Raw genomic sequence first — 56,849 nt, 5'->3', positions numbered from 1 at the left:
GAACAGGCGAAACCGTCGAAGGTTGAACGCTCCGTGCTCTCGATCGGAAAGCGGTTTTTTCTGAATGTCGCTACTTTTAGCTTTTGCTTTAGCATCCTCTATCGGATCCGAGCCGCCAGGCCGCGCACCGGAAAAGGACGTTGTTGTCCAATGCGCCATGGGTCGCAGCTTTCGCTTCACGCAGACCAGGGACGCGGCATTGATTGACTATGAGGGCCGCCGAATAATTCTGGCTCGCCGGGAATTGCCGGTCGGGACTTATTTTCGCAGCAAGGATGGTGCGCTCATTATCGACGGCAAATTTGTCGCTTTTGTGCCGCGAGGCGACGAGACATGGCGTGATTGCCGCTTGATGCCCTGATCGGTCGTCCCCTCGCCGCTTCCGACCAAGCTATGAGAGCCATGCAACAAGCCTCCTACGCCAGTTAATTTCGGATCTGAGTGCAGGAGGCTCGCTCATTCAATCATAACAGGATCATAACGTATGTGCCTGTTGATTAAGCAGTAGGTTGGCAATCGGTCGTGTTGACGGCAGACAACTCCCGATATGGTGATGTCTTGCACCGCCTTCTGCACCTCTTTCATATGGTCGCGCCTTCCTGTCACATCGACGAAGTGCCGGGCGGCAGTTTGACGTCAATGTCGCGATCCGTATCCCCCTCATCGTCTGGCGGCGAACCTGCTCCTTGAGAATGCGGCTTGAAATGTGGACCGCCCCCGCCACCCCCGCTTTCCTCATCAAAATCTTCGTGGCCCACCGCCGTACCTCCGGCTCCAGAACCGCTGCCGGAAACTGCGCCTGAAAACGCTTGAGCTCGTTGACCCCGATCAATTTCGGGCTCTTCATTGAATGGTGAAGGGCTGGGCTTTGTATCGCTCGCATTCCCCTTTTCCTCATGTGCCAGCGGAAAAGTCAACTCGCTGTTGTCTTTGGTCATGGCTATTATCCCAGTCGTCCATTATCGCACAAATCCACCGAACTCATCTGCACAGGTGGGGGCTTTCAGGAACGGTCGTTCTTGCGAGTTATGTTAGTTCGCAAACGGGGTTCGAGCACGAGCGGCGTTATGCCCGCCGTTCCTGTAGAGGACATTACGAATGATATCACCACTTATGCCGGCATCTGTCACCGTCACTAGCACTCGACCGTCTTTAAGCCCATCATTATAATAGGCTACATCCTCTTTCTCTACGCCGTGCTTGGTGAGAACTTCGTTCAGACTTCCGCCGATCGCGCCCAGCATAGCCCCGATCCCGACGGCTTCGGGTACCGCCGATGCAGCAATGGCGCCGGCAGCCGCAAGAGGGCCGACGCCAGGGATTGCTAGTGCAGCGACACCCAGGCCAGCACCCAGTGCACCGCCGCCCAAGATACCACGAACCAGATTGCGATGATGCTCATCTGTAATCTCGCCATCACCAGAACGGGTCGTGGTAGTGCCGCCGTGGTGGGCGATCACCGAAAGGTCGGTATCTACCACCCCCAGAGCGCGCAAATCGGCGACCGCTCGTTCAGCCTCCGAATAAGTGTCAAATAGCGCGGAAGCTTGAACCATTTCATCGATCCTCCTTTTATGTGGCCGTGTCGATTCGTAGCCAATGGTGTCAGCGCTGTAGTGTTCCGCTGAGAGTTTGGGTTGCCTCCCATATCATGCGTCATATAGTAGCCACCGGCTCCTTGCCGGCGGCAGCAGTGCGAGCTAATCGTGAACGGATATATGCCCTGGATCCGAATCTTGGTGCAGTCTTGCATTTCGCGCACTTCCATCATGATCCCACGAAGCGCTTTTGGAAGTGTGTAGGGCAAACATTCGCACCGCCCGCACGGCGGTCCATGACACCGCCAGTTCAGCGGGCCTTCCCCTTTTGCTCTCCCTTCATTCCTGGGGTCACAAACAGTCTGATCGCACCCAAAGGCTCACGGATCCAGCGTGGGAAGCAACCTCCACATTACCCTCTTCGTCAGCAAAAACCTCACCTTCGATATGCCCCAGAAAGTCGCGGAAGGCCGCTCCTGCATGCTCCCTCCCCAGGCTCACCCTTTTTTCAAAAGTGATACCGTTTGAAAGAACAAGGATCACGCCAGGATGATCATTGGTTCCGTGACGCACTACCGCAATACAATGAGGATCGTCGAACAAATCGGTCTGGCTACCGTGAGCGAAACGGCGACGCGCTTCGATCAATCTAGGCAGGCAGGCTACCGGCGCTATCTCGATATGATGTTCATTGCCATCACCGCCATTATCCACGTAGGAGGCACCATAAAGGTCCGGATGGAATATGCACGGAATGCCCTGCTCCCGGATGAGGATAAGGGCATAGGCCAGCGGCTTGAACCAATCTGCCACAGGGGCCTCAAGCGCCTGTAAAGGCTGGGTGTCGTGATTGCCGACCAAGGTCACCGCGTGACCAGGGGAATGAGCGACCAGGGTCTCGTCAAATAACGTGCGTAGGTCGAAACCATCCCCGGCGAGAGAAGCGTCATGGAAGCGATGGCACAGGGCGACGTCAAAAAGCATGAGCTGCTTGTCGACCTGGTCTAGATAGCGTTGCAGACTTGCCTTGTCAGGATGCCAATATTCAGCGACAACAAACAGATCCTGTTTGATTGTTTCACGCATATGGCCGACCCAATCACGGAAGAACCAAGCGGGTATATGCTTGGCAGCATCCAGGCGAAATCCGTCGCAAGCGACCTGATCTGCAAGCCATCGCCCCCAAAATTTTAATTCCTCGTACACTGCGTGATTTCGAAACTCGACATCGGCACCCATGAGATAGTCGTAGTTGCCAAGTTCATCATCGACCTCATCGTGCCATTCACCCTCCCCATATTCATTGACTATGCGGAACACGCCATCTTCTTCCGGTTCCTCAATATGATCGATTCCGGTGAAGCAGCGGGCATCCCAAACGAAACGCGAATATTGGCCGCCCCGTCCGGGGAATGAGAATCTTGTCCACGCCTTAGCGTTGATGATCTGGTCATCTAATTGCGTGCGATCGTCCGGATTGGCGCGGCGCACGGATACAGGCTCGGTCTCGTCAGCTCCGATCTTATGATTGAAGACAACATCATGGATGACGCGCAACCCTACATCGCGTAAAGCCGTGGTAGCGCGCTCCAGCGCGGCTCGATCTCCATATTTGGTTGCGATACTACCCTTCTGATCGAACTCGCCCAGATCAAAGAGGTCATAACTGTCATAGCCTACCGACAGACCGCCAGATGCCCCTTTACATGCAGGAGGCAACCAGACGTCAGAGATCCCCAGATCCGCCAAGCGCTGGGCTTCTTGGGCTACATCATTCCATAATCCCCCTCCGGTTGGATAATACCAGTGGAAGAATTGAAGCAGCGTTCGTTGCGCCATGTCGGTTCCTCAAGAGGGTCAAGCTGCAGTTAAACAACCAGAGCGGCACACAGTTGCGGCAATTGCAAAACCTTCTCCCCTCTGGCTGCCCCGGCCTGGTGCCATCATGTTGCCTGTCAGAACAGTCCGCGGCTTGATCATCGGATCACAGGAGCCGCGCGCTCCTCTCGATCTGCCGTGAAAGGTCATACTGAGCGAAGTTAGTCTGGCGCTGCTTTACTGGAACAATGGTGACCTTAACGCGTCTCCCTGACGCAGCTTGCGCCAAGCTGGCTGGGTTTTTGGAGAGTGGGATGTCAGACTGCCGCATACTAGAATGGCTATCGTCGAACACCGAGAATTTCTGGCTTTGGCATAATGCACATCGGGAAAGCGCCATCAGCGTCGAGCGCTATCTGCTGCATCGAGAACATATCCATGAGCCGATCGCCTTTATCGACGCGGATATGCGCTTGGGCGCCGTGCAGTCGAACAGCTTATGGGAAATGAGCATCCGACATTTTGACGGTTCCCAGTCCCATATCGGCGCCCCGACATTCGAGCTTTGCCTCAAGGCTGCGCGTGAGATGCTTCTGCCAGCCTTTCCGGATACCGTTGCCGCCTGAACGTGATCGGCAATCCGCTCCGCCCCGCGACTTGTTCGAACCCAACCAACGAGATATAGATAAAGCAGATTTGTTCAGGGCGCGCGTCTTGCACTCGGTTCACGCCGCGCGACTTACCACCTGATAGTTTCGCCCGCGACGGCGCGTGACTGCCTGCAAGTGCATTCTATCGCAGGGCGCTAGGCAGATGCAAAGTGCGCTTGCCTGACCTTCAACATTGTTTGTTGGCCTGCGTTACGCCTCGTAAGGCATGCCTGAATATAAGGGTGCATCCAATCCGGCTGACCGCGAGTAGTCTTCCTGAATGGCGAGGAACAATTCGATATTGGACCCAGCAATTTCGGGTTGATCATGCCCAAATGAGAGAAGCTGTAGATGTCGTGGGTTCTGATCTTGCATCCGTCGCGGCGCGTCTTAATAAATAAATGCCTTTCAAAAAGATGTAGACGTTACGAATGACAAGCAAATATGGGCCGAAGCTCTCGTGATATAAAATCAGTGGGGCAGTTACGCCAATGACCATATCGCGGAGCGCGTGACAGCACTAGCGTTGCTAGGCGACATGCAAGGGGTGGACGGATATATTTCTATTGGCAACCTGTTGGACCAATTGGCATTTTCGTCAGGTTCTACCATACATTGAGGCGCCTATAAAGAACCCGCCTTTTGACCATTCGGGGAGGGCGGGTGAAGTGAGGGCGCGAAATCGTAACGATGCGAGGCACCCTCGAGCCGACGACTGTCCTTCGAACGCTGTCGGGTCCTTCACATTGGCCGCGTCGCCCGCAATGTTTGCAAACTCGCTCATTTAACCGGCCATATCCGCGCGGGCGACCGAGACGAGTACGAACCCGGGTGGCCTGGCCCATTCGATCTGTCTGTCGTCACCTCTTTCCTGCAAAGCCACCGCATCAAAAGCACTGCTGCGACCTAGACCCAACCAACAGTCTAAGCCCGGGCACTAGGCAGTTCTCAAAGCGCGGCATCAAGGATTGATTGCGGCAACTGGCGACTACCTTCCGCCATCAAGCGGCTATGGCATGAACGTCCGCTTGTTCGCGAGCTGCCATTCCTCGCTTGTAAAGTGCCCCGCCCGTGAAGGCTTCCGGCAAGGGCGAAGCGGTTAAAAAAACGCGTCGCGGACATCTTCTATCCTCTTATCGCCAGCGCCCGGAGTTCACAGGCCTGCATAACTGGTGGCCTGGTTCTTGAGAAACGGAAGGCTTCGGGTCGGGTTTCCGGTCAGAGCCAACACCGCGTTGGCGACCGCCGGCGCAATCGGTGCAACGCCGGGCCCGCCCATGCCGGTCGGTTTGTTTGTAGACGGCATGATATGCTTCTCGACGTGCGGCATCTCGTTCATTCCCACGACCGGATAGCTGTCGAAATTGCGTTCCTGGACAATCCCGTCTTTGAGTGTGACCGCGCCGAACAACGCGGCAAAAGGGTCAAAGCCGATCCCGCCTTCCATCTGCGCCGCGATCCGATCGGGCGCGACGGCGAGCCCGCAGTCGACCACGGCGGCGACGCGGTGCACCAAGGGGCGTTCACCCTCCAGACCGCCCCCGCAACCTGACCGACAAGGGTTCCGAACGCTTCATGAATGGCCATGCCGCGGGCCCAACGCGGCTCGATTGGGGCGCCCCAGCCGGCCTGGTCGAGCACCGCCAGCCGGCGTTTATCTCCGGCCCTGCGATACAGAGCGCGGCGATAGTCGGCCGGATCGCGTCCGGCCCGGCGCGCGAGCTGGTCGATGCCATGCTCCATCACCATCGCCGTGTGCGACTGACCGACCGATCACCAGAAGGTGACCGGCACTGGGAAGGACGGCGTGTGGATCTTGCCGTCGACGGTGGTGGCGGTCGAGAAATAGGGCGAACTGGTGATACCTTCCGTGACCGTGAAATTGGGCCAGGCCGGCATAAGCCCCTGACACACGCTGTGAAACCGCCAGCGCGCGGGAAAGCCGTCGGACCCCAGCAGAACTGAGACGCAGTGATGCGCCATCGGCTGGTAGCCACCTCGGCCATCGGCAGAACGCTTTCGGACAAGGATGCGCCGGACGGACTTTCGCGCCCTTGCCGACCAAGCCGAGTGTTCCGATCTGGATTAAACTTGTCAGCTTTCGCAGGAACCGGCCGATCATACTGGTTGTAAAAGATGGTCGGCCACGGGCAGCTGCGGTGATTAGGATACGCTAGTTTGCTCTTAGAGTTACACTTGGTGGAAGGGTTTCAGATGGTTGCGATCAGATTGAAGGAGACATATCGCGTCCACTTACCCGCTGTGGCATTAGGAGCATCCTCAAGGAAGCGTTCCTTTGCGAGGACCAAGCCGTCGAACTCAAACTGCAGTCGTTTGGGCACGAGCCAGTACCGCACGCGCCCCTCCAGTTGGTGGCCGGCGAAATGGCCTGACCGCCCGGAAGCGTCACGGACGCCGGTAGACGAAAAGCTGTCCTGGCGGGCAGCAAGCCACATGGGCCGGTAGGCGGCGAACCAGTCGAGACGCTTGCTAGGCTTTGCCTCGAGGCGGATGCCAACCGTTTCAATGTTGGTACGCGCAAGGGCGTTGTACAGGCCTGCTGGTGCGAGATCTGCGCGACGCATACCGAAGAGGGTATCAAAGCGGCCAAACTTCCCGCCAGGCTTGTCCCCGCTCGCTCGGTCATATTCGACAGACAAACGTGGCGTCCAGGCGCCGGGGAAAGTGTAGCCCACGTCGGCATGGATAAAGCTGGCAGCCACGCTCTGGCGCTGGGCGGACGCAGCTGTTGACGTGCTCACCGACCCGGTCTGATAAAATGCTTCGATTTCATAGTCGAATTGCGAAGACTTAGGCTCTAGGATCACGCGGCCGCCGAAGGTATCGAGCGAACGGTCACGGGTCGGCCGGCCTGGGGCATCGCGCTCTCCCAGATGAAAATAGGTAAGTTCGAGGGTCGCGGGGCCAACGGTCTTCGCACGGCTAAGTTGACCGCCCCAAAGCACGAGGTCGAAGCTTTCCCGATCGAGCTTCACTTTGGCCGAACGAATTTCGTCTAACCTGTCTGGCAGCCGAACCTGCGGCAACGTGTAGATGAAGGTGCCCTTCCACCCACCAGGCGCGGCGAAATCGGCCTTCACGCCAGTATAGCCGTTAGTCGTATTGCGGTAATCGTCGGCGGCAACCAGCCGCCGCGACCCAAGGTTAAGCATCATTCGTCCGGCGGTGACGGTGATTTTCGAACCAATGCCTAGTGGATCCTGGAAGGTTCCCGCGACATAGGCCTGAACCGGCTCGAATGCGTTCACCTTGTTCGTCGATACAGGCGTACCAACCCGGTCACCCCAGACCCGGCTGTCATAAAGTTCGACAGCGACCTCGATGTCGGCCTTACGATATCGAGCCAGCACATTGGTACGCAAGTTCAACAAATCATCCTGTCTGTTGAAGCCCACCCGCGGCTGCCCGTCGATAGCTTCATAGCGCAGACGCATCGCCCCGGAAATCGACAGTCCTTCTTGAACCTCCTGCCCTCGGGCCGGTGCCGCAGTTGCTGAACAGGCAGCCGCCATGCCCATCACGTACCCCGAGAGCCATCCCACCGTCCCACGTCTCATTAGATATACCTATTCCATCACCTGGACCATTGAGATATGCTTCTATCATGATTCGAGCAACACCTCATTCCGAGTGGATCGCGCTGCTTCACCAGCTGCCCACGAAGCCGCCATATCTGCGGGTGAAAATCTGGCGCCGACTTCAGGGGATCGGCGCCGTGGCGATCAAGAATGCCGTTCATGTTCTGCCCAAGACGCCGGAACATGAATCGACCTTTCTGGAACTGCTGAACGAGATCGTCACAAATGGGGGTGAGGCAATCCTGATCGACCTTCGTCTTCTGGCCGGTATGACGGATGGGGACGTACAAGCCTTGTTCGATGGCGCCCGGGACACTGATTACGACGAGATCACGCAGAGCGCCCGCCGCCTGCTGGAGACGGGGCCTGCAAGCGGTAGCGAGATCGCGCGCCTTCAGAACCGGATGGGCGAGGTCACAGCGCTTGACTACTTCGGAGCACCGGGCCGCCGCGATGCTGAAACGGCTCTCGAACAACTCGATCGTCAGCGCTACGAGCACCCTGACGTCAGCCGCTCCCAACCGCTGGCCGAGCAACCTCTCGACCTCACATCCAAAGTCTGGGTGACGCGCAGCGGCGTCCATGTCGACCGAATAGCCTGCGCCTGGCTCATTCGCCGGTTCGTGGATCCCGAGGCGACCTTCAAGTTCGTGGACGCTCGCAGCTATCTGCCGGGCCCCGGCGAGCTTCGCTTCGACATGGCCGAGGCGGAGTTCACTCACGAGGAGGACCGCTGCAGCTTCGAGACGATCGTGCTGCGCGCCGGTCTCACAGGTGACCCCGCTCTGGTCGCCATCGGCGAGATCATTCACGATCTCGACATCGCCGATGGCAAGTTCAACCGCCCGGAGACGCCTGGCCTGGGCGCTATACTTTCCGGTGTGTGCGCGTCGTCAGATGACGATCTTCAGCGCATCGCTCAAGCCAGCGAGGCCCTCAATCAGTTCCATACATTCTTCAGCGCGAGGAATCCTGCACAATGAATAGCGCCGTCAGCACACCCGCTGAGTTACCGTCGCAACGCACCGGCGATCATGGCATCCCGTTTGCCGAGGCGGTGAGAGTTTGGGCGCGCATCGCCGCCCTGAGCTTCGGCGGACCCGCTGGTCAGATCGCCGTGATGCACCGTATCCTGGTGGAAGAGAAGAAGTGGATCGGAGAAGAGCGTTTCCTCCATCCCCTCAACTACTGCATGCTCCTTCCAGGACCCGAGGCACAGCAGCTTGCCGCCTACATAGGTTGGCTGCTCCATAAGACCAAGGGCGGTCTGGTGGCTGGAGCCCTTTTCGTCCTGCCCGGCTTCCTTGCGATCCTGAGCCTCAGCTACGTATACGTGCTCCTGGGGCAGACACCGCTCATCGAGGGGTTGTTCTTCGGCTTGAAGGCGGCTGTTCTCGCCGTGGTCCTTCAAGCTGTGGTGCGCGTTGGATCGCGAGCACTCAAGAACAACGTTCTGCGAGGCACCGCCGCCGCTGCTTTCGTTGCCATCTTCTTCCTGGATGCGCCATTCCCGCTGATTGTCTTACTGGCCGGAATCGGCGGTTACCTGGGGGGACGCGCGGGTCTACCCGCCTTCAAGGGTGGCGGCGGCCACGGATCGGTAGGCGGCAACATCGTCCACGATGCGGATACCGCGCTTGGCGAGGGCCTGCCCGCGCATGCCCGGCCCGACCTGGCCTGGTCGCTGAAGATCTCAGGAGCTCTTCTCGTCCTGTGGCTCGCACCCGTTTTAGCGCTCCTCTTATTTGCCGGGCCGGATAATGTGTTCACGCAGATCGCCACCTTCTTCAGCCAGATGGCTGTTGTGACCTTCGGGGGCGCTTACGCCGTTCTCGCCTATGTCGCGCAGGAGGCTGTAGGGACCTACGGATGGCTGCAACCTGGCGAGATGCTGAATGGCCTCGGCCTTGCCGAGACAACGCCGGGGCCGCTGATCATGGTTACCCAGTTCGTCGGCTTCCTCGCCGCCTTTCGCGAGGCGACAGGATTATCTCCGATCTTCGCGGCAACACTCGGAGCGATCCTCACCACCTGGGTGACCTTTGTGCCTTGTTTCCTGTGGATCTTCGCTGGGGCGCCATTCGTCGAACGACTGCGCGGCAATCGCGCACTGTCCTCGGCGTTGACGGCCATCACGGCAGCGGTCGTGGGCGTCATTTTGAATCTCGCTGTCTGGTTTGCGATACACACGCTTTTCACACGCACCCGCACGGTCGATTTTATCGGCGGGGGGTTCGACGTTCCGGTGGTCACCTCGCTAAATGTTGCATCGCTTGTGCTCGCCTTGGGAGCAGCGATCACCGTCTTCAGGTTTAAGATCGGCATGATCTCCGTTCTCCTAGCCTGCGCTCTCCTGGGCGCAGCCTATGTCCTGATCGTGTGAGACGTGCATCATGACTAAACTTTCGAAGCGCGGCACATTACGAGCCCGGGAACAGGAGGAGTTGCCCTGGCCATTACCAACCCGACGCAGGCGCAGTAGACTAGCACAGCGCCGGCAGCCGCCTTCTTTGCAGATCATCAGCCCAAACCGCTGAAGAACCGGAAGCTCCCTCACGCTGTTCTGCGGGGTAGCGAACTGGCTTGACCTGAGCAGCAGATGCAACGATATGGACAACACAAAATAGCGGGACCAAACCCGCCAGGCATACGAGCGCCTTTGGTGCCACGGGGCCGTAGAATGGGAAGGATATCCTATGTCTGCGTGCTACCCACTTTCATCCTGTATCGAATGGCAATTTACCGAAGCGGGGGAACTTGACGCGCGACTGCGCGCAGCCAAAGCGGTAGGTTTTGAACGGGCTGAATTTCATCTCTGGCGCGACAAGCCCGTGGAGATGCTGGCGACCGCTCTTGCCGAGACGGGTATGCGACTGACTGGCGTATGCGTCGATCCGCGTCGTTCGATTGTTGATCCGGCCGAACGCGACCAGATGATAGCGGCAGTGCGCGAGACAATCGCTGCCACGGAGCAACTGGGCAAGCCCGACCTTATTGTTGCTTCCGGTTTCCGGATCGAAGGGCTAAGCGAGGAGGAGCATTTCGCTAATGCCGTTACCGCGCTGCGTGCCGCGGCAGATGTGGCCGAGGCGGCAGGGGTCACGCTCCTTCTCGAGCCGCTGAATACCCGATTGTTCGCGGCGATGTATCTGGTCAGCACAAAGCTTGGTCTTGATCTGGTCGAGGCCGTGAACAGCCCTAATTTGCGCCTACTTTATGATGTCTGGCACAGTGCTGTCATGGGTGAGACGATGGCCGAGGTTCTGGTGGGCCGCATCCATCTGGTGGCCCATGTGCAGGTCGCGGACATGGACGACAGGCACGAACCGGGCAGCGGCAGTCTGGACTGGGCCAACATCATGCAAACCTTGCAGGATCTGGGCTATTCGGGTGCCATCGGCCTGGAATATTTCCCCACCCTCCCCATGGACCAATCGCTGGCGTTGACGCGACAAAAGCTGGGCTGCTGACGGAAAAACGCCGTCAGGAAAGAGGGCGCGACGGCGACAATCGCTCGCGCGAGATAATTGGATATCCCACATGTATATCGAAAATATCGCGATCAGTCTCGACATGATCAATCGCCACTATCAGGAGCCTAACCGGAACCGGTACGAAAGCCGATATTTCTGGGAAGAACTTTATACGCTGATCGCCGCATCCGGCTTCTCCACCATCGAGATTCCCTATGAGCCGGTCTGGCAGTTCGGCGGGCGCAGCGGCGTGCCGTTCAACCGCTACTGCGTAAACACCAAATATGGCGACGCAATCCAATATCGCAGCTTGCTGGAAGCAAGCGGGATCAGCCAAGTCAGCGGTGTGACTTTCGATCCCAATCTGTTCATGCGCAACGCCAATCTGGATTTCTATTTTGGCGCCACCGGCCACTTCGCGAAGGAAGCCATCGGCCACGCAGCAGATCTTGGCGCACGCTATATTGCCATCAGTCCGTCGCCCTTCCACGGGCGCGTCGCGCAATATCATCCCGACATCGACAAGGATCTGGAGAGTTTCACGACGCGAACCGCCAGGCTGCTGACCGATCTTGCGACCGCCGCGGCGGAGCGGGGCGTCAACCTCGTGCTTCGCAACGAATACTGGAGTCTGTTTCGGGGTGAACGGATTTTGGCACTCGCCGATATGCTTCCCGAAACGGTCAAGTTGGACATTGATACTGCGAACCTTTTTATCGCCGGTGTTCCGGCCGAAGCCTTTATCGAAGCGCAGATCGGCAGGATCGGTTGCGTGCATCTGACCGATACCGATTTTGTCGACACGCAAGCGGTGTGGAAATCTCCCAATCCCGAATTTCCCAGCGAGCGTGCCACGCAGGTTTTCCGTGACCCCGGCACGGGATCGGTTGACCTGACCGGGATCACGGCGCTGCTCGACAAGCTGGGCTATCGCGGCGCCATCACGTGTAGCGCCCGGCAGACGAGGGATCCGTTCCGGGCGTTGCTGCGGACCCGCATCCTGCTCAATCAGCTACAAAAATAAATTGAACGGAGCCTCCGTCATGCAGAACATCCGCTACGCAAATATGTGCCACTGGAAAGCAATCCCGTACCGCAAGATCGATAATTTCCGCGAGTTCTACTATGAGGACAAGACCAACAGCGCATATTATTCGGACTGGGACAACATACTGAAATATCAGTCCGCATTGGGCTTTGAAGGAATTGAAATCGCGCCCTGGGATCTGGCCGATATCGTGCCGCTGTTCGGATCGCCCAGGAACTTCGCCGAATTTGCGAAGGATCGTGGTGTGCAGGTAATAGGCATGTTCCATGGCGCACACGCCTCTCATGCTGCAAACCATTTCGACGAAGCCGTGCGCGCCGGGCGAGAAGCGGTCGACACGATCGTACAGTTTGGCGGCACCTACATGAACACCTGCCCTACCCAGAATTATTACGGAACGGGTCCGTTAAACCGCGAAGAAGTGCAGCAATGTGCGAAGGTGATGAACGAGATCGGTCTCTACGCTACGGATCATGGGGTGAAAATCGGCCTGCACAATGAATTTTTTTGCGCAATCAACCTCCCCAATCATCGTGAGCTGATCGAATCGACCGACCCCAAGCTCGTTCACTATTGCATCGACACTGCTCAGATAGCGATCCTGGGTGAAGATTTGCTCAAATTTTACGATGATTATCATGATCGCATTAGTACGTTTCACCTCAAAGACACGGCGTCTGCCAGTCAACCCGATAGCGTGCGCTATGCACAGGATCCCGAAATCACCGACGATGGCACGCGATGGTTTTGGGAACCAGGCCAAGGTGAACTTGATCTGCACGGCCTCTATCGCCTGTTAAAGCAGCATGCCTTCCAAGGGTGGATTTCGATCGAATATGATGGTTCTCCCGACTTGTTGGCTTCGATGGCCCTGACCCGCTACTTCCTGGATAATGAATTGCGGCCGATCTACGACTGACTTTTGCAGCTCAACGACGCATTGACACCTGGTGCAGAGATTTAGAGTCGGCATTCTAAATTCCACTCGGTGTTCGACGCTATCCAGTTTTGCGACCGATATGAACGATCAATCGGCAAGGCCCGGACAGGAGAGAAACCGGCGCAGCTTCCTGTCCATCGTCACGCCTAATCACTCCACCGGCCTGCCGCCATCGCCACGTTGAACTCAGGCTTGCCGGTGGTGAGCGACGAGCGCGCTGCCGCCACGCTGGACGAAGCACCATGATGAAGACTGCGCGCCTGTGTCGAGTTGAGATGGTCCTCGAGCAGATCGAGTATCTCGCTATCTTCGTTACTGTCGAATTTGCGCGCAAACAGATCTTTGCTGAGCGTCAGCCGCATCTGGTCATGGATCGTGAAAGTGCGCAGGCGTAGCTTGATGTCGCCGTCGGGTATCCAATCAATCGTTCTAAGATCATCGTTAGCGACGGGGGCATCAGGAAACTCGTTCTTCATGGCAGTCTGGAAAAACGCTGCGTCCGGGATAAAAGTCCCGCGATAGAAGCGCTTGTACCGGATGGCGCGACGGTCATGGCAGACGAAATGACAGAAATCGCGAGTCACCGCTTTCCATTGGGTGCCAATGAAGGGCGTCACGCCCGACAGATATGTGCGAGGCAGGCCGGTACGGTAGATGCGGCTGAAGGCTTCCAGAAAATAATGGCTGATACGGTTCATCGTGTCAGGGCGAGTAAGTTGCTGGTCCAGCGCCCGAATGAACTGCATGCCGTCATCCCTGGCGAGATAATCCGCGATGTAAGTTTGGGATTTGAGCGGAAAATCCTTACCGCTCAAATTAATGAAATATCGCCAGGTCGCACCCATTTGAAGCAATTGGGCCATGCCCCTCAATTCGGCATCAACCAGGCTGTAACCGCCCCAAACCGCCTTACGCGATTTCAGGATGGCGCTGCCCCTATAGGGCGCGATGAAGTCGGCGATGTCAGCTGCCATTTTCCGCCCTGAATTGGCGTCGACATGGATCAGATAATGATTGCCTGGAGCATAGATTGCGCGGAACATGCGTTTGAATTGCTCGGGAAAGCGATGCACGAGGATGAGACAAGCGATCATGGGTCGAACTCCATCGGGCTCGCGAGGGGCCAGTCCAACGCGACGCAGGTGTTTCCAGCCTCTGGAAATTTGGTCGAAACTTTCGACCGGCGTTCGATTTTTTGGAGAAGCGGCACCGGACATGCTCGATACCGCTGATCACCAGTCAATATAGGGAACGCGGCGGCACGTTATAAGACACAACGTCGGAGGCGCATCAAAATGGCGCCCATAATCGTTCGGCGTCATCGACCGCTTCAAACATGTCGCTTTCAGCCTGCATCTTATTGAGGTGAAGACGCACGGCGTCCGGGTCGCCATGCCGCGGAAATCCCCGATCCGCCTTGGCCGCCCTTGCCAGATCGCCGATCCAGCCGTCTCGGCCGTGCTGGCCGATCAGCCAGGTGCCAAAGGCAATGCCCTCAAATGGGTCCTGTTCGATCGCTTCGCTATCCGTCATGGCCTGACCCCTCCAGCCAGTTGCCAGCCCCGTTTCGAAGGTTTGACTATGGGGCGACCACACAGCAGACATGCCGACATAAGCAAGCCATTTTCCACATGCTCCTCGACCGGATCGGGCCGATGCCGGCGCAGTAGATTGTGAAGGATCATCGAGGCGCTCCTGTCCCGCAATGAAGCGGACTTTGTCCTATTGAGGTTGCCTCCGCCACGCCCTGCGACACGACATGATGGGCTGGTTCTGCAGGCTCGGCCGCATCTTCGATCAGGAATTCTAGCGCGATCGCTGCATCCTCTGCGCTGAGCACATGGCGTACGCCGGCTTCGATGTCGGCCGCCTCTACCGCCTGACGGGCCCAGGCCTCAGCCGCCCGCAGGGCGACAGCGCGAACATGGGCGAGCGGCGTCTCGGCCGCCCTCTGGCGGTGCAGGGCTTCTTGCTGCCTGCACATGCAAGCACTATTGAGTGCGATGGTCATGGTCGCCCCCCCGACCGTGCGTTTCGAACCCACAAAGGCACCCAGCGCCACGAGTTCATCGAAGAGGGGGGCAAAAGGAGGCGGGAACCGTCCGCTGGCATTCCTCCGATCCGGGCCTCGACTTCAGTCCGTTCGTCCCGCTTTTGCGCTTGCTCTAAGTCCTCCCGCTCGATCCGATGGCTTTCGAATCCGTTAGCTGTTGGAATGTGGAGCGTCGTCGCAGTCCAGGCATAAACCGTTCCTGCACTGCTTTTAAAAGCCTCTTCGTCGGTTTCAATCGCATAGGTACCTGCAGGCAGGAGCCCAATTCCTGGCAACTGGAAAGGGGCCCTGAACGTTACGGACGTGCTGCTCGTACATTTGGTCATGGACGTAGCCAGCAGGGTTTGCCCTTAGGCGTGAATGGATATTCCACAGTCATCACTCTCTCCCGAAAGCAGGCGGGAGCACGATGGTCTCTCTGTCACGAAATGCCTGCGGCACTATATAGGTGATCCACCATCCTAGCACATCTCGCGACAGGCCTTGCATCAATTCGAATGTCTGAAGGATCATCTATGTCGCCGATACGGCCGATGCCCTCGAACAGAATAAATGAAGTGCAACAGGCCAGGGACACCCGGGTATCCTCGGCTTTTCGTCGCCGCCCCTGGTAACCGGTTCAGCCCCCGATCCATCCGAAAGTGGGACCAATGCGCTTTCAGATTTTGGATGCCCGATAGTGGCAGCTAGCCGTCCGTCTTTTTCCCGAACGGGGGAAAAGGTTGCGGCCGGCAGTCGCTGCCAGCTGGCCCTCAACGAGAAAGGAGCATATTTCCTCCCGAGTTTACGGGATGAGCATGACAGTGATCCATCCATCCTGCTCATTGAGCACGCCGAATTTATTCACGCGCCTCAGATCGGGGGGTGAGAAACGCTCTTCGCCGCTGCGGAATGTAGTTCAGATTAGTTTTTTCCTGCCACTATGGTATGGCAGCTAATCACTGCGCAAATCGCAATGGCTAGGAGACGTATGCGCTCCTGAAAATAAAGGAGAGACGCATATGTGCCCGTCTACTTCCGCAATCGACCTTGCCGATATGCTTTTCCGCGCGAAAGACAGGGTCGGCGGTTATCCGTCTCAATACCTTGAACATTTGACCGCGCTTCTTGGTGCTGCACGGGAGAAACTGGCTCGCGGCACTAATCTCTCCAATGCTGACATCCAAGAGCTGAACGAGGCTTTGGATGAATGGCAGAATAAGTGGGCGAGTCCGCCTGAACCTAGGAACTGACGCAACGTATCCCTCGAGGAAAATTCGAACGATGCAAACTTTTCCCAAAAATTGAGCTTACTCTGGCAGATTGCTTCCCAAGAATTCGGTTCGGCACCCGGCTTTTGACCCGAATGATGATGGGAGGGATCACCGTCATAATGCTTCAGAAGCGCCGTTCCGAAGGAGCGCAAAAAGCCTCTCCAACGGTCGCCCTGGCTTCATGACCAGCGGCAAGTCGGGATGCCGCGCGTGCAGTTCTGGAGGAAGGCCCGCTGCGCTGTACACTATGAAGGGTATTGCGGTTTCCATCAGGAAAAGTGCGAGAGGCGTAACGTCGCGATCGCGAAGATTTGCATCTACTATGGCAGCGTCAATCTTGGCCTGCGTCAGGAAAGTTAAAGCCTCATCGACCGTTGGAAACGGCCCGGCGACTGTGCCGCCGACGCTTTCCACATTATCACAAATCGCCATCGCAATCAGCGGATCGTCCTCGACGATCAGCACGCACAATCCTGCCAGCATATGTTCTCCCTGGAAGCGGGAGCACAAGGTCTCTCAGCCGATGACGCGCCACACATGTCACCGATAGGCGGTAAGCGAATTGCTCTGCATTAAGTTCCCGATTTTTAACGAAATCGCAGTGGTCAATGATAGTGCAACTCCTATCGCGTTTCTGCGGAAGGTTGGCAGGCCAGCCGCAGCCATTTTCGAAATTGATATGCGTTGCCGGGTTCGCCGCTACATTCCAGCTTTTGAGACTGACTGAGGCAATTTGACTGTCCTTGTCATGCCACCAAAAGGCAGGCATGGTCTGGCGTCACCGCGTAATGGACGCCACTTCGGTTTACGGCGCGCTTGATCCAGAACGCGACAGGAATTCCATGAGCTATAGCGGAACGCGCATCGCGGGGTCGTTACCCCCTGCCTGCTATGATGCGGTTAATGGCAAAGATTCATCCCCCAAAAGGAGACGCACCCAGGAAAACGGGGCGAAATTGGACGAAAGCCTTCCAATAATTACGGTCGATATTGCCGATATTCCGGGCGGTGGCCAGCTTCACCTCCTCCAGTGTGGGACAGAGTTCTCGATCCAGTTTGGCGATGATGAGTTGATGGGAAGCCGCGACCATGAATCCGAGAAGGCTCTCGCGAGGATGACCCAAGAGCGCCTTGTTCAGCGTGACGGCAATATTTTGATTGGCGGTCTCGGCATGGGCTTCACGCTTGGGGCTGCGCTCGACGCCTGGTCGCAAACCGCGATCATCACGGTTGCCGAGCTTGTGCCCAAAATCATAAGCTGGGCCAACGGCCCCTTATTGCACTTGTTCGGTGCCAATCTGACAGATCCGCGAGTCAGAATTCAATTGGCCGACGTGTTTGATGTCATTGCCCATGAGAAGGATAGCTTCGATGCCATTCTGCTTGACGTCGATAATGGTCCAGACGGCTTCATCAGGAAAAGCAACGACAGGCTTTATTCCGCAGACGGCCTGGAAATGGCCTATGCAGCACTGAAACCGGGCGGCCTACTGTCGATATGGTCAGCCTACAGCGATGACGCTTTTGCCGAACGGCTGGAGCAGGCTGGCTTCTGCCTGGATGAGATTTTGTTGCCAGCCTTTAGCGGCAGTGCCGAACGCTGGCACAATATTTGGTTCGCGGCCAAGGCCGGGGCCTGACAGTCGGTACCCGCCTTTGCGAGCATGAGACCGAGCCTGCCAGGCTCCATTCGCTACAGCGCGCGAACGGGCTTGGCAGGCAGAGCCGTTCTCCGGTCAATAAGCCGGAGACTGGATATCGGTAGTATTGCGCGTCAAATGTGACTTGTCGTGACGGCACTTGGCCTGATTAGTTCAGGATTGCCACTGCTGTAGAGGCGATGAAGACTCTTCTCGTTGCAACACGGAAATGATCTTCGCATAGGCACGAGCCAAATCCTCGTGCTTTGCTCTTATAGCAGAATTCTCCGCGAGCTCAGCATGATTCAACTCGGCCAACCTCCGGCGGTTAAGATAATCGAACCGCCCCAAGAATTTACTCATCGTGCTGACGGCGGATGATGACGGGCCACATGCGATCGGGAGCGTGTTACAGCGCCGTCAATAAGTTTACCCTTCATCAAAACGCGAAGTGAATCAGCATCCCGTGGATCAAGGAGAACGATCCGCACGCCACCAGAGTCGAGCGCCTCGAGAACCGAAATCCTGAAGCCGTTTTTTTGACAGACCAGCCGTATGGCAACGGCCGACTCCATAACGTTTATGGCCCTGCTCATATCCGACAGTCCCGCTGGTTTTTCAAAGCGAAAGGGGCTGAACCATCGGGACGCTCCGATCGATAGGGGTGGACATGCTCTCGAATGCGCTGCGCATAACGGTTGGCCAAACGCTGATGCGCATGGGATGCCGCGCGGCAATGCGCGCTCTGGGCACGCAACAACTCTTCCTGCTCGCGCTTGAGCAAATAATTTAGATCTTCCACGGATGGGCTCCCTCAGCTGGCAAGCGGGAGCACGTTGGTCTCTCAGTCACGGCGAATGCTTGCAGCAAATTTCGCGCAATAAATTACACTTACCAAATAATATTTTCAAAGTCTATGAAATAATCAAAAATTCTTGAAAAATCCCATTGACTTATTTTGCCGCATTAAAAAGGCAATATATTTGAACGGCAATCCATATAATTTCACTGAATGTGTGAGCTATGCCGTTTTTTTATAAGATGAGATTGTTATGTCTGGCTGTGATCTCTGTATAATATTGTGAAAATACAAGAATATTATAATCACCGATTTCACATCGCCCCCCCCAGCTGCCTAACATGTCGCTCCACCACCCTGTTCAAGAATGCGGCATAACTGGATGACAACGAAGAAAGGCCTCTCTCACTTGCCTCTGACAGCAAATGCGGCGCCCGCTCATGACCATTGATGGCCTTGGCGGTCTGTCTTCACCTTACCAATTACACCTATTTTGCCCCCGCCCAATGGACGTACGCCTCATACCCATCGCCCTGACCGTGAATATGATGGTGCTCGGCCACATCCAAAGCCAGTTGGTTATGGTGGGAGTTGCACATAGTGATAAGCGCGACCGCTTTAACCCTGCTTGCGCCGTTCGGGATCGAGGCCCGCGCCATCGGCGCGGAGACACTTAAGCGCAAAATCATCAATGGTTAATCTGGAAAAATCTATCCAGCTTCTACGAAAATTTGCTTTACGGCCTCAAGCCACGAATAGCTTTTCATCACATTATCTAGCGGACGGCCACTGAGGCCGGGATCTTCACCGTTCAAAAATGCTATGGCATCCTGAGCGCCCAATCGCGCTATGGCAAGTTCAAGAATATGCCTTGGCGCTCGATCTGATCCAAAGATCAATATGAACCAACGAGCCGGCTTCCGGGCGGCTTAATCAAGATGCTCGTCTTCATTTCGCATCTTGTACAGCGCTTTTCTTTTACGGTCGATCTGGACCACCAGAGCGCGATCAGACATGATCTGCCATGCAGCTTTTGACCGCAGGCAGCGCTCCTTCACATTTGCCAGATTGGTTTCCTGCGCCTCTTGGTCACATTGTGCGACGCGGGCGAGATAGAAGTCGATCGTGGCGACCATGTCGATCTCCTGTAAGTTGGATGTCGTTGCGAGGAAAATCAATCGATCATTTCAGCGACAGCCCTGCGCAATTCGAGCACGGGCAGAGTGCCCCAAGGGGCGCCTTGATAATATGGACGCGGCCTTTTGGCGGTCGCGGGTGATAATTTGGCATGAGCCATATTCGAGCGGATATTGAGATTCATGATATTCCTAAAACACACATCCTGGCGCGTGATGTAATGAAAAAGCTTGGCTCAACGGCACATTGTTTCGGCGCATAAGGCGCACAAAAACAGCCGGAGCATCGCCCGCAACGGCCTGGGCGGGGTAAAGTGGCCACATTGGAGCGCTTGCACATACGTCCCGCCATCCAATGATCAGGCAAGAGCGAGCAGGCGAACCGGCGCGACGGGATGCCGCGCCGGGAACGCTTTAAGGTAGACGCCTATCTTAGGCAGTTTCAAGGTTCACAGCAGACTCTTTACCCCTTCGATCTGCCTCAACCTCGTAACTCAGGCGCTGATCCTTATGCAGCGTAATCATTCCCGCGCGCTCGACGGCAGAAATATGGACGAAGCTGTCCGGCCCACCATCTTCGGGCGCCAAGAAGCCATAGCCTTTGTCAGAATTAAAGAATTTTACGGTACCGATAGGCATGGAATACTTCCTCTCACGGAAATAGAGAATCCACCCGCAAGATTGCAGGTGAAGCTGATAACGCAAGAAAGGAAGCGACACCCAATGAGGGGCAAGCTCCGTCGCAGGCGACGTTAAGCATCACCACAAATATATCATAATTGAAAAATGTCAATTCTTCATTTTATTTTCATTTCAGAACCGAAATATCATCCTTATAAAAATAAGATTACGATGCATAGTTTGAATGTCGCCAGCGCATTGCTCACCATCAACATGAGCGTTATGGACATAACGAGCATCGTGACGCCTAGGCCCAGCGCCAGGTTACGACAGACACCGAGCTTTTTCCTACGAATATGCTCCTCGCAGCCGACTGCGCTCCTCTCCAGTGCGACGAAAGGCGTGGATATGTCATAGGGCCGATCGATCTGTTCATGCCTCGATCCATTTTTCCAGGTTGCTAAGGCACTTGCTGTCTCCGGGATGAAGCTTGCCATCCCTGCACCAAGCGTAAACGATGCGAACATCCTGAAGGTTGAGAAAGGCGCCGCCAGAAGGCCGAGCCCCGGGCCTCGATCTTGCTTCGGTCACGCCGATTTCAAGGTTCGCAAAACAGAATTTTTGGCTTCTGGCTTTCCTCAAATTCTGGCGCGACAACGTGCCGGAAAATTTTCTCTTGAACCGCAGGCAAGTCGTCCTACCTTTCTCTCGCCGGACGCCGAACCGGGTCCGGCTGGACATTGAGAGCGCCGGCTCTCTCCGGTGCGTCTCATGCCCAAATTGCTCAACCGGAGGATTTGGAAATGAGAACTGCTTTTGACTTCGCGCCTTATCGGCGCTCCACGGTCGGCTTCGATCGCCTGTTCAACATGCTCGAAGCAGGTCAGCGCGAGGATGACGGCTTTCCGCCATTCGACATCGTCAAGGACGGCGAGGACAGCTATCGCATCACTCTCGCCGTCGCAGGCTTCCGCCCTGACGAGATCGAGGTCGTCGCGCAGCAGAATCAGCTCACCGTCACCGGCAAGCGTGCCGAAGACGGTGATAAGAGCGAATATCTGCATCGCGGCATCGCGACCCGATCGTTCGAACGGCGCTTCCAGCTCGCCGACTTCATCGAAGCCGGCGAGGCGTGGTTCGAGCATGGCCTGCTTAGCATCCAGCTCAAGCGTGTCGTTCCCGAAGCGATGAAGCCGCGCAGGATCGAGATTAGTGGTGGCAGCGCCGCCAACGATCGCCTCGAGGCGCCTAGGGACGCCAAGGCGGCCTGATCTGATCGAGCGCCGGCTCGCCGGCGCCGCCCCAGAAGCGGCTGCCGGCGGGCCATGCCCAACTCTAGCCAGACAAAGGAGACAAGCATCATGGCTATCCGTGATCTGATACCCTGGAGCCGGCAGGAGAACCGGCTCCCCGTTCCGATTAGCGCTGAGCGCGCTCGCCACGAAAATTCCGACCCGCTGCTCTCGCTCCACCGTGAGGTGAACCGGCTGTTCGATGATGTCTTCCACGGCTTCGGCGTTCCATCACCCGGCAGTCTCGAGCGAGGTCTGTCCTGGCCGAACATCGAGCTCGCAGAGACGGACAAGGAACTCGCGGTTACAGCAGAGCTTCCCGGCCTCGACGAGGAAGATGTGGGGATCACCATCGGAGAAGGCGCGCTGACGATCCGCGGCGAGAAGAAGTCCGAGGTCCAGGATAATGATCGTGGCTATAGCGAGCGTAGCTACGGTCGTTTCGAGAGGCGGATCGCCCTGCCAAGAGGCATCGAGCGCGACGGGGCGAACGCTCGCTTCGAGAACGGCGTGCTTACCGTGATACTGCCCAAGACGGAGGCAGCGAACGAAAACATACGCCGCATCCCCGTCAATGGAAAAGCGGCATGACAGGCAGGCCCGGGACTTTGGTCCCGGGCCCACTCCCGGGTTATACCAGATCCCGCGCAATTTGGCTGCGAGCGCATGGTGGCCCGATTTTGAGCTTCATCGCCGTTCTCGTCACGATCGGTCCGATCGAGACAGCGGTGGCCTTCGCCGATCTGACGGCAGGAATGCACCGCAACGAGCGGATCAGCCTCGTTCCCGCTCTGTCTCGATCGCCCCAGTCGTGTTACTCCTATTCGCTGTAGCGCGCGACGTAGTCCTTTCCCTCCTGCGTATTTCGCTGGCCGCGTTCCGCGTGGCGGCGCGCTGCAGTTGCTCTAGGCATTGACGCTCACATTCTCCTGTCCCGGCCTCTCTTCGGACAGCGAGGGCGGCCCCCGTGAAGCCGAAAGGCATGGCAACATCGCGGTCTTCCCGCTGGCTTTCCCCTTGATCGCGGATCCCCGAAAGCCTTGCGGCCGCAGTGCTCGTCATGGGCCGCATCGATAACTGGATCGAGGGCGGCGGCGTGCTCGCGATGGTCGGCGTGTGCATGGTTTCGAACTAGTCCGCGATGCTCGCAGCCGACCACCTTGTTTTGCTGCTGGGGAGCCCCGGTACCGACGTCGTGGGCCGCATCACCGGCGCGCTTCTTACCCGGCTGGCTGTACAATTCGCTTTTCTACGGTCTCGCGGCCGCGCCGCTCCCGGCGGACTGAACCAGTCGCTATGCAGCCTTCGAGCACCCGGACAACCCAATCGAGCATTGCGGCATCGGAAGCGGCCTCAGCAAGTTCGCGGCGGGCCAAGCGCTGAAGCCGAGCGAGGTCCCGTCACAGCAGACGTAGGGTAATCAGGCTTTGCCCCGGCGCATTGCTCGGGATGCGCTGCTCTGCCCTCCCCGGGTCGCAGGAAAAGATCGAGGAGCCGCTTGCGGCCAGCGACGGCCCGAGCCCGGCTTTCACGCTCATCGAGCGGCACTGGCAGCAGTTCGAGCCCGAATTCCATGATGTTGTCGAAGACAAGGACCAGGCGGATTGCTCGTCCGCCTCGTGGGACCCCCGCGATCGTCAAAATCGCGTGTCATGGGAGCGGAATGATGCCATCGACCGCGCGCCATTCGGTGGGGCCAATCAGCCGGCCGTGGGCGATCCGCACCGAATGAAGCGCGGCCTCGATCTCGGTCCGCCAATGGTCGAGGAAATTGAACAGCACCGGGAAATCGGGTGCAAGATCATAATCCTGCCATATAAACAGCTGGAGAAACGACGGCGCATCGGGCCGATAGTAATGGATCTCGGCCGTGGTGAGACCGTAGCCCTCCAGTTGCGCGACGAAGCCGCGATCCCTCATTGCAACTGTCGGAAGTTAGTCCGCGATTCATCGAGCGATCGCATGGCGGCGAAGACCTCGTCGATCGGAACGGCCCGCTTGGCGCCGGGCGGCTTACGCATCGCCGGCTGGTCCTTTACCGCAGAGCGATCAGACGCCCAGGATGCGAGGATCGCGCGTTTGACCTCCGGCTCTAGGCTTGGATGGTGCGCAACGTCGAAGGGGTGCAAGTAACGGGAAAATGGCTGCGACATGGTCGTGCTCCTTTCCTTGTGTCGCTCCTTTTCATGCATGCGGTGAGACATGCCGCTCAAGATTTTGGTGCATGAGTGAGTCGCGTCAAGAGGGATGATGTAATCGCAAAGCCCCGAACATACCTGTTTGGCACTCTGTCAGGGCGAGTGCCAAAAATTTTCACTCACTCTCTTGAACCCGAAAATTTCTTTTCCTAGTTCACCCGCACCTGTCGTTCAGATGAACGGGAGGGACATCACAATCTGTTTTGCATCTGGAGGTTTTGCCATGCATTTCCGCCCCTTGCACGACCGCGTGGTCGTCCGCCGCATCGAAGCCGAGGAGAAGACCTCGGGCGGCATAATCATTCCCGACACCGCCAGGGAAAAGCCGCAGGAAGGCGAAGTCGTGGCCGTAGGCCAGGGCGTGCGCAACGAGAGCGGAGCGCTTGTCGAGCTCTCCGTGGAGGCCGGCGACCGCATCCTGTTCGGCAAATGGTCGGGCACCGAGGTCAAAATCGACGGCGAGGATCTGCTCATCATGAAGGAGAGCGACATCCTTGGCGTGATCGACAAAGCCAAGCCACTCAAGCAGGCGGCCTGATCGACCACCCTTATCACTCGAACATTCAGGAAGGATATAGAAAGGAGTAGCAGCGATGGCTGCCAAGGAAGTGAAATTTGCGTCGGACGCGCGCGACCGTATGCTGCGCGGCGTCGATACGCTGGCCAATGCCGTGAAGGTGACATTGGGGCCCAAGGGCCGCAACGTCGTGATCGACAAGAGCTTCGGCGCGCCGCGTATCACGAAGGACGGCGTCACCGTCGCCAAGGAGATCGAACTTGCCGACAAGTTCGAGAATATGGGCGCCCAGATGCTGCGCGAAGTGGCCAACAAGCAGAACGATAAGGCGGGCGACGGCACGACCACCGCGACCGTGCTCGCGCAGGCGATCGTACGCGAAGGCTCAAAGGCCGTTGCGGCCGGCATGAACCCGATGGACGTCAAGCGCGGCATCGATCTTGCCGTGACCGCCGTGGTCAAGGACCTTGAGAGCCACGCGCGCAAGGTCTCGGATAATAGCGAGATCGCGCAGGTCGCCACCATCTCGGCTAATGGCGACCATGAAGTCGGGCGTATCCTCGCTGAAGCGATGGAAAAAGTTGGCAATGAGGGCGTGATCACGGTCGAGGAAGCCAGGAGCCTGGAGACCGAACTCGAGACGGTTGAGGGCATGCAGTTCGACCGCGGCTATCTCTCGCCCTACTTCATTACCAATGCCGAGAAGCTGAAGGTCGAACTCGACGATCCCTACATCCTCATTCACGAGAAAAAGCTCTCGAACCTGCAGGCGCTCGTGCCGCTGCTCGAGAAGGTCGTGCAGTCCGGGCGGCCGTTGCTGATCATCGCCGAGGATGTCGAGGGCGAGGCGCTCGCGACGCTCGTCGTCAACAAGCTGCGCGGCGGCCTCAAGATCGCCGCGGTCAAGGCGCCGGGGTTCGGCGATCGCCGCAAGGCGATGCTGGAAGACATTGCCATTGTCACTGGCGGTAACGTCGTTTCGGAGGATCTCGGCATCAAGCTCGAGAATGTCACGATCGACATGCTCGGCCGGGCCAAGAAGGTCGTGATCGACAAGGACAACACGACCGTTATCGATGGCGTCGGGCACAAGGCCGATATCGAGAGCCGCGTATCGCAGCTCCGCCAGCAGGTCGAGACTGTTACCAGCGACTATGACAGAGAAAAGCTGCAGGAGCGCGTGGCGAAACTCGCCGGCGGCGTAGCGGTGATCCGGGTGGGCGGCGCGACCGAGGTCGAGGTCAAGGAGAAGAAGGATCGCGTTGACGACGCGCTCCATGCCACTCGAGCCGCAGTCGAGGAGGGCATATTGCCGGGCGGCGGCATCGCACTGCTCCGCGCGATCAAGGCGCTGGATGGATTGAAGGCCGCCAATGACGACCAGCAGTCCGGGATCGACATCATCCGCCGGGCGCTACGCGCACCATCGCGGCAGATCGCCGAAAATGCCGGTGAGGATGGCGCCTATATCGTGGGAAAGCTGCTGGAGAGCTCCGAATATAACTGGGGCTTCAATGCCGCGACCGCCGAGTATCAGGACCTGGTCCAGGCGGGCGTGATCGATCCGGCAAAGGTGGTGCGCACGGCGCTGCAGGACGCCGCGTCGGTGGCCTCGCTGCTCATCACTACCGAAGCGCTCGTCGCCGAGCTGCCAAAGGATGAAAAGTCCGCGCCGATGCCGGCGATGGATTACTGATTTTGGAGAAATCGGGAGCGTGGCGCCGAGGCGCTGCGCCCCCGAATGTACCGCTCCCGCCGGTGTTTCTACTCCCTGACGCCATCAGCCGGGAAAGAGATCGACACGCTGAGCGTCTGGCAGGATGGCATCAAGCAGCAAGGTCCGGTGGCAGCCTGCTGGATCGCGCTCGAAGCAGAGCAAGGCGGTGGGACGCGCAGCAGCCAACTCTATCAGTTGCGCTGCCTGGACGATCGCCTCGGGAAGGTCGAGCTGGCCTGCATAGATTTCTGCCAGGCGTACATGCTGCCCCTTGCGGGCCGCTTCGCGTCCTGCCGGCGGGGTGCCAAGCGCCTTGAATCCGACATAGTCGATGCCCGCCTCCCCCAGTCCGGCTGCAAGGATATTCTTTGAGAAGCCCGGGCGGCGCGACAGAGGAACGGCTCTGACATCCGCCAGGACTTCAACGCCAGCTGTCTTAAGCGTTTCGATCAATTGCCCCTGGGTCGCCCCTTCATAACCAATGGTAAAAATCTTCATGAGCCGGATGCCTCAGCCATTGCCTCTATCGCTCCATCAATCGTTCCCGGGACCGGCTAGTTCCTGATGACTGCTCCAGACAGGCTGCCTGCCGCCGCCGCACGGACGAACGAAAAATCGCGTTCCCCTTATGGAAATCGAGTTTCCTTGTCCCACTCGTACAAGGCAACTCACCTGCAATCCGGTATCCGCTCAGGGCGACCCGAGGCTTTTGGCCTTTTCCTGCCCGCCCGGCACATGCCGAGCGGACTTTTGTCTTTTGGTCGTTGCGGATGGCCGGGTCGCCTTACCATTTTCGATCCTGCCTCCTTCGGTAAAGTGACGAACCGATCGATTTTCCGTGTCTGCCCAGGACGTTTTTCCGTCATCTTGGTTGGAGGAACAGCCGTTGGTCATCAGGCGTTCGAGCACCACCCAAAGAGGAGGATGTCATGAGAAATCATTTGTGGATGAGTGTCGCAACGATAGCGGTCCTTGCACTTGGCGCCTGCAGCCCGAAAGCCGAACAAAAGGCGGACAATGCGTTGAACGATACCGGCGCGGCTGTTTCTGGCGTTCTCAATTCCACCGACAACGTGATCGACAATGCCCAGCAGGCTCTCACTACGACGCCGACCGGCCAGGAGTTTGCTGACGCGGCCGCCAAGAGCGACGCTTTCGAGATTGAAGCCGCTAAGCTGGCGGCGACGAATGCCCAGTCTCCTGCGGTGAAGGAATTTGCCAAGATGATGGTCGCCGCCCACACGGAATCGACCGCCAAGATCAAGGCCGCGGCCAAGGCCGCTAGTCCTGCGATTGCGCCGAATGCTACATTGACGGAAGATCAAGCGGACGATCTGGCGGAGCTTAAGGCGCTCAAGGGTGCCGAGTTCGACAAGGAATATATGGATGGTCAGGCCGATGCGCATGAAGATGCCCTCGAACTGATGCGCAAATATGCGGCGGACGGGACGGTCGCATCCCTCAAGCAGGCAGCGGGCGAGATCGCGCCGATCGTTGAAAAGCATTTGTCCAAGGCCAGAGCACTCGACAAGGACTGACGGAACGCCGCCCCGCATGCGGCGCATATATCCTGTCTATGATTGAGGAAGCGCCACGGCGACGTGTCGTGTATTGCGTAGCCTTCCTAAAGGACCCCGCCAGCATGTCTGGCGGTGTCCTTTTGACGCGCGCAAGAGCGCCCGTCACATCAGCATTTCGCTCACGATCGCAACGCCTGCCGCGCCCATAGGACAATCGCCTGTATCGGCATTACGCCTGATTGGCGGGCAATCTCCTTGCCCTTTTTCAAGATCAGCATAGTGGGGATAGTCCGAATAGCATAGCGCGCCGCAACCGCCTGGTCGGCTTGCGTATCGAGTTTGCCGAGCCGGAGCCAAGGCTCTAGTTGCGGGGCGGCCGCAGCAAAGGCAGGCGCCATCTGCCGACAAGGGCTACACCAATGTGCCCAGAAATCGACCAGCAACGGGATATCGGGTCGCAAGGCGTACGCATTGAAATTCTCAGTGGTGAGTTCGATAGCCGTGGCCGCAAATAACTCACAGCCGCACCTGCCGCACTTCCCTCCAGCACCCAATTTTGACAGTGGCGCGCGATTAAGCGTCACGCACGTCGGACAAGCTATGATTTGTGTCTGGCTGTTGTCACTGGCCAATGTCAGCCTTTCCTTTCGGGCAGCCTGTTGCGATCGCTGCCCGCAAATTCTTCGGGTTGCTTTTCCGTCATCGCATCTTCCATTTGCTTTAAAGCGCCGCGCAACTTCGATTTGGGTTGATCGCCACGCTTGGCCGCAAGAGCGGAACCAGCAGCTTTTTTCTACGCTTTGGAGGGTGCAGGCATATCCTGGCCTCCCAACGCCAGATAGCCGGGTAACCGCGTCGTGCCGCCAAGCAGCTCCTTCTGTCCTAATAGGCGAGCCTAGGATGCGGCGGCTCGAGAGCGGCATCTGTCCGGCATTCATCTTGAAGCCATTAAAACCACGAGTGAGCTACAAGGGAGTTAAGATGTCGCGCCAGCCAGTTGCAATGATTGGCGGCTTCCCATTCTGACGCTATAGCGTTTAGCGACCCGCTCGAGGGACGACGGTTTCACGGGCATTATGGCTCCGACCATCCTGGATGGTCGGAGCCATTTTCGTTCAGACAGGCAAGCGAATGTAAATTAGCCCCTGATCACGATCGACCCGTTCCACGACGGCTCGTTGGTGGCGCGACGGGAAAAATATCGACGCGCCCGCCCCCAGCCGCTCGGGCAAACGGGCAACATCAAAGTCAGACAATCGCCCGCCCATCATAACTCGAAACTTCATCGACGGCCTCGCTCAAGGTCTAATTCCATGCTTTTCATTACGACCGAGCATCGTTTTGGTTGCACAACTATGATCCGCGGCAAATCTCCTCCACAAAGAGCTCGCCACTTTTCAGAGGATTTATATGCATCGGGCGCGATGACGCGCGAAAGGCAGTAGCTCTGACACAGGCGGAAGCAGCGAAAAGACCGCTGTGTCGCCAAACGCATTGTGGTCAGTGAAACAAAGTGGCGGCCATGTCGCAACTCTCGGCACGGCTCACCAGATCGCAGTAGCCACAAAATAGCATTTCGCACGCGACGACAACAGACGCGGCGAGCGCAATCGCGCCGGTCGATCCTATGCCTGAAATTGTAGCCAAACGCCCGGCTCTGTTGTCACGCTCCTGCAGGGCGGCGAGACGCAGGTCGAGCTTGCGGAACTCAGTACAAAACTGCAGCAGTGGTTTTGCGAGCAGGGCGACGACGTTGATGCGCTGGCGGGCACGTCACGTTCAGCTTCCCCATCGACGATTTCTCGCGCCGTCGGCATCTTCACCATCCCGACCGGGATGGCGACGCCCGTTCGCCAAGCACGTTGGGCATCAAAGTTGCCGAAATATATGCGCTGCTCGGTCAACAGGTGCGCACCTGGTGCAGCGACAGCCTTACCTGAAGTTCTCGCGACTTTATGGGCACGAACCGCATCGTTTGATGTGTGAACGCTCCGCACATCGTCTCTGCGTCGACGGCATCGTTATACCGTGCCTAACATAGGGCTTTGCATAAGCCGCTGGCATCGGCCGCACCTCATGACCTGGCCTAGTCAGGTCACGCGCTCAATGATGCAACGTCCCACAGGCCTCTGCGCCTATCAGGCAGGGCAGCAATTCTGGACGAGCAGCACCATTTGGGATCGTCGCATGGTTCGCAGCAATCCGATCAAGCTGAAGAATTGACTGACCTTAAGACGTAGAATTCCGGGAACAACGTTCGAAATGAGAAGCCGTTCAGAGATCTGTCATTCGTATGAATGCCTGCATTTCCGTCCACCATTTCGACGATGAGTCTGCCTTTGAGAGACCGCGCTGATACTCCGACAAGCAGATCCCGATTTTGGCAAAGTCCGGTGCCGACATTTCTCGTGACGATATAGTTTCGGACGCGCAATCTCGCTGGCGCTATCGCGCTGCCTTGCCGGTAGATATCCACCCGATCAGCCCAGGCGAAGATGCATGCCAATGCTCCTGCGATGCTAGGGCGTTCCACGGCCCTTCCTCAAGCTGCAATGGCCGCATGCACGCAAAGCGCCTCCTAGAACAGCGGGCGGCCCGTCCATCCAAGTCCAGCGTTTCCCACGAAAAGAAAGCATGACGATGTCGCTTGTGGCGACTTGGCGAGTATATGATTTTATAGCGAAATCTGTTGCTTATCTGCAGTAGCCGACATCTCTTCTGAGCGGGCGCTCACCTACTGCGTCCAGGTTCGTCCGGTTGGTTCCGACATGGCGTCGGTTCCAAAGTCCCGTGTCGGCCTTGTGATTTGTCAGAAATTCGCTTCATCAATCTGACAAACTTGTGTCCGTGTGTCAGAATATATCGCGAAAAATATCGATCTCCTCACCAAGTGTAACAACTTAACAGCTTAAGCCATTGTGCGCGCCGGTTTTCGTCATCCCAGCTTCATCTTCGGTCCGGCAGATGGTGATATCGCAAAGCCCGCTCAAAGGATAACGACGCCATGCCCTTCTTGCTCGACACCAACTCAGCCCGACGCGGGATTCTCGTAGCGCTTTCTGCCACGCCGGTGCTCGCCATCGGCGGCTGCGCGACAACGATGGGTCGGTACAGCTTGGAGGAGGGCGTACGCCGATTGCTTGAGATGTCCACCCAGCGCGCCTTTGCGCGATTGACTCAGCCCGGTGGTTTCTACGACGATCAACTGACGCGCATAATCGTGCCAGATCTCGGTGGGCAGGGCGGCGCTATTCTGTCCGCCATTCTGCGGACGAACGCCGTGCGGGACCGGGTCGGGCGTGCACTTAACGACGTGGCGGTGGATCTGGCCGACGGTGCGGCGCCAGTAGTGCTGGACGCGGTGCGCAGCATGTCGCTGGCGGACGCCGTGTCCGTCTTGCGAGGTGGGCCGACTACGGCCACGGACCTGCTGGCGCGCAATGCGCGCAGCGCGGTCGTAGAGGCGCTGCTGCCCGGCGCCTTGCGGGCTCTGCACTCCGACCTGTTCGAGATTCTGTCAACCGCACTATCGGCCTCCTCGGGGCGCGACCTGAGCGCCATGGCAGACAGCGTATCTGGGCAGATTGGCGATGCAATTTTCAGGGCTATAGGGAGAGAGGAGGCGGCCATTCGGGCCAATCCCCGCGAGACGCGCGACCCGGTGCTGATCGCGCTGCTGGCTGTGTAACCCCGGGTGAAAGGCGTGGCGCATTCGATGATCCACGTCTTCGCTGGGGCGGTGTTCAGGACTAAAATCTAGGGGCGTAGCGGCGGCTTCCCGCCGTGGAGTGGGCAAAGCGGGCACCATCGCGCGCTTTGGCATTAAGCCGGAAGTTTCTTGGCGAAATGCGCGCAGGTTCACGTGACGATGGCCGTATATGATCGGCACTCTTGGCTGCGCGGCAGCGGTCAAGATCGATATCGCAGAAAGAATTCGCCTGGGTGATTTGAAATCCCAACCTTGCTGTTGGAAGCGGCTGTCTGGCATTATGCAGTCGAGGCGATGGCGGCATGGCGAGTCCGACGCGATGCGGCATCACTTGGACCTTGGCGACTCAATTGATAGCATGCGATAGAACTGAGAGACTGAAATCGTCATTTCTGATCAGCAATTCGAAACGCGCGCCGGTTTTTACCAATGCATTCCTGGCCAACGCGTTTTGGGCAGCGTCAGCGATCCAACCGATCAGCCCGCCGAAAGCGATTAGGACGCTGTCGCCTGCCAAACTGGAGGCAGCCAACATCTCATCAGCCGGCAAAATCACCCACCCTGAGATACGCTCGAACATAGCCGGGAACCGTAGTTCGCCCTGGACTACTTCACCCGAAGCCCAATCGACTTTAAGGGAATCACCAAACATCGCCTGAGGATGTCTCATGAGCGCCGTGCCATCAAGTAGGGGAACATGGCTTATCGGTTCCAGGGACCTTACCAAACTACACTGCCTCCGCCGATCCTGTGCGATTTAATCAAAAAATCACGGAACAAAAGGGAATACCGTTATAACTCAAGGTCTTAATATGGTGATCGATGTAATCATACAACAGCGCGTCAGCGACAGTGCGGCCAGCTCGCGGTTTGTGATTTACCCCTTCTTCTGAGCCTCTTAGGTGCGCCCCCTCCCACAAACCACTAGAGGTAGACACTTTGAAGAAATTGCTTGCCGCCGCGATTGTTATGGCATCCGCTTCGGCGCCCGCCTTCGCTCAGGACGAAGTCCGCACGAACTTTTCGGGGCCTTATGTCGCGGGCATGATCGGATACGACAATGTCCGCGTAGGCGCTACCGGCGTCGGTTCCGGTCATGACGACGGTCTCATGTATGGCGGCGTGATCGGTTACGACATCAACTTGGGCGGCGCCGTGTTCGGCCTCGAGGGCGAATATGCCGATTCCGAAACAAAAGACGGCGTGTCCGACGTTTTGGTCCCCGGTGACTTTGTTGGCCTGAAAGCCGGCCGCGATCTTTACGCCGGTATCCGCATCGGCGGCGAGATTGCTCCCAACGTCATGCTCTATGGTAAGGGTGGCTATACCAATGCCAAAGTGAAGGCAGTGTATGACGATGGTCTGGTTTCGGTCAGCGACAGCGACGAACTTGAAGGCTATCGTCTCGGCGCCGGCGTAGAAACCACTATGTCCGGTTTCACCACCCGCGTTGAATATCGCTACTCCAGCTACGGAAAGTATCGCGACACCGGCATTGACTTCCAGCGCCACCAGGTTGCGCTGCTGGTCGGCTATCGCTTCTGAGCGATCCTTCTAAACGGTATAGCTGGAAAGGGGCGTCGTCTGACGCCCCTTTTTTTTTAACGAGCAGTTGTTCGCCGCATGCTCGCTTAATGAACCGAAATGCCTCAAAGTCCTGTTGCTCGTTGAGATCAGTCGCCTTGGTAGCATCCCCAAAAGCCGCCAGCATCCGCCGGCACCATACCCAGCGGCTGGGGCGGGTAGGCGATGCGCGGCCAGGACGTCGTCCCGCGACGTGTTCATGATGCCCGGGAAATCATCCTTGGCGCCCCGCCTCCTGCAATCGGAACCAATTGCATCTTGCACTCTTAATAGCGGACAAGGAGACCCCGCATGATTGGTAAGATTTTTGGAGCGCTCATAGGTAATAAGGCTGCCAAGCACGTGCAGGGCGTAAGCGGCGCGGGTGGTGCCCTGCTAGGGATCGCTGTGCCCGTCGTGGTACGGCGTCTTGGTCCTCTTGGAGTGATAGCTGCAGCAGCGGGAGCCTATGCCTTCAAGAAACACAGTGATCGGCGCGAATTAGAGAAAGCCACGGGCGTCCGTTCTTCCGGTCTGGCCGAGCCTACGCGTACGCAGGCATGACACTCCCGATCCAGGATGAAGACGACCCAGGCCGCGTCACCGCCACCGTTTAATCCCGCTCGACCAAGGCGTTGCGGGCTGGGTTGTTCTTGATCCGGGATTATCGCCCATTCTCCTCGCCGGGCGGCTCCTCGAGTAGCCTTGCCGAACGTCAGGAAAGCATTGGCGGCGACCAGATCGGATTGGCCACTTTAGAGACCAACGATGGGCGAGTCCACTGATCTGATGATGAAGATTACATAACTCCGGCCGGTGATCCGCGCACCCAGAGCGGGCGGCGATCATCATCGCGGCTAGCATCGGGGCGGCGGCACCCACCCAGCCAATCCAGCAATTATTGGAGGCTCTCGACATCGAGACGATTTTGACCACAACCGCTATGCGGTAACGCCCTTCGCCTTGGCGCTAAGCCGCTTATGCAGGAAGGCAAGCACGACAGCCTCTTCCGGGCGCAGCCGAGCAATGTCGTCTCTGAGTTCTTTGGCTGCTTCGTCGCGTGCCTCCAGCACCAAGGCGTCGCTAAGATAGCTCTCGAACACTTCGGGATGGATGTAGCATTTGCGGCAGACGGTCGGCGTGTTACCGAGCCGCGCTGCGACCGCCTCGATCGCCTCGCGGACGTTGCGATTGGCGGCGGCGGCGCTGTCGACCTTCTCATATTCGGAAAGCGCGATGGCAGCGATGACGGTACCACTCCAAGTGCGAAAATCCTTGGCCGTTATGTCCGCGCCCGAAATCTGCTTGAGATAGGCGTTGATGTCGCTGGAGCTAACCTCGCGCCGGGTGCCATCATCCTCGTGATATTGAAACAGATGCTGGCCTGGCAAATCCTGACTTGCCTTGACAATCCGGGCGATCCGTCGATCGCGGATGCTGAGGCGCCATTGCTTGCCGCTCTTGCCCTTGAAGTTGAAGCGCAACTGGGTGCCTTCCACCGCGACATGCCGATCCTTCAGCGTCGTCAGGCCATAGCTCTTGTTCTGCCTGGCATAGTCGGCGTTGCCGACGCGGATCATCGTCGTCTCCAGCAGCCGCACGATCGTCGCGAGCACCTTTTCGCGGGGAAGGCCGCGCAAGCTGAGATGCTCGTCTATTTTTGCCCGGATTGTCGGTAGCGCCTTTGCGAACTCGAGCATATGCTCGTATTTTGTACCATCACGCACCTCCCGGAAACGAGCGTGGTAGCGATACTGCTTGCGTCCTTTGGTATCCCGGCCGGTTGCTTGGATATGCCCGTCCTCGCGCGCGCAGATCCACACATCGGCATAGGCGGGCGGGATGGCAAGCTTGCGGATGCGATCCAGCGTGTCACGATCACGCATCGGCTTGCCGCCCTCGTCGACGTAGCGAAAGCTCTTGCCATGCTTGAGCCGTTTGATGCCCGGGTCGTTGTCGTTCACGTAAGTCAGACCGATGCTCTCGGCGGCCTCCTGCGGGCTGCCAACAGAGCCGCTTTCGCTGTCGCCTATTATCGGTTGAGATGCCATCACTGCAAAATCCCAGATAGCGACAACTAGTTCCCGCCGCGATTCCGGCTCTTTGCTGATTTTGGGAAGCTCGGAACGGCACCGTCCCGAAGGTTGAACCTCAGGTCTCGTGAGAGACGAGCGATTGAGCCTTCGCGCACGTGCAAGGAATGAAGATATGCTGGCCGCCCTGGACCACGATGTCGTCGGCGAAGGGACGGAGACTGCTGGCGACGTGACGGGCGAACCTTTGCTGCAGAGCCTAGGCCTTTTCAATCAACAGAGCCCGAAGGCGCATAAGGTGGTCGTCACGGCGAGGGACGCGATCGTCATCAACAAGGGCAGAACGCCGCTGAAGCTGATCCGCCAAATGTGCCGCCGCCGAGGATCCCGGCCTCAAGCACAACGGCAAAGCAGATGCCCAGACGGAAGAGGGCGGCATAGTCACCCCGATGATCAAAGCGGCGAAGGAAAAACTAACCAGAGCGGCACCCGCCAAGTTGAAGCCCAAGCCCGTGATAAAGCGCCCGTGAGCAAGAGTCGGCTCCACGTCAATCCTGCTACCGCAGAACAGATCCACGCGGTGTTTGCACGGTCAAAGCGCGGCTTCGAAATCGCCGGCTGTCGCGAGAAGCGCAGCGATTCGATGCACCGCGGCAAACCGGCGAGGTACCGAGCCTTGCGTGCAAACTCAAGGACGCCGAGCATGCGCTGCTTACCGTCTGAGGCCGAGGGCCTACGACTTGGCGAGGCGTCGAGCGTTTGCGGTGGCCTCAGCATGGATCGGCGCCAGTGCTCGCGTCGGCAGCATGGCGAGCGTTGTCGCAATGTCGAGGTTACGCTCAGCCAGCTTCGTCCATTCGGACCATCCAAAAAATCCGCCGTCCGACAGCTTGCCAAGCGCATGCACATTGGCCTCGCTTGCACGCCGGACAGCTTCTTGGGCGAAGGAAATCGATCTGTGGGAGTGCCCAAACGCGCTTGTCTTTTCAGTGACCATGCGCGTGAGCTCGCGGTAGTCTGCGGCGAACGGGTTGATCCACGCAGCCGCAATCGTCGGCATGCGCGCGGCCACGACCGAACGCGCGCTTGCCATCGTCTCCGCCCAGTCGCTGGCCAAACGCGCGGCCGTGAGCGGCCACATCCACAATGCCATTCCGTTCTCGATCGCAGACGCCATCATGTCCTCCACATTGCTGCGTTGCAACAACGACTGACGGCCATTTCGGTTCTCTGCTCCTAAATCGCCGCCACTTGAGGACTATTGGGGTTGCCAATGAGTTACGCAAATTGACCTTTAATTGATCCATATGCCCTCGTCGTCGATGGTCAGATCCCATGGCGCTTATTACCCCCGCTGGTGATGCGATAGCGCACGCCTTGGGGGCCGATGCATACGGACCCACTACTGCCGGGACAGGAGCCTCCCCTATAGTAGCCGCTACCGCTGCTCGACCTCCGCGATCTCGAACGGCTGTTGGTCTTTGGCGCCTTTTTGGGCTTCGAGGATCCGAATGTATAGAGATCGCTGGATGATTGGTGCCGGCTCGAACGCATCGCGCTGTCGGCATTGCCGGTATAGCTGCGGGCCGAGCGTCTGGCCGAGCGCGTCACAACATGCTCGGCCAAAAACGTGAAGCGACCCAGCATGGTGGCGTGGCCAGATGGGACCAGCCCCCACCGCCCTCCTTCACGCTGACATTCTGGCCTTTGGCGAGTTTCGTTACGACAGGCGCGCCGGTGTTCGGCGCAGCCCGACAGTTCTCAAGGTCCGCATTCACATAGGCGGTTACTGCCGGCGCGGTAAGGCTCAGTGCCCCAAAAGCGCCACCCCGCGCGCCCAACTGTTCACGCCTATCAGATCTCGGTCCTCCAAACTGATATCGCTGCTCCCAGCAACCAGGACAGGTGGGCTACCACCCCGAAACCGACGGGCTCATGATTTGCGTCACTCGCGCCGGGAAATTGCATCTGCCTCGACGTTTGGGTTAGCTTTCGAGCCAGCAAAGGAGAATCGGATGCGCCGCTGCTATCTCCCCGCATTGATGATGCTTGCCGCCTGCGGGACCAAGGACCGCGATGCGCCATCCAACAATGCTGCGCGTGCCCCGGAAATGGCGACAGAACAGCCGACAGAAGCGGCTTTACAGTCCTCCCCTCCTCCGGCCGATTTTGAGATGCCGGATTTCGCACCCCGATATCCAGGCTCAATTCTGGTGAGCGTGAACAGCGCCAACGTCGGTGGTGCTCAAAATCACGAGGTTCGGCTGACCACGTCCGATGGTGCCGAAAAGGTCATGGCCTTCTATCGCGAGAAATTTGCGGCCGCGAGATTGCGGAAAACATCCGACTTCTTCTCCGCAGGCAGCGGCATGATGTCCGGGATCGGTAAAGACCGAAAGGCGTCGATCGTCATCGGCAGGGAGGAGGACCATCAGATGGTCATCGTCACCTATTCCGGCACATAGAGTGGCATGAATTGCGATCGACCCAGCCCCGCACCAAGCGTGTCGATGGGTTGCGACGACCGGATTACATAGGCAGAAGGCACCGCCTCGGCTGGATACATTTTTGAGGCCCTACCGCATCAAATCATTCTCTTGCATATGATCTCTCAAGCAAAGTCGCATGCCGTCATATCGACAGCTGGCACCGGGCCCTGCCGATGATGCCTATCTTTGGCGAAGATCGGCCATCACGAGTGGCTGCGCAATCGAGAGCCCGTTTCTCCAAGCGAACGCCCCCTTCCCCGCCTTCGCCTCACAAGCGCTCCTTCACCTTGCTTTATGATTGCAGATGATTGATCGATGATAGCCCCTGAAGGGAGCAAGACGGGCGGCCATGAGAGCGATAATCGCAGAAGCCGCTGCGCTTCTGGGCGTGAATGTGCAGAGCGCTGCCCACATTGCCGGCGGCGACCTCTCCTTCATGGTCCGCCTGACCTTGGCCGATGGCTGCAGCATCATTGCCAAGCGGGGCGCTAGGGTCCGGGAGGAAGCGCTGATGCTGGAGGCAATTGGCACGACGGGCGTGCCTGTTCCGCAGATATTCTGCGTCGCCGAGGATCTTCTCCTGCTTGAGGAACGGCCAAATGGTGGCCGCCTTGCCGGCTGCTGGGCACAACTTGCCGAGATGCTCGATCAACTCCATGCGCCGGCCCACACCGCCTATGGATGGAAGCGCGACTATGGTTTTGGCGCGCTACCGATCGAGAATGGGCAGGCCGGCAACTGGATCGACTTCTGGGCCAAACGCCGACTACGTTGCCATATTCCGCATCTCACTATCCATTTGGCCAACCGGATCGAGCGGCTTGCCGACAGGCTCGCCGAACATATTCCCCGGAGCCCGCCACCCGCCTTGCTTCATGGCGATCTGTGGGGCGGCAATATTCTGGTCGACCAGGACCAGATCAGCGGACTCATCGATCCCGCATGCTATTATGGCGATCGAGAGGTAGACCTGGCCATGCTGAGCCTATTCGACCGCCCCCCGCAGATCTTCTATGACGCCTGTGATCTGCCGCGGGGCTGGGAAGAGCGCCAGCCGGTCTATCAACTATGGCCTCTGCTGGTCCATGTCCGCCTTTTTGGCGGCGCCTATCATCAGCAGGCTGGTGCTTGCCTTGATCAACTGGGCGTTTGAGGAGGCAATAGCGCATCCGTCCAAACAATTGTCGTGCTTGCAAAAAACGCAATTATGTAGCCGAGCTTCTCAAGACCAGAGGCTCGAGTGATCCATCCAACGTCTCAATCCAGCTCCAATATCTGTTCCTCAGACAGGAGAAGCTGTTTGAGCATCCCATAATCGACATCCTGCACGCTCCTGCCCTCCCGGACCGCGATGGATGCCGCAGCAGCGGCCGATTGGCCAAGGATCATGAAGACCGGCTCCATCCGGATCGAGCCATAGGCAATGTGCGATGCCGACAAGGCGACCGGGACGAGAAGATTGGTCGCCTCCTGGCGCTTCGGGATGATCGCATCATAGCTGATCGGATAGGCGCGTTCTGGGCTGACCTCGATATTCCCTTCGTTGCGCGCAAAGCCTCGTGCATCGACGATCCGCCGGACATTGTGCGAGTCCATATTATATGATCCCATGCCGACCGGCCGGGGCGTCGCCTTCGTGCCGCGCAGATGCGGTTCGGCCATGACAAAATCCGAAACCATGCGCCGCGCTTCGCGCACATAAACTTCCCGCGGCCAGTTGCCATTGCCGGTGAATTCATCCTTGCACAGGCCCCAGCGCGACATTTCGGTGCGCGTCTCGGTCGGCACGCCAGGATCGTTTGCCATGAACCACAGCAGTCCCTGCTGATAGTCCACATGCTCCTGGATGATGGCAGCCCGTTCGGTGTCGGTCCCCTCGGGATAGCGGTAATTCATGCCGATATCATCGAAGGAGAAGGCACCGAAATTGTTGGTGTCGGTCTTGCCGTTTGGGATGCGGTCGAATTTGCGGAAGAAATCCCGATAGCCCGCATCCATATAGCGTTTGAGCAACGCATATTGGCGCGGATCATAATGGCGCGGCCTGGGAAAAGGCGTGCGGTTGGCTGGCACGTCGGTCAGGCACATGCGGAATGTATAGGCCTGTATGCGATGGTCACCCGTGCCGTCCGGCCCGATCGGATCTGCCGTTACCCGCGGCAACAGGCCGCTGTCGGGCTTGCCGGGTACGACATAGGGATCGACGTCCAGGGTGAATTGATGGTTGGTCGTGTTGGCCATCTGGACGCCGTTCAGCGTCTCGCCATAGGTGGCATTTGCTTCGCGCCCGACCGCAAAGCCCACCCCTGCCCCCGCCATCAGATCGCCTTCATAGCTGGCATCAATGAAGACACGTCCTGCAAAACGACGACCGGTCCCGGAACGGAAGGCGACAACCCGACCGGCTTTCACCTCCACGGCCCCATCCCGCCGATCGATCGGCTGGGATCGAACGACAATAACACCGGCCTCCTTCAGCCAGGCCTCGTAAATCCCCTCAGCCACCTTGGGCTCGAATTGCCACATCGCATCGTCATTGACGAAATTCTCGGCGCTCGTCGGACGCCTGGCAAAGGTCCAGGCAGCCGGATCATCATAATGACGCTTCACCCGCCGATAAAATTCGAGCGAGAGGCCACCAATGGCGCGATGATTGCCGGTGTCGGACCAGCCCAGGCCATTGGTCGTCATGCCGCCGACATAGGCGTCGCGACAGACGAGAAGCACCGACCGGCCCAGCCGCCGTGCCTCGACCGCCGCAATGACGCCGGCCGAGGTGCAGCCATATATCACGATATCCGCCGGTGTTTGTGCAACCGTGCTGGCGTCGGCCGCGCCGGCCAGCAGAAGGGCCGCGGCGAGCATGGGGCGAAGCGCCTTGATCCTGCCAGCCATCAGAAAGTCGCCGCCACGCCGAAGAAGAAACGGCGGTCCTCTCGCAGCGAACTGAGCAGGCGCGCCGGGTCCTGGAGATATTGCCGTTCGACGGACCGGGTGAGATTGATGGCCTCAGCCGTCAGGCGGACCGTCTTGGTGAGGTTGATCTGGGCCGAAGCGTCGAGTTGCCCCCTGGCCTGCATATAGGAACTGCCGCCCGATGCGGCGCTGCCCTGCCCCTGCAGATATTTGCTTCGGTGGATATAGGCGACCCGGAAGGACAGCAGCTCGTCCTCATAATAGCCGATGAGATTATAGCTATGCTTCGACAGGCCCGGCAATGGCAGGCCGCGTTGGGTCGCCTCGTCGACGAGCGGCGTCTTGCTGTCGACAAAGGTATAATTGGCCTGGATGCCGAGATTGTCGAAGGGCGCCGGCAGGAAACGCAACGCGTGCTGATAGGCCAGTTCAAATCCCTTGATCGTGCCCGACTTGCCATTGACCGGCTGGGTGATCTGGAACAGGTCGTCCGGTCCCGTCGACAGGCCGGGCACGAATTCGGGCCGGGTCGTGTTGATGGTGAAGGAACTGACGTCCTTGTAGAAGCCGGCAAGGGTCAGCGCACTGGACGGCGCAAAATACCATTCCAGTGTCGCATCATATTGCGTTGCCTGGAACGGCCGCAGGGCGGGATTGCCACGCGATCCCGTGCGGGCGACGATGAATGGAATGAAGCTCACCCCGACATCGTTGAGGCTGGGACGCGCGACCACCTTGGCAGCGGCAGCGCGAAACATGAGGCTGGGCGACAGCTCGAGCGAGAGGTTGGCGCTCGGCAACCAATAGTCGAAGCGCGATTTCGACGCGGTTGCCTGTGTGTCCGACAGATAGCCCGAGGATATGCGCTCGATACTGATATAGCGCACCCCCGCATTGCCGGTGATCGGCATCGATCCGACCTCGCTCTTGAAATTGGCCCGGACATAGAAGGCAAGCGTGTCCTGATCCACGTCGCGGATCGACACGCGACCAAGCGGGATCGTGTCGGCACGAGGGATCGGCAGGCCAAATGCATCGCGTGCAACATCCTTGTCCACGGTCCCGGTCAGCAAGTCGCGTGGAAAATCCCCCGAGGCTCCGGGAAAGAAGCTGCTCATGCTATTGTCATAATTGAGCCCCGGCATCTCATCGACGGTGATGATGCCATCGCCATTCTTGTCGCCAACGGCCAGCAGGCTTGCCGCGGAGGGGACGCTTTGTGGCGATTCCGAATAAAATTTGATCTTCTCGTAGCGCGAGCCGACCTGGATCGAGCTGAGCAAGCCCCAATCGGTGCGGACGTCGAAATCGACACGGCCGTCATAGCCGCTGTTGTTGGTGATATTGTCACCATCGAAGATCGATGCCAGTTGATATTGCGCCGGATCGTTACGGTCGAAATTGGTGTCGAGCGAGAGGTTGGGCACCGGGCCACCCGCCGAGAAATCATAGCTCGCATTGGTGACATTGCCGGCACGCGGGACCACCACATAGGTGAAGGAGGCGCCAGGGCCACCATCCGTGCCCTTCCCCTTGCTGTAGGAAGCGTCCGCCGACATCTTCACGACATCACCATCATATTTGGTCGAGAAACCAAGATTGGTGGATCGGAACTCGGTCGGCTCGTCATAGATGAGCGGCCGCAGCGTCACGCCGGTGAAGGTGCCGCTGACGACCGTGCCATGTTCGTCAGCAACGGCGTCGACATCATTATTGTTGAAGAGAATCTGGTAATTGGCGCTGTTGCGTTCCCGTTTCAGCCGCGAATAGGTGCCGTCGAGAATGATCTCCCAATTGTCGGCAGGCCGAAACTGCAGCGAACTGTTGAGCGTCAGGCGTTGCTCCCGCCGATCATAGATGCGCGCCATGAAACGATTCGGCCGGAAGAGGCCGGGATCGTCGACGCCATCACCATCGCCGTCGATGGCATCGGTACGGGTCCAGCCGCCGGAATCGAACGACTGTCCCTGGGTATGGGTGTTGGAATAGGCGATGCTGGCAAGGACGCCGAAGCGATCGTCGAAATTCTTCGAGACAAGGGCTGAGCCTCGGTAGCCAAGATGATCGGCCTGGTCGGTATAGGCACCCTGCAGCCGCCCGCTGATGACAAGGTCGTCAAGGTCGAGCGGACGCTTGGTCTTGAGGTTCACGGTGGCGCCGAGCGCCCCTTCGGGCATGTCGGCGGTGGGAGACTTAGAGACGACGATGCTGCCGATGATTTCCGGACTGATCGATTCAAGCGACGCACTGCCCCCTGCCCCCGGTCCCAGGAAGGTGCGGCCGTTGATTTCCAGACGGTTCTGGGAAATGCCGCGGACGGTGAAGTTGGAACCATCGCCTTCGCGCCGGGTGATCTGGACGCCGGTGATGCGGCTCATGGATTCAGCGACATTCTGGTCAGGCAGCTTGCCGATATCCTGCGCCGTGATGACATCGACGATGTTGCTGGCGCGGCGCTTCACATTGATCGACTGCTGCAACGAGCCGCGAATGCCGGTGACGATGATGTCCTGCGCCGCCTGATTGTCGGAAGAGCCAATATTGTCTGGTGCTACGCCCGCCGTTTCATGCTCCTGTGGATTGGGCTCGCCGGCCGGCATCATGGTGAAAGCTGCTGCCGGGGTCGGACCGGCCTTGCCTCGCTTGAGCACGATGGCGCTGCCCACCCTGACCATGACGAGATCCGTGCCTGCAAGCAGGCGCTGAAGCGCCTGCGACACATCCATCGCCCCTTTGACACCGGAAATGGTAACGCCTTCAGTTGTGGGTGCCGACACCAATATTTCGATGCCCGCCTGTCTGGCAAAGAGCGGGATGCCGGTGCGCGCCGGTTGCGCGGGGATATCAAATCGCCGGATCTGGGCCGCCGCCTCCGCAGGCGAAGCCATGCTCCAGGCCAGGCTGGCTGAAGCCGCAAGAAAATGGGCGCGCGAAGCTCTCATAAATCCTCCCCTGTCTGGCGCCCTGTTTTCTGGTGCGCTCTCGACCATCAAGAGACGGGCGGGTCGGTTTTCCGTCAGCTACCTGCGATCTTTTTTCGCGAAAGGCGAATTTCCTCGGTCGTCGTTGTAACCGAAATATCGAGGGAAATGGCCAGGGTCCGCGCAAAACCTGCCGGATTATCGATCCGGAACAGGCCGACCAGCTTCTCATTGGCAAGGCTTGGGTCGGACAGCACCAATTGCTGCTTGTTGTAGCGGTTGAACCGGGCGATGGCGTCAGACAATGTGTCCCCTTCGAGCGCGATTTCGCCCGCTCGCCAGGCGAGCGACCTCTCTATCGCCTGCGGTGAATTGCCAGTGGCGGGAACCAGCTCGCCCCGCTCGAAGGTCGCAAAATCTCCGGCCTTGAGGATGGTCATGGCCCCTGCCCCGTTACGGGCCCAGGTTGCAACGACCCCCTCGGTCACGGCAATCTGCACGCCATTTTCAGTCCGACTGACGGAAAAGGCCGTGCCGATCGCCCTTGCCTGCGCAATGCCGGCATCGACGATGAAGGGACGCCGTCGATCCTTTGCAACCTGAAACCAGGCCTGACCTTTTGCCAGCGTGACGCGTCGGCTTTCCTCGTCGAGGGCAACCCGCAGGTCGCTACCACTGTCGATCGTTGCGACCGAACCATCCTCAAGCGGAAGACGACGAATCTCACCGCGCTCGGTCGCGATATGCTCGCCGGTCCATCGCGAAAACCCGACCATGCCCGCGATCGCCGCCGCCATGGCACCACCGACCCCGGCTGCCATCCATCGACGCCGCGTCCAATGGGCCCCGTGCCCCGGCCCGGCGTTGGCAACAAGCGCATCCTGCACCAGGGCCAGAGCAGCCTGCGCACGCAGCAGCGCCCCGGCATGGAGCCTGTCCTGTGCGAGCCATGCGTCAAGAGCGGCCTGCTGATGCGCATCCAAGGGATGGCGCATGGCCCAGTTGGCAGCTGCCTCGTCAATGCTTTCGCGCATGGACACCTCCGCTGCTAGAAGGCTGGTCCTGTTCGGTTTCAGTCAGTTCGCGAAGAATGGCTCTCAAGCCGCGGCTCGCCTCATTCTCGACAATGGTTTCGCTGACACCCAGTGTCTGGGCAATCATCTTCTGGCTCAAGCCATCGACCCTGCGCATGATAAAGATACGGCGGGCACGATCGGACAGCTTTGCGAGCGCCGCCTGTACCCTGGCCAATTCCTGCCGCCCCTGCGCGAAGCGCTCGGGCGTCAGAGGATCACCTTCCTCTTCCCAACCGCCAATGCCGGACGCAGTCTCGATGCGAACCACTCGCGCCCGCTCCACCTGTCGTTGCAATATGTGTCGCGCCACCGTGAAAAGATAGGCGCGCGGCACGGCAACATGCGCGACATCGGGCAGTTGGGCCAGACGGCAATAGCATTCCTGCACGATATCCTCCACATCGGCCGCCGCAAGCACACGCCGCCGCAACCAGATCCGCAGGTCACGTTCATGGGGCAGAATTTCCCGTGCTACCCATCTGGCAAGCGCGTCGCGTTCCGTAGATTCTCTCCTCTCTCGTTGCCAAGAGCCATGGAAGAGGCATTTCCGTCACGGTGGAAGCACTTTATTCATGGCGGACGGCAAATGCGCCGACGCACTCAGCCATCTCGAACATTTGAAGCGATGCCATTAGCCTAATTCCGACCGGCTGAGGACATTCCGTGTTGCCAATCTGAGTGTTGGCAATTGCTGGGGCCCGTCCTTCAGACAGAGCAAAGCGGATAGGATGGATGGCTCCCGCTCACGGCATCTAGGTGCCAAATTGGGTTACTGTCAGGTAAACCCGAGCAGAGGAGCCACAGGCCATGGACATACCATGATCGGCCTGGATGGGGCCAAGAATGTTTTCCAGGTTCACGGCATAGACCCAGCGGGCAAGGTCGTTGTCCGCAAAGCGTTGCGCCGAGCCCAGTTGCTCCCGTTCTCCAGGAAGTTGCCGCCATGCTTGGTCAAAATCGAGGCCTGCGGCACCTCCCTCGCTGGGCGCGCGAGTTGATCGGGTTGGGTCACGAGGTGCGTCTAATGCCACCGGCCTGCGTCAAACCCTGTGTTAACGCGGTAAAAATGACGCTGTCGATGCCGAGGCGATCTGCGAGGCGGTCACGCTCCCAACGATGCGTTTGTCGCTTTGAAATCGCGCGAGCAACAGTCCGCGCTGTCAATGCATCGCGCCCAAAGCTTGCTGGTGGGGCAACGCACACAGCTGGTGGTCATGATGCGCAGTATGTTGGCGTAGTTCGGGATCGCCATTCCGGAAGGCCTTGAGAAGGCGCTTTCTATCGCACGGCAGATTGTTGATGGAGAAGTCGGTACAGGCCTTCCCATGGAGGCAACGATGGTGGTTGCCATGCCGTCGCAGCAAGTGATCGACACATCTAAGAGCTCAAGCTGAGGAGATCAGCTTCACGACGTTGTAAGCGCGATGCGATGTGATGGCGATACCGGTCAGACCCGGAACCAGGACAACCCATGGACTGCCTGAGGCGTTAGAGCCTGTTAAGCCGATTGGGACCTGGTTCGCGGACCCCAGGGCCAGCAGTCCCTACCAACTGCATAAGTAGGCCGGACAGACGACTGCAACCGACCGACTGCCAATACGTTAATTTGTACTTGCAACGCGGGAGACATCCACAAAAGACAGTGGGCTTCGCGCTGATCCAATCCATTAACCAGTGCTCATAGCGCCTCTATGTTCGGACATTCTCTTTAAAGTTAGCAGGGAACTTGGCCACCATCCTGAGCAGTTCTGCAAAGGCAATTTTCGCGGCAGGCCCGGCTTTCGATGTCGCTCAAGCGATGATCGTCACCGCATGGAACCTGGCGATTGCAGGCGGCGCGCTCCTTGGCGGCACCCTGCTCGATCAGTTCGGCGCGACATCGTTGCCTTGGGTTGCATGCATGCTTCTCGTGATGGCGTCCACGAACAGGCCGACATCATGTCGCGACGCTCTGCCCGCATGACCTGTATTCGCAGTCGCAGGGTTCGGGCTTACGACAAGCGTGCAGCTTTTTGGCGGAGCGACGATTGTTAGCTGAATGGCCGACATGGCAGATCCGGGTTCAGTCCCGCCCCTACAGTTGCTACAGCAGCGACATAATATAACGAACTAGCTTCCATGCATCTTGCTTGAGATAGCCAGACGTCTGTAAGACCCATGTGCTGCCCCTCCTCAAGGAGGGAAGCGACCACCGGAATGCCTCGCAAAAAACCTGGCGCAAGCCAGCCTCATCATGGGGTCATGATATTGCGCATTTTGTGGCAAGCTCACCGGTATCTGCTTATCAATCACGCCAAGCGTGAAATCGCACACGACAATTTCCACGAGACCTTAACCAGCCTATTTCCAGGCGACCTCTCCCTCAGGCGAGCAGGGCAGCCTTCGCATCAAGTGCGGGATAGTCGATGTAACCACGATCGCCGCCTGCATAGAAGCTTGCTTCATCGGGTTCATTGAGCGGCGCATCGGGGATACGAAAGCGGGCGACAAGGTCCGGATTGGATATAAACAACCGGCCAAATGCGACGAAATCAGCCTCGCCCGCCCGCAGCACATAATCGGCGCTCTCGCGCGTAAAATCTCCTGCAAGAATGAGGGAGCCTGAAAAGACGTTGCGTAGAGCGGCCCTTAATTTGCGCGCGGCAGGCGTCGCATCAGGCTCGATCAGATGGAGATAGGCTATGTTCCTACGATTGAGCGCCCACCCCAGATAGGGAAACAGGGTGGAAGGATCAGACGCGCCTGCACCATCACCTCTGAAATGCGGCGAAATTCTAACGCCTACGCCTGCGGCGCCGAAGATCTGGATCGCGTTGTCAACGATCTCCAACAGAAATCTCGCCCTGTTTTCCACGCCGCCGCCATAACGGTCATGGCGCTGGTTCGCGTCATCCCGCAGAAACTGCTCGATGAGAAAGCCATTGGCAGCGTGAAGTTCGATCCCGTCGAACCCCGCATCCCGCGCATTCTCAGCCGCTCTTGCAAAATCCTCAACAAGCTCGGCAATTTCGCTGGTTTCCAGCGCACGCGGCACCGGGAAAGGCTTAGCGCTGCCGTCCGCGGTAGGCAAAGTGCCGTTGGCCGCGATAGCCGACGGGGCGACCGGCAACTGCCTTCCTGGCAGACGATCAGGATCCGCTTTGCGCCCGAGATGGAACAACTGCTGGAATATGCGCCCGTTGGCCTGGTGAACCGCATCCGTCACAGCCCGCCATGCAGCGACCTGCCCCTCACTATGGATCGCCCCGGTCCCAGGACGGCTCACACTTGCCGGCGAAACATGTGTCGCCTCGGATATGATGAACCCAGCAGTGGCGCGCTGCGCATAATAAATAGCAGCGCGTCCAAGCGCTTCGCGGGATTCCACATGGTTGCGAGCACGGCCGAGCGGCGCCATGACGATACGATTTGGCACCACCAGATCGCCGATCTTTCCCGGAACGAATAGCGCCATGCGTCTGTCTCCTGTGATCGCAACCAAGCTATGGAGCCGTCCGGAAAGAACAAACAAGTTCAGTCCGTCGCCCGTTAAGCGGTGCTCATACAGACGTAGCCAATCCACCCACACCTGCCCGGCCGTCACGCATTGGAAAGGAACATCGAGGGGTCAAGATGATCCCGTCAATCAAAGGCATACTTATACTGCGCGTGTAAAATAGCTGCATTGCTCATAGGTTTGGCAGAACTGATCGGCGCCCGAACAAAAGTCGATATTCCTCTTTCGATACCCGCTTATTCTAGCTTTCACGCCGCAAGAGCGCGGCCTGCGAGGAAAGGATGAAGCCATGTCCGCTGCCGCCCAGACCGCCATTCCAACGGCCGACCATCTCGATATTCGTCCGCTGCAACCAACGATCGGTGCGGAAATCCATGGCGTGGATTTGTCCCAGCCGCTGCCGGCCGAGATACGCGATGCCATCCGCGCCGCAGTCGTGCAGCACAAGGTCATCTTCTTCCGCGACCAGAGGCTGGACGATGCCGGGCAGGAGGCCTTCGCCGCACAATTCGGTCCGCTCTACACGCACCCGGCGAACAGAGATGTTGCTTCGGTCACGCCGCTCCATGCGATCTCCGCCGAGCTTCAGACCAAGATCGAAGCAAAGCGCCTGCATCACGACCTGAGGCGCGGCGACGAATATCATAGTGATACGAGCTGGCGACTGGTCCCGACCTGGGGCGCGGTGCTGCGCGCGATCGACCTGCCCGATGTGGGAGGCGACACGGTCTGGGTGGATGCCCACCTCGCCTATGAAGGGCTCTCCGACGAGGTCAAGCGGCGGCTGGAAGGGCTTCATGTTACCCATGACTATCGCGATGCGCTGCTCGCCAACGGGCATGACTATCCGATCGTGGCGCATCCGGTCGCGCGCACGCATCGCGAAACGGGCGAGAAGATCCTGTGGGTGAATTTTTCCCAGAAACCGCAAATATTGGGCGTCGATCTGGCGGAAAGCCGCGCGCTGCTGGACGAGGTGCTGCATCAGTATAAACGCCCGGAATTCCAGGTCCGCTTCTCCTGGAAACCGGGATCGGTCGCTTTCTGGGACAATCGCGGCGCGGTGCATTATGCCGTACGCAACTATGGCGATTATCCGCGCCTGTTGCGGCGCGTGCTGATCTCCGACGAGCCGCTCTACGCCGACCTTTGATCGACAAAGCATCCACATGACCCGGAAAATCTGGTTTCTGTCGGTTTTGCTATTGTTTGCAATTCTTGCCGGCACTTTCCTCTGGCGATCACGCCAGAACACGCCGGTGGCGGGGGCGCAACACGTCCTCGTCATCGGCGACCAGAGAGGAGGCGCGCAGGCGCTGCTGAAAGCTGCCGGGGAACTGGACCATGTTCCCTACCAGATTAGATGGGCGCTCTTTCCAGCAGCCTCACCATTGCTGGAAGCGCTCGATGCGCAGGCCGTCGACGTCGGCGGCATTGGTGCCGCCCCCTTTGCCTTCGCCTATGCCGGTGGCGCCAAGATCAAGGCCATCGCTGCCTATCGTCCGCCGCAGGCGCAAGCTGGTCGCGCCTCGGCCATCGTCGTGCCGCAGGGCTCCCCTATCCGCCGTGTCGCCGATCTCAAGGGCAAGCGGCTGGCAACCATAAGGGGGTCGGCGGGTCAGGATCTGGCGCTCAAGCTGCTGGCCAAGGCAGGCCTCCAGCCAACCGACGTGCAATGGGTCTATCTGGCCAATGGCGAAGCCAAGGCCGCGCTGGCAAGCGGTTCCATCGACGCCTGGTCGACCTGGGGCAGCTATGTCGGTATCGCCGTGCTGGAAGATGGCGACCGCATCCTGGCCGATGGCTCAGCCGTGTCCACCGGTGTTGTCTTCTTTGCGGCCAGCGATGCGGCCATTGCGGACAAGGCGGCACTGCTTGCGGACTTTACCGCACGCCTCACCCGCGCGCGCGCCTGGGGCCAGTCGCATCCCGATGATTATGCCCGTGTGCTCGCGGCAGAGACGGGCATTCCCTTCAAGGTCGCCCGTTTTTCGGCAGCCTCGGCGCTCGGCTCGGCGGTGCCGATCGATGCGCAACTCATCAGGGAGCAGCGCGCGATATTCGAGCGCTATCGCGCCGTCGGGATCATACCCGCGCTGCCCGATATCGAAGGCGGCTATCTCTCATCATTCAATCCCTAACTTTCGGCCACCGGCCGACTTTTCCGACAGGAGGACAGACTATGAAGATCCCCATGGCACGGGGGGCAGCGATAGCGCTCGCCCTGGGCGTAGCTGCATTGGCAGGGCTCCCGGCGGGCGCGACCGAAGATGCAGGCGCGATCCATGCTGCGATCCTGCCCTTCGATGCCCATGTCGACATCGCCCCGGACTTTGACAGCGCGGCCAATCCTGCAAGCGGCGATACAACTGGCCAGTTCGATCTTCCCAAAATCCAGCGCGGCGGGCTCAAGGGGGCGGCCGTTGCCGTCTTCGTCGGACAGGAGGCGGAAACGCCCGCCTATCTGGTACAGGCAAGGGCCGCGGCAGAGGCCCAGGATGCAACCATCCACAATTTTGTGCGCCATTACCCGCAGCAGGTGGAACAGGCGCTGACGCCGGCCGATGTGCATCGTATCGCTGCGGCAGGCAAGTTCGCTCTGGTCGAGAGCATCGTCAATGGCGGCGCCTTCATCGACAGGGTGGAAGACGTCGATCTATGGGCAAGCCGGGGCGCGCGTATCTTCGGCTTCGTCCATGCAGGACACAACAGGCTGGCGGACAGTTCCCGCCCGGCGCTCGTTCGGGCAGAAGGGGCAAGCCGCAATGGCGGCCTTTCACCACTGGGCAAGGCAGTCGTCGTCCGCCTCAACAGTCTTGGCATTCTGATCGATGTCTCGCAATTGTCGGATGCGGCCTTTGCCGATGTGCTGGCGCTCAGCAAGGCGCCGGTCGTGGCGTCCCATTCCGATGTCCGGGCGCTGGTCGATAATGGCCGCAACCTTACCGATGCGCAGCTTGATGCGCTCGGCAAGAATGGCGGCGTCGTCGCGATCAATGCCTTTAGTGCCTATCTGCGACCACGCGATCCGGCCTTCACGGCAAAACTGGAAGCTTTGAAGGCAGAATATGGGCTGAAGGGGGACAGCAGCGCTGCGCTGCCGTTGGAAAAGGCAAAGGAATATGATCGCCGTTACCATGAATTGCGGGCGAGCGAGCCGAAGGCGAATGTCGATGACCTGGTGAAAGCGATCGACCATGCCGTGCAGCGTATCGGCATCGACCACGTGGCGCTTTCGTCCGACTTCAATCATGGCGGCGGCATTATCGGCTGGGCGGACGAGGGCGAAGCGGGCAACGTCACGGCCGCGCTGGTGAGCCATGGCTATACGAAGGCGCAGATCGGCAAGCTGTGGAGCGACAATCTGCTGCGGGTTTGGGGTGAGGCACAGGCGCTCGGGCGGTAACGCGATAGGGGAGACCAGCCCGGCCGGGCTGATCTCCCCTTTCCTTCATTCAGGTGCGTTCGATAAAGACGCTCGGCCGACTTTGCCCGACCGGGCGACGCCCATGTCGAGGAACAGGCACAGCCCCTGTCTGCGACGGCGGCTACAGTTTCCGCTAGCGTTGCATTCGTCCCGGCATTGCGTCGTTCACACCCATTGCGCCAGCCAGTCGGCGAGCGCTTGGGGCGTCATATGACGCGCATCGGCCAAGGCCGACAGACGATCACGGTTGAGCAGCTTGTCGCTGCGCGGATCGACGATCAACAGGGCAGGCACGCCTTGCAGGCGATCCAGGCCATAATGGCGGATGATCTGCTGATTACGGTCGAACCGGCCAACATCGACGGTCACGACCTCATAATGGCGGCGCAAAAATGGCCGGAGTTCCGGCAACTCCATGACACCGGCCAAAATACGGCAATCCGCACACCAATTGCCTCCAAGATCGATGATCAGTCGCTTGCCGCTTGCCTTGGCCCGCGCCCGGGCGGCCGCCACCTGGCGGTCCGCATCGGCGTTGACATCATAGGGCAGCGGCAAAGGTTGGGGCAGTTGTTCCAGGCTGGCGATCGACACGCGGGGCGCACGCGTAGCCGCGTCGGCTGGGGCCATGCCGGTCAAGGCCAGCGCCGCCATCCCAGTCGCCGCAATCCATTTCATCATCTGATCCTCTTTCTTTCCAGGGGAGCCAACAGCTCGCAAAAACAGCAGCTTTTAGGTGATCAAGTTGACCCTCTTTCAAATCACTACAAATTTGGTAGATAAACGCAACAGCCAAGGTCGGAGCCGGGTCACTCGCCACCGATCATCCCGAACGCAAGGACCATCTGCATGTCGCCTGCCCCCAATTCCGACCCGCTGATCGAGATCATCCGTTTTCCCGAGCAGGTCGATCTGGTGGTCGAGGGACTGCATCAGGCCCGTCTCGACTGGCGCGCCGGGCATCAGCGCCAGGCCGAGCAAGGTGTCTATTTTCCGTCGCGTCAGGCGCTCCAGCGGGTCAGCCGGGAGCTGGCGATCGCGCTCTTTCCGTTGCGCTTCGGTCCGCCGGAACTGACGGCACAGAATGAAAATGCCTATGTCGGCGCGGCCCTTGAATCGACCCTGTCCCAGCTTGCCGCACAGATCCGACTGGAGCGGGGCTATCATGAGCCTGACAGCGACCAGTCGGCGATTGCCACTCAAGTCGAGGAGATTATCGGCCGCTTCGCTGCCTATCTGCCGACGCTGCGGCGCCTGCTCGATAGTGATGTCGACGCCGGCTACGCGGCGGATCCCGCGGCACGCAGCGTCGATGAGGTGCTGCTCGCCTACCCCTCGCTGACGGCCGTCATCCACCATCGCATTGCCCACAGCCTCTATCGGCTCGGCGCTCCGCTGGTCGCCCGGGTGGTCGCCGAGATCGCGCATGAGAAGACCGGCATCGACATCCATCCCGGCGCGCGGATCGGCAGCAGCTTCTTCATCGACCATGGCACCGGCGTCGTCATCGGCGAGACCGCGATCCTGGGCGACCGGGTCCGCCTCTATCAGGGCGTGACGCTGGGTGGCGACCCGGACATTCCGGGCGGTCAGGCGCAGCATGCGGTAGCGCGTCATCCGCTGATCGGCGACGACGTGATCATCTATGCCAATGCGAGCATCATCGGTCGGGTTTCGATCGGCGCGGGTTCGAGGATCGGTGGCAATGTCTGGTTGCGCCAGGACGTCCCGCCGGGCAGCCTGGTTGAAGCACCGGCACCGACGATCAGGCCGATCTGAGCAGCAAGAGGGGGAGATACGCATGAGGACGCCTACCCGGTCCGTTTCGCCGAACGAGCCTTCCGCTGGCCCGACCGCCTGGTTCGCCAAGGAGGATGGCTGGGCGATCCTGATCGGCCTTGCCATCGTCCTCACCGGATCTGTTCTGTTCTGGAATGGCGCTAATCTACGCTGGATCGCGGCATTGCCACCCAAATGGGCGAGCCCGTCGCAAGTCGCAGCCGATCTCGTCACGCACTGGCCACGCTATGGTGCCCAATATCTCTTCTGGCTCACGGCCTTCGCAATCGCCCTGCGCGCTCTTGGTCGCAACATAGGGACGTTCGTCCCCGCCTTCAGCTTTCTCTATCTGGCGGCCTATGCCATCTTCGTGCTGGGGCAATGGGAAGGCGCGGTCCGCTATAATCTGGAACCGCCGCTGGTCGCCCTGTTTGTTGGCCTGGCTGTCGCCAACCTGATCGGCGTACCGCGCTGGCTGACGCCCGCGTTGCGGGGCGAACTCTACATCAAGACCGGCATCGTCCTGCTCGGTGCGACTGTCCCGCTCTCGCTGATCCTCCTCGCCGGGCCGATTGCAATCGTGCAGGCATCGATCGTCTCGATTGTCACCTTCGCCGTCATCTTCGGCATCGCCGTCCGGCTTGGCCTTGATCGCCCCTTTGCCGCAACCCTGGGTGTCGGTGGCGCTGTCTGTGGCGTTTCGGCCGCGATCGCGGTCGCCGGTGCGGTCGGCGCGCGCAAGGAACAGGCATCCATCACAATCTCGATCGTGGTCTTGTGGGCGATCGCCATGATCTTCGCCCTCCCCCTCGTCGCACGTGGCCTGCATCTGCCGACCGGCGTCGCCGGCGCATGGATCGGGACATCGGAATTTGCCGATGCAGCCGGTATCGCTGCCGCCCAGACCTACGGTGGCCTGGCCGGCAAGGTGGACGGGATCAGCGGCACTGCCGATCAGGCTTTGCAGGCCTTCACACTCGTGAAGGTCGTCGGCCGCGACGTCTGGATCGGCATCTGGGCGGTCGTGCTGGCGATTGTCGCAACCACGCGATGGGAAGAGCGCCCCGCCGGCAGCGCCCCCGATGTCCGGGAAATCTGGCGACGCTTCCCCAAATTCATACTCGGCTTCTTCCTCGCCTCAGCCCTCGTGTCCACGGCGACCGCCCATTATGACCTGGCGAGTTATAACAGGGAGGCTATCCCGAACCTGATCGCACCGATCAAGGATCTGCGCAGTTGGGCGTTCATCTTATCCTTTCTGAGCATCGGCCTTACCACTCGCATCGGCCACCTGGCGGCGACCGGCCGCAAGCCGCTGATAGCCTTCACCGCCGGTGTCGCCGTCAATCTGGCGCTGGGCTATGTCCTGTCGGTGCATCTTTTCGGCGCGCATTGGGCAGGATTGGGACAATGACCTCCCTGTCCCGGATCGCGGCATTGCTGACGCGGCCAGGTCCTTCCACCGCAGACTGCGCCCCTTGCCGGCATTTCGATCGCGCACCGGATCGGATCGAAGCGGCCATGCCTGGGCTGAGCGCGCTCGCTTCGGCCCAGGCCTCGACCTTCAATGGCAATGGCCTGTGCAACTTGCATGACCGGATCATCAATGGGCGAGCGCGGTGCTCGGGCTTTTGCGATCAGGTCGCGCCCGACACGTCGCCACGCCCGGACTGACGCCCGGCATAACGGCGCGCGGCAATCTCTGCCCCTTCACGCAACAAGGGGCCGAGTTGCCAGAAGTCCTGCAGATGCAGCGCCTCTGGCGGTGCATCGCGATCCCAGCCATAATCATGGCGTAGCCGCCCAACCTGTCCCATGGCCAGCGCTTCAGCGGCAGACAGACCCGGTTCGCCCTCCTGCTCGGGCGCGACATAGAGGGCATCGGCCGGGCAATAAAGCTCGCACATGAAGCAGGTCTGACACTGATCCAGCCGTGCGATCAGTGGCACGCCATCGGTTCCGGCGTCGAAGACATGGGTGGGACAGGCCGTCACGCAGCTCTGGCAACCGGTGCAGCGCTCCTCGAATATCTGCGCGATCATGCGGCGATCTCCTGCGTAGCGGGCCGTTCCGGACGGGTCCAGACGTGATCCAGCCCTGCGACCAGCAAGCGGCTCTGCTGCGCCGGATCGGTCCCCGGCCGATCGATGCGCATATGCATGCCGCGACTTTCGTCGCGCGCCAGCGCCGCCGCCAGGACCCAGCGCGCACACGCCGCCATTGCCGCATGTTCGCGCAAGGCCACCGCCCCCAGCCCCTCCGCACGGCCATGATCCGCGATCGTGCGCCAGACGGCCTCGACCGCGTCCCGGTGCCGCACAAGCTTGTCCGCGCTGCGCCAGAGCGCTGCATCATAGCCAATGGTGGCGGCCTGGATGATCGGCAGCCCCTCACGGGCGTCGGGAAGCCGTGCCGTGGAAGCGGGGCGCAGGCCTGCCGTGCCGGCCGCCTTTACCGGCGCATCACGTCGTCGTCCGGCCCCGCGCGCATGGGCCGCTGCAGCGGCGCCGGCGATCCGGCCGGAGGTGAGCGCCCAGGCGGCATTTTGCGCGCCGCCGCCGCTCGTCGCCCCGGCGACCAGTTCGCGCGTCGCGCTGTCACCCGCTGCGTAGAGATTGGCGACGCTCGTCTCGCAGCCGTTGCCGACGATCTGCAGCCCGCCGGTGCCGCGGACCGTGCCTTCGCCGAATATCCGCACCGGGAAGCGATCGCGAAACAGATCGATCCGCTTGCGCTCGAACGGGGCGAGCGAGGCGGGCTGGATGCGGCGCAGGCCCCGTTTGAGGGCGTCCGGCGCCTCGGACAGGTCGGCCAGGACGGGTCCAGCCTCCAGCGCGTGGGCCAGGGCACGCAGATGCGCCGCCTCCCCGCTCATCGGTGGCGGCACGTCCAGTTCGCGGCCTTCGGTATCGAAGAAGCGGGCCGCGAAATAGGGCAAGGTCCGGGTCGAATTCCAGGCTGGCGAGAGGGAATAGGATATGGAAAATTCCATGCCCGACAGCACCGCGCCGGCCTCCGCCGCCATCAGCAATCCATCGCCGCTATTGCCATGGCTGCCGATCAGCCCGGACCGGAAGGCACAGCCTCCGGTCGCGATCACAACCGCGCCCGCGCGCACTGTCCAGGCCTGTTGCTCTAGCCGCGCATAGCCGGCCGCCCCCGCCACCGATCCATCGGCATGCAGCAGCAGTTCCAGTGCGGGATGATGATCCAATATGGTGACACCGGCATCCTGCGCAAAGCGACGCAGGGCGCGCATATATTCCGGACCGCGCACGCCGGAGTAGAAAGTGCCGTCCTTGCCGTCGCCGGCGAAAGGATAATAGCCCGCCAGTTGCGGCAGGGCACGCCAGGTTTCATCGATGATGCGCGCCATCCAGTCCCGTTCGGCCAGGCCAAAGCTGCGGGCGTAACGCTCCTTGATCGCAGCTTCTCGCCGTCCCGGTTCCGGCGCGACCCACCAATGATTGGGACCGCCGGTCGCCGTGACGCCGCTCGTCCCGACAAAGCCCTTATCCACCAGCAGCACGTTGGCGCCCGCCTGTGCCGCCATGATCGCTGCCCAGCAGGCGGCCATGCCACCGCCGATGATCAGGACATCGGCGCTGCGCGTGATCGGCGCGGCTTC

General features: G+C 59.2%; 54 protein-coding genes and 3 pseudogenes (1 of these 57 running past the window's edge). 26 read left to right on the top strand and 31 right to left on the bottom strand.

The features are described from left to right. A protein-coding gene (locus tag JQK15_RS21095; protein WP_214867738.1) for a DUF6771 family protein crosses the window boundary here: on the top strand, positions 1 to 26 show its 3' end. 190 nt of this gene lie to the left of the window's left edge; the window shows 26 of its 216 coding nt (coding positions 191-216); the start codon falls outside the window, past its left edge; the stop codon is at positions 24 to 26. Between the two features lie 38 nt (positions 27 to 64). Further along, positions 65 to 361: a hypothetical protein gene (locus JQK15_RS21090; protein WP_214867576.1), complete on the top strand. Its 297-nt coding sequence runs from the start codon at positions 65 to 67 to the stop codon at positions 359 to 361. Between the two features lie 241 nt (positions 362 to 602). Here JQK15_RS21090 and JQK15_RS21085 read toward each other — a convergent pair whose 3' ends face one another. The 3 genes from JQK15_RS21085 to amyA all read right to left on the bottom strand — a co-directional run bounded on the left by JQK15_RS21085 (position 603) and on the right by amyA (position 3,377). Next, positions 603 to 938, bottom strand: coding sequence for a hypothetical protein (locus JQK15_RS21085; protein WP_214867574.1), 336 nt, complete (start codon positions 936 to 938; stop codon positions 603 to 605). Between the two features lie 93 nt (positions 939 to 1,031). After that, the gene (locus JQK15_RS21080; RefSeq protein ID WP_214867572.1) at positions 1,032 to 1,556 is read right to left on the bottom strand and encodes a hypothetical protein; all 525 of its coding nucleotides are present in this window, start codon (positions 1,554 to 1,556) and stop codon (positions 1,032 to 1,034) included. 333 nt (positions 1,557 to 1,889) lie between these two features. Next, positions 1,890 to 3,377, bottom strand: coding sequence for an alpha-amylase (gene amyA, locus JQK15_RS21075; RefSeq protein ID WP_214867570.1), 1,488 nt, complete (start codon positions 3,375 to 3,377; stop codon positions 1,890 to 1,892). Positions 3,378 to 3,670: 293 nt separating this feature from the next. Here amyA and JQK15_RS21070 point away from each other — a divergent pair, with 293 nt between their 5' ends. Both JQK15_RS21070 and JQK15_RS27525 read left to right on the top strand, forming a co-directional pair. After that, complete coding sequence (locus tag JQK15_RS21070; protein ID WP_214867567.1) at positions 3,671 to 3,982, top strand: hypothetical protein; 312 nt, start codon at positions 3,671 to 3,673, stop codon at positions 3,980 to 3,982. A 194-nt stretch (positions 3,983 to 4,176) separates the two neighbouring features. After that, positions 4,177 to 4,407 (top strand): DUF3606 domain-containing protein, encoded by a 231-nt coding sequence (locus JQK15_RS27525; RefSeq protein WP_214867565.1) that lies wholly within the window; start codon positions 4,177 to 4,179, stop codon positions 4,405 to 4,407. Positions 4,408 to 5,159: 752 nt separating this feature from the next. Here JQK15_RS27525 and JQK15_RS21060 read toward each other — a convergent pair. From JQK15_RS21060 to JQK15_RS21055, 3 genes are all read right to left on the bottom strand, one after another. Beyond that, positions 5,160 to 5,522 carry a hypothetical protein gene (locus JQK15_RS21060; RefSeq protein WP_214867562.1) on the bottom strand — a complete coding sequence of 121 codons (363 nt, stop codon included), beginning with the start codon at positions 5,520 to 5,522 and terminating at the stop codon, positions 5,160 to 5,162. Between the two features lie 257 nt (positions 5,523 to 5,779). Beyond that, positions 5,780 to 5,905: a hypothetical protein gene (locus tag JQK15_RS27320; protein WP_285236590.1), complete on the bottom strand. Its 126-nt coding sequence runs from the start codon at positions 5,903 to 5,905 to the stop codon at positions 5,780 to 5,782. Positions 5,906 to 6,216: 311 nt separating this feature from the next. Continuing rightward, a complete protein-coding gene (locus tag JQK15_RS21055; protein WP_214867561.1) occupies positions 6,217 to 7,545 on the bottom strand; it encodes an alginate export family protein in 1,329 nt (442 codons plus the stop codon). Positions 7,546 to 7,631: 86 nt separating this feature from the next. Between JQK15_RS21055 and JQK15_RS21050 the strand changes: the two genes are divergently transcribed. From JQK15_RS21050 to JQK15_RS21030, 5 genes are all read left to right on the top strand, one after another. Beyond that, positions 7,632 to 8,588: a chromate resistance protein ChrB domain-containing protein gene (locus JQK15_RS21050; protein WP_214867559.1), complete on the top strand. Its 957-nt coding sequence runs from the start codon at positions 7,632 to 7,634 to the stop codon at positions 8,586 to 8,588. Further along, positions 8,585 to 9,988 carry a chromate efflux transporter gene (gene chrA / locus JQK15_RS21045; protein ID WP_214867557.1) on the top strand — a complete coding sequence of 468 codons (1,404 nt, stop codon included), beginning with the start codon at positions 8,585 to 8,587 and terminating at the stop codon, positions 9,986 to 9,988. The genes JQK15_RS21050 and chrA overlap by 4 nt, the downstream gene beginning before the upstream one ends. Positions 9,989 to 10,301: 313 nt before the next feature. Further along, on the top strand, positions 10,302 to 11,075 hold the full coding sequence (locus JQK15_RS21040; RefSeq protein WP_214867555.1) for a TIM barrel protein: 774 nt from the start codon (positions 10,302 to 10,304) through the stop codon (positions 11,073 to 11,075). Between the two features lie 70 nt (positions 11,076 to 11,145). Then, positions 11,146 to 12,102 carry a sugar phosphate isomerase/epimerase family protein gene (locus tag JQK15_RS21035; RefSeq protein WP_214867553.1) on the top strand — a complete coding sequence of 319 codons (957 nt, stop codon included), beginning with the start codon at positions 11,146 to 11,148 and terminating at the stop codon, positions 12,100 to 12,102. Positions 12,103 to 12,121: 19 nt separating this feature from the next. Next, positions 12,122 to 13,045 carry a sugar phosphate isomerase/epimerase family protein gene (locus JQK15_RS21030; protein WP_214867551.1) on the top strand — a complete coding sequence of 308 codons (924 nt, stop codon included), beginning with the start codon at positions 12,122 to 12,124 and terminating at the stop codon, positions 13,043 to 13,045. A gap of 167 nt (positions 13,046 to 13,212) precedes the next feature. On the opposite strand, the gene JQK15_RS21025 is transcribed toward JQK15_RS21030, so the two are convergent. The 4 genes from JQK15_RS21025 to JQK15_RS21010 all read right to left on the bottom strand — a co-directional run bounded on the left by JQK15_RS21025 (position 13,213) and on the right by JQK15_RS21010 (position 16,855). Then, the gene (locus tag JQK15_RS21025; protein WP_214867549.1) at positions 13,213 to 14,160 is read right to left on the bottom strand and encodes a beta-1,6-N-acetylglucosaminyltransferase; all 948 of its coding nucleotides are present in this window, start codon (positions 14,158 to 14,160) and stop codon (positions 13,213 to 13,215) included. A gap of 196 nt (positions 14,161 to 14,356) precedes the next feature. Further along, positions 14,357 to 14,599, bottom strand: coding sequence for a hypothetical protein (locus JQK15_RS21020; RefSeq protein WP_051035864.1), 243 nt, complete (start codon positions 14,597 to 14,599; stop codon positions 14,357 to 14,359). 148 nt (positions 14,600 to 14,747) lie between these two features. Then, positions 14,748 to 15,077, bottom strand: coding sequence for a hypothetical protein (locus JQK15_RS21015; RefSeq protein WP_251007929.1), 330 nt, complete (start codon positions 15,075 to 15,077; stop codon positions 14,748 to 14,750). Between the two features lie 1,409 nt (positions 15,078 to 16,486). Further along, a complete protein-coding gene (locus JQK15_RS21010) occupies positions 16,487 to 16,855 on the bottom strand; it encodes a response regulator (RefSeq protein ID WP_251007928.1) in 369 nt (122 codons plus the stop codon). A 359-nt stretch (positions 16,856 to 17,214) separates the two neighbouring features. Here JQK15_RS21010 and JQK15_RS21005 point away from each other — a divergent pair, with 359 nt between their 5' ends. Continuing rightward, positions 17,215 to 18,012, top strand: a complete 798-nt coding sequence (locus tag JQK15_RS21005; RefSeq protein ID WP_502956856.1) for a spermidine synthase — start codon at positions 17,215 to 17,217, stop codon at positions 18,010 to 18,012. 592 nt (positions 18,013 to 18,604) lie between these two features. Here the strand turns inward: JQK15_RS21005 and JQK15_RS21000 are convergent. The 3 genes from JQK15_RS21000 to JQK15_RS20990 form a co-directional block, all read right to left on the bottom strand. Next, positions 18,605 to 18,814: a hypothetical protein gene (locus tag JQK15_RS21000; protein ID WP_214867545.1), complete on the bottom strand. Its 210-nt coding sequence runs from the start codon at positions 18,812 to 18,814 to the stop codon at positions 18,605 to 18,607. Between the two features lie 926 nt (positions 18,815 to 19,740). Then, complete coding sequence (locus tag JQK15_RS20995) at positions 19,741 to 19,947, bottom strand: hypothetical protein (protein ID WP_214867543.1); 207 nt, start codon at positions 19,945 to 19,947, stop codon at positions 19,741 to 19,743. Positions 19,948 to 20,379: 432 nt separating this feature from the next. Further along, the gene (locus JQK15_RS20990) at positions 20,380 to 20,586 is read right to left on the bottom strand and encodes a cold-shock protein (RefSeq protein ID WP_214867541.1); all 207 of its coding nucleotides are present in this window, start codon (positions 20,584 to 20,586) and stop codon (positions 20,380 to 20,382) included. A gap of 785 nt (positions 20,587 to 21,371) precedes the next feature. On the opposite strand from JQK15_RS20990, the gene JQK15_RS20985 reads away from it, so the two are divergent. Then, on the top strand, positions 21,372 to 21,839 hold the full coding sequence (locus JQK15_RS20985) for an Hsp20 family protein (protein ID WP_214867539.1): 468 nt from the start codon (positions 21,372 to 21,374) through the stop codon (positions 21,837 to 21,839). 90 nt (positions 21,840 to 21,929) lie between these two features. Then, a complete protein-coding gene (locus JQK15_RS20980; RefSeq protein WP_214867537.1) occupies positions 21,930 to 22,451 on the top strand; it encodes an Hsp20/alpha crystallin family protein in 522 nt (173 codons plus the stop codon). Between the two features lie 1,059 nt (positions 22,452 to 23,510). Here JQK15_RS20980 and JQK15_RS20975 read toward each other — a convergent pair. Together JQK15_RS20975 and JQK15_RS20970 are read right to left on the bottom strand one after the other, a co-directional pair. Beyond that, positions 23,511 to 23,780 carry an usg protein gene (locus JQK15_RS20975; protein ID WP_214867535.1) on the bottom strand — a complete coding sequence of 90 codons (270 nt, stop codon included), beginning with the start codon at positions 23,778 to 23,780 and terminating at the stop codon, positions 23,511 to 23,513. Next, the gene (locus tag JQK15_RS20970) at positions 23,777 to 24,013 is read right to left on the bottom strand and encodes a hypothetical protein (RefSeq protein ID WP_214867533.1); all 237 of its coding nucleotides are present in this window, start codon (positions 24,011 to 24,013) and stop codon (positions 23,777 to 23,779) included. The genes JQK15_RS20975 and JQK15_RS20970 overlap by 4 nt, the downstream gene beginning before the upstream one ends. A 268-nt stretch (positions 24,014 to 24,281) precedes the next feature. On the opposite strand from JQK15_RS20970, the gene groES reads away from it, so the two are divergent. Further along, positions 24,282 to 24,596, top strand: a complete 315-nt coding sequence (groES, locus tag JQK15_RS20965; RefSeq protein ID WP_214867531.1) for a co-chaperone GroES — start codon at positions 24,282 to 24,284, stop codon at positions 24,594 to 24,596. Positions 24,597 to 24,651: 55 nt separating this feature from the next. Next, positions 24,652 to 26,271, top strand: coding sequence for a chaperonin GroEL (gene groL / locus JQK15_RS20960; protein WP_214867529.1), 1,620 nt, complete (start codon positions 24,652 to 24,654; stop codon positions 26,269 to 26,271). A gap of 84 nt (positions 26,272 to 26,355) precedes the next feature. Here the strand turns inward: groL and JQK15_RS20955 are convergent, their stop codons facing one another. Then, entirely contained in the window at positions 26,356 to 26,790 is a 435-nt protein-coding gene (locus tag JQK15_RS20955; protein ID WP_214867527.1) for a DUF488 domain-containing protein, read from the bottom strand. Between the two features lie 431 nt (positions 26,791 to 27,221). On the opposite strand from JQK15_RS20955, the gene JQK15_RS20950 reads away from it, so the two are divergent. Beyond that, positions 27,222 to 27,830, top strand: coding sequence for a DUF4142 domain-containing protein (locus JQK15_RS20950; RefSeq protein WP_214867525.1), 609 nt, complete (start codon positions 27,222 to 27,224; stop codon positions 27,828 to 27,830). Positions 27,831 to 27,991: 161 nt separating this feature from the next. On the opposite strand, the gene trxC is transcribed toward JQK15_RS20950, so the two are convergent. From trxC to JQK15_RS27015, 3 genes and pseudogenes are all read right to left on the bottom strand, one after another. After that, the gene (gene trxC, locus JQK15_RS20945) at positions 27,992 to 28,444 is read right to left on the bottom strand and encodes a thioredoxin TrxC (RefSeq protein WP_214867523.1); all 453 of its coding nucleotides are present in this window, start codon (positions 28,442 to 28,444) and stop codon (positions 27,992 to 27,994) included. 2 nt (positions 28,445 to 28,446) lie between these two features. Then, positions 28,447 to 28,590, bottom strand: a pseudogene (locus JQK15_RS20940) (DUF3008 family protein); the annotation flags it as partial. Positions 28,591 to 29,700: 1,110 nt separating this feature from the next. Then, positions 29,701 to 29,963 (bottom strand): annotated as a pseudogene (locus JQK15_RS27015) (IS110 family transposase); the annotation flags it as partial. 853 nt (positions 29,964 to 30,816) lie between these two features. Here JQK15_RS27015 and JQK15_RS20935 point away from each other — a divergent pair. Next, positions 30,817 to 31,500, top strand: coding sequence for a DUF4197 domain-containing protein (locus JQK15_RS20935; protein ID WP_214867521.1), 684 nt, complete (start codon positions 30,817 to 30,819; stop codon positions 31,498 to 31,500). A 367-nt stretch (positions 31,501 to 31,867) separates the two neighbouring features. Here JQK15_RS20935 and JQK15_RS20930 read toward each other — a convergent pair whose 3' ends face one another. Further along, positions 31,868 to 32,191 (bottom strand): hypothetical protein, encoded by a 324-nt coding sequence (locus JQK15_RS20930; RefSeq protein WP_214867519.1) that lies wholly within the window; start codon positions 32,189 to 32,191, stop codon positions 31,868 to 31,870. Between the two features lie 269 nt (positions 32,192 to 32,460). Here JQK15_RS20930 and JQK15_RS20925 point away from each other — a divergent pair, with 269 nt between their 5' ends. Next, positions 32,461 to 33,066: a porin family protein gene (locus tag JQK15_RS20925; RefSeq protein WP_214867517.1), complete on the top strand. Its 606-nt coding sequence runs from the start codon at positions 32,461 to 32,463 to the stop codon at positions 33,064 to 33,066. Between the two features lie 959 nt (positions 33,067 to 34,025). On the opposite strand, the gene JQK15_RS20920 is transcribed toward JQK15_RS20925, so the two are convergent. From JQK15_RS20920 to JQK15_RS27520, 3 genes are all read right to left on the bottom strand, one after another. Then, positions 34,026 to 35,135 (bottom strand): DNA topoisomerase IB, encoded by a 1,110-nt coding sequence (locus tag JQK15_RS20920; RefSeq protein WP_214867515.1) that lies wholly within the window; start codon positions 35,133 to 35,135, stop codon positions 34,026 to 34,028. 715 nt (positions 35,136 to 35,850) lie between these two features. Continuing rightward, entirely contained in the window at positions 35,851 to 36,324 is a 474-nt protein-coding gene (locus tag JQK15_RS20915; RefSeq protein WP_214867513.1) for a hypothetical protein, read from the bottom strand. Positions 36,325 to 36,724: 400 nt separating this feature from the next. Next, entirely contained in the window at positions 36,725 to 36,895 is a 171-nt protein-coding gene (locus JQK15_RS27520; RefSeq protein ID WP_353047246.1) for an SH3 domain-containing protein, read from the bottom strand. Positions 36,896 to 37,132: 237 nt separating this feature from the next. On the opposite strand from JQK15_RS27520, the gene JQK15_RS20905 reads away from it, so the two are divergent. Continuing rightward, on the top strand, positions 37,133 to 37,582 hold the full coding sequence (locus JQK15_RS20905) for a hypothetical protein (RefSeq protein WP_214867509.1): 450 nt from the start codon (positions 37,133 to 37,135) through the stop codon (positions 37,580 to 37,582). 373 nt (positions 37,583 to 37,955) lie between these two features. Further along, the gene (locus tag JQK15_RS20900) at positions 37,956 to 38,759 is read left to right on the top strand and encodes a fructosamine kinase family protein (RefSeq protein WP_214867507.1); all 804 of its coding nucleotides are present in this window, start codon (positions 37,956 to 37,958) and stop codon (positions 38,757 to 38,759) included. Positions 38,760 to 38,863: 104 nt separating this feature from the next. Here JQK15_RS20900 and JQK15_RS20895 read toward each other — a convergent pair whose 3' ends face one another. From JQK15_RS20895 to JQK15_RS20880, 4 genes are all read right to left on the bottom strand, one after another. After that, positions 38,864 to 40,471 carry an FAD-dependent oxidoreductase gene (locus JQK15_RS20895; RefSeq protein WP_214867506.1) on the bottom strand — a complete coding sequence of 536 codons (1,608 nt, stop codon included), beginning with the start codon at positions 40,469 to 40,471 and terminating at the stop codon, positions 38,864 to 38,866. 29 nt (positions 40,472 to 40,500) lie between these two features. Continuing rightward, on the bottom strand, positions 40,501 to 43,410 hold the full coding sequence (locus JQK15_RS20890; protein WP_251007926.1) for a TonB-dependent receptor: 2,910 nt from the start codon (positions 43,408 to 43,410) through the stop codon (positions 40,501 to 40,503). 128 nt (positions 43,411 to 43,538) lie between these two features. Next, positions 43,539 to 44,477 carry a FecR family protein gene (locus JQK15_RS20885; protein WP_214867502.1) on the bottom strand — a complete coding sequence of 313 codons (939 nt, stop codon included), beginning with the start codon at positions 44,475 to 44,477 and terminating at the stop codon, positions 43,539 to 43,541. Further along, the gene (locus tag JQK15_RS20880) at positions 44,461 to 44,919 is read right to left on the bottom strand and encodes an RNA polymerase sigma factor (protein WP_230588726.1); all 459 of its coding nucleotides are present in this window, start codon (positions 44,917 to 44,919) and stop codon (positions 44,461 to 44,463) included. The genes JQK15_RS20885 and JQK15_RS20880 overlap by 17 nt, the downstream gene beginning before the upstream one ends. Before the next feature lie 418 nt (positions 44,920 to 45,337). On the opposite strand from JQK15_RS20880, the pseudogene JQK15_RS27010 reads away from it, so the two are divergent. Continuing rightward, positions 45,338 to 45,754 (top strand): annotated as a pseudogene (locus tag JQK15_RS27010) (IS110 family transposase); the annotation flags it as partial. Between the two features lie 491 nt (positions 45,755 to 46,245). Beyond that, on the top strand, positions 46,246 to 46,482 hold the full coding sequence (locus tag JQK15_RS20875; RefSeq protein WP_214867501.1) for a hypothetical protein: 237 nt from the start codon (positions 46,246 to 46,248) through the stop codon (positions 46,480 to 46,482). Between the two features lie 399 nt (positions 46,483 to 46,881). Here JQK15_RS20875 and JQK15_RS20870 read toward each other — a convergent pair whose 3' ends face one another. Then, complete coding sequence (locus JQK15_RS20870; protein ID WP_214867499.1) at positions 46,882 to 47,973, bottom strand: alkene reductase; 1,092 nt, start codon at positions 47,971 to 47,973, stop codon at positions 46,882 to 46,884. 331 nt (positions 47,974 to 48,304) lie between these two features. On the opposite strand from JQK15_RS20870, the gene JQK15_RS20865 reads away from it, so the two are divergent. The 3 genes from JQK15_RS20865 to JQK15_RS20855 are packed head-to-tail and all read left to right on the top strand — an operon-like array spanning position 48,305 to position 51,421. After that, positions 48,305 to 49,168 (top strand): TauD/TfdA dioxygenase family protein, encoded by an 864-nt coding sequence (locus JQK15_RS20865; RefSeq protein ID WP_214867496.1) that lies wholly within the window; start codon positions 48,305 to 48,307, stop codon positions 49,166 to 49,168. A 16-nt stretch (positions 49,169 to 49,184) separates the two neighbouring features. Further along, the gene (locus JQK15_RS20860) at positions 49,185 to 50,156 is read left to right on the top strand and encodes an ABC transporter substrate-binding protein (RefSeq protein WP_214867494.1); all 972 of its coding nucleotides are present in this window, start codon (positions 49,185 to 49,187) and stop codon (positions 50,154 to 50,156) included. 41 nt (positions 50,157 to 50,197) lie between these two features. Continuing rightward, entirely contained in the window at positions 50,198 to 51,421 is a 1,224-nt protein-coding gene (locus JQK15_RS20855) for a dipeptidase (protein ID WP_214867492.1), read from the top strand. 186 nt (positions 51,422 to 51,607) lie between these two features. Here JQK15_RS20855 and JQK15_RS20850 read toward each other — a convergent pair whose 3' ends face one another. Further along, positions 51,608 to 52,120 (bottom strand): thioredoxin family protein, encoded by a 513-nt coding sequence (locus tag JQK15_RS20850; RefSeq protein ID WP_214867712.1) that lies wholly within the window; start codon positions 52,118 to 52,120, stop codon positions 51,608 to 51,610. Positions 52,121 to 52,291: 171 nt separating this feature from the next. On the opposite strand from JQK15_RS20850, the gene epsC reads away from it, so the two are divergent. Both epsC and JQK15_RS20840 read left to right on the top strand, forming a co-directional pair. Next, positions 52,292 to 53,221 carry a serine O-acetyltransferase EpsC gene (epsC, locus tag JQK15_RS20845; protein ID WP_214867490.1) on the top strand — a complete coding sequence of 310 codons (930 nt, stop codon included), beginning with the start codon at positions 52,292 to 52,294 and terminating at the stop codon, positions 53,219 to 53,221. A gap of 22 nt (positions 53,222 to 53,243) precedes the next feature. Further along, positions 53,244 to 54,635, top strand: a complete 1,392-nt coding sequence (locus JQK15_RS20840; protein WP_214867488.1) for a YeiH family protein — start codon at positions 53,244 to 53,246, stop codon at positions 54,633 to 54,635. A gap of 223 nt (positions 54,636 to 54,858) precedes the next feature. On the opposite strand, the gene JQK15_RS20835 is transcribed toward JQK15_RS20840, so the two are convergent. Together JQK15_RS20835 and JQK15_RS20830 are read right to left on the bottom strand one after the other, a co-directional pair. Then, positions 54,859 to 55,263: a 4Fe-4S dicluster domain-containing protein gene (locus tag JQK15_RS20835; protein WP_214867486.1), complete on the bottom strand. Its 405-nt coding sequence runs from the start codon at positions 55,261 to 55,263 to the stop codon at positions 54,859 to 54,861. Beyond that, positions 55,260 to 56,849 (bottom strand): FAD-dependent oxidoreductase (locus JQK15_RS20830; protein WP_214867484.1); only part of this gene is annotated, 1,590 nt, incomplete at its 5' end. The genes JQK15_RS20830 and JQK15_RS20835, both read right to left, overlap by 4 nt.

The organism is Sphingobium sp. BHU LFT2 (assembly GCF_018604485.1).
GTDB lineage: Bacteria > Pseudomonadota > Alphaproteobacteria > Sphingomonadales > Sphingomonadaceae > Sphingobium > Sphingobium yanoikuyae_A.
The sequence above is the reverse complement of the archived record's forward strand: the minus strand, read 5'-3'. Positions and strand labels throughout refer to the sequence as shown.

Coding starts and splice junctions, on each gene's coding strand:
- JQK15_RS21090 (WP_214867576.1), top strand. CDS start 65: ATGTCGCTACTTTTAGCTTTTGCTTTAGCATCCTCTATCGGATCCGAG.
- JQK15_RS21085 (WP_214867574.1), bottom strand. CDS start 938: ATGACCAAAGACAACAGCGAGTTGACTTTTCCGCTGGCACATGAGGAA.
- JQK15_RS21080 (WP_214867572.1), bottom strand. CDS start 1,556: ATGGTTCAAGCTTCCGCGCTATTTGACACTTATTCGGAGGCTGAACGA.
- amyA (WP_214867570.1), bottom strand. CDS start 3,377: ATGGCGCAACGAACGCTGCTTCAATTCTTCCACTGGTATTATCCAACC.
- JQK15_RS21070 (WP_214867567.1), top strand. CDS start 3,671: ATGTCAGACTGCCGCATACTAGAATGGCTATCGTCGAACACCGAGAAT.
- JQK15_RS27320 (WP_285236590.1), bottom strand. CDS start 5,905: ATGCCGGCCTGGCCCAATTTCACGGTCACGGAAGGTATCACCAGTTCG.
- JQK15_RS21055 (WP_214867561.1), bottom strand. CDS start 7,545: ATGGGCATGGCGGCTGCCTGTTCAGCAACTGCGGCACCGGCCCGAGGG.
- JQK15_RS21050 (WP_214867559.1), top strand. CDS start 7,632: ATGATTCGAGCAACACCTCATTCCGAGTGGATCGCGCTGCTTCACCAG.
- chrA (WP_214867557.1), top strand. CDS start 8,585: ATGAATAGCGCCGTCAGCACACCCGCTGAGTTACCGTCGCAACGCACC.
- JQK15_RS21040 (WP_214867555.1), top strand. CDS start 10,302: ATGTCTGCGTGCTACCCACTTTCATCCTGTATCGAATGGCAATTTACC.
- JQK15_RS21035 (WP_214867553.1), top strand. CDS start 11,146: ATGTATATCGAAAATATCGCGATCAGTCTCGACATGATCAATCGCCAC.
- JQK15_RS21030 (WP_214867551.1), top strand. CDS start 12,122: ATGCAGAACATCCGCTACGCAAATATGTGCCACTGGAAAGCAATCCCG.
- JQK15_RS21025 (WP_214867549.1), bottom strand. CDS start 14,160: ATGATCGCTTGTCTCATCCTCGTGCATCGCTTTCCCGAGCAATTCAAA.
- JQK15_RS21020 (WP_051035864.1), bottom strand. CDS start 14,599: ATGACGGATAGCGAAGCGATCGAACAGGACCCATTTGAGGGCATTGCC.
- JQK15_RS21015 (WP_251007929.1), bottom strand. CDS start 15,077: ATGACCATCGCACTCAATAGTGCTTGCATGTGCAGGCAGCAAGAAGCC.
- JQK15_RS21010 (WP_251007928.1), bottom strand. CDS start 16,855: ATGCTGGCAGGATTGTGCGTGCTGATCGTCGAGGACGATCCGCTGATT.
- JQK15_RS21005 (WP_502956856.1), top strand. CDS start 17,215: ATGAGCTATAGCGGAACGCGCATCGCGGGGTCGTTACCCCCTGCCTGC.
- JQK15_RS20995 (WP_214867543.1), bottom strand. CDS start 19,947: ATGGTCGCCACGATCGACTTCTATCTCGCCCGCGTCGCACAATGTGAC.
- JQK15_RS20990 (WP_214867541.1), bottom strand. CDS start 20,586: ATGCCTATCGGTACCGTAAAATTCTTTAATTCTGACAAAGGCTATGGC.
- JQK15_RS20985 (WP_214867539.1), top strand. CDS start 21,372: ATGAGAACTGCTTTTGACTTCGCGCCTTATCGGCGCTCCACGGTCGGC.
- JQK15_RS20980 (WP_214867537.1), top strand. CDS start 21,930: ATGGCTATCCGTGATCTGATACCCTGGAGCCGGCAGGAGAACCGGCTC.
- JQK15_RS20975 (WP_214867535.1), bottom strand. CDS start 23,780: ATGAGGGATCGCGGCTTCGTCGCGCAACTGGAGGGCTACGGTCTCACC.
- JQK15_RS20970 (WP_214867533.1), bottom strand. CDS start 24,013: ATGTCGCAGCCATTTTCCCGTTACTTGCACCCCTTCGACGTTGCGCAC.
- groES (WP_214867531.1), top strand. CDS start 24,282: ATGCATTTCCGCCCCTTGCACGACCGCGTGGTCGTCCGCCGCATCGAA.
- groL (WP_214867529.1), top strand. CDS start 24,652: ATGGCTGCCAAGGAAGTGAAATTTGCGTCGGACGCGCGCGACCGTATG.
- JQK15_RS20955 (WP_214867527.1), bottom strand. CDS start 26,790: ATGAAGATTTTTACCATTGGTTATGAAGGGGCGACCCAGGGGCAATTG.
- JQK15_RS20950 (WP_214867525.1), top strand. CDS start 27,222: ATGAGAAATCATTTGTGGATGAGTGTCGCAACGATAGCGGTCCTTGCA.
- JQK15_RS20935 (WP_214867521.1), top strand. CDS start 30,817: ATGCCCTTCTTGCTCGACACCAACTCAGCCCGACGCGGGATTCTCGTA.
- JQK15_RS20930 (WP_214867519.1), bottom strand. CDS start 32,191: ATGAGACATCCTCAGGCGATGTTTGGTGATTCCCTTAAAGTCGATTGG.
- JQK15_RS20920 (WP_214867515.1), bottom strand. CDS start 35,135: ATGGCATCTCAACCGATAATAGGCGACAGCGAAAGCGGCTCTGTTGGC.
- JQK15_RS20905 (WP_214867509.1), top strand. CDS start 37,133: ATGCGCCGCTGCTATCTCCCCGCATTGATGATGCTTGCCGCCTGCGGG.
- JQK15_RS20900 (WP_214867507.1), top strand. CDS start 37,956: ATGAGAGCGATAATCGCAGAAGCCGCTGCGCTTCTGGGCGTGAATGTG.
- JQK15_RS20895 (WP_214867506.1), bottom strand. CDS start 40,471: ATGCTCGCCGCGGCCCTTCTGCTGGCCGGCGCGGCCGACGCCAGCACG.
- JQK15_RS20890 (WP_251007926.1), bottom strand. CDS start 43,410: ATGGCTTCGCCTGCGGAGGCGGCGGCCCAGATCCGGCGATTTGATATC.
- JQK15_RS20885 (WP_214867502.1), bottom strand. CDS start 44,477: ATGCGCGAAAGCATTGACGAGGCAGCTGCCAACTGGGCCATGCGCCAT.
- JQK15_RS20870 (WP_214867499.1), bottom strand. CDS start 47,973: ATGGCGCTATTCGTTCCGGGAAAGATCGGCGATCTGGTGGTGCCAAAT.
- JQK15_RS20865 (WP_214867496.1), top strand. CDS start 48,305: ATGTCCGCTGCCGCCCAGACCGCCATTCCAACGGCCGACCATCTCGAT.
- JQK15_RS20860 (WP_214867494.1), top strand. CDS start 49,185: ATGACCCGGAAAATCTGGTTTCTGTCGGTTTTGCTATTGTTTGCAATT.
- JQK15_RS20855 (WP_214867492.1), top strand. CDS start 50,198: ATGAAGATCCCCATGGCACGGGGGGCAGCGATAGCGCTCGCCCTGGGC.
- JQK15_RS20850 (WP_214867712.1), bottom strand. CDS start 52,120: ATGAAATGGATTGCGGCGACTGGGATGGCGGCGCTGGCCTTGACCGGC.
- epsC (WP_214867490.1), top strand. CDS start 52,292: ATGTCGCCTGCCCCCAATTCCGACCCGCTGATCGAGATCATCCGTTTT.
- JQK15_RS20840 (WP_214867488.1), top strand. CDS start 53,244: ATGAGGACGCCTACCCGGTCCGTTTCGCCGAACGAGCCTTCCGCTGGC.
- JQK15_RS20835 (WP_214867486.1), bottom strand. CDS start 55,263: ATGATCGCGCAGATATTCGAGGAGCGCTGCACCGGTTGCCAGAGCTGC.